The organism is Methanocorpusculum sp. (assembly GCF_030655665.1).
Taxonomy (GTDB): Archaea; Halobacteriota; Methanomicrobia; order Methanomicrobiales; family Methanocorpusculaceae; genus Methanocorpusculum.
Window position 1 is genome coordinate 1 of record NZ_JAUSPQ010000001.1, and the last position, 56,235, is coordinate 56,235.

The 56,235-nt window shown below is 48.1% G+C and carries 61 protein-coding genes and 1 tRNA gene (1 of these 62 only partly in view); 24 read left to right on the forward strand and 38 right to left on the reverse strand.

Going from position 1 to position 56,235, the window contains the following annotated elements; all coding sequences use genetic code 11:
• Positions 1 to 297: 297 nt before the first annotated feature.
• Together Q7J08_RS00005 and aglJ are read left to right on the forward strand one after the other, a co-directional pair.
• On the forward strand, positions 298 to 1,506 hold the full coding sequence (locus Q7J08_RS00005) for an argininosuccinate synthase (RefSeq protein ID WP_304909647.1): 1,209 nt from the start codon (positions 298 to 300) through the stop codon (positions 1,504 to 1,506).
• 6 nt (positions 1,507 to 1,512) lie between these two features.
• On the forward strand, positions 1,513 to 2,442 hold the full coding sequence (gene aglJ / locus Q7J08_RS00010; RefSeq protein WP_304909648.1) for an S-layer glycoprotein N-glycosyltransferase AglJ: 930 nt from the start codon (positions 1,513 to 1,515) through the stop codon (positions 2,440 to 2,442).
• A gap of 20 nt (positions 2,443 to 2,462) precedes the next feature.
• On the opposite strand, the gene Q7J08_RS00015 is transcribed toward aglJ, so the two are convergent.
• The gene (locus Q7J08_RS00015; protein WP_304909649.1) at positions 2,463 to 3,113 is read right to left on the reverse strand and encodes a hypothetical protein; all 651 of its coding nucleotides are present in this window, start codon (positions 3,111 to 3,113) and stop codon (positions 2,463 to 2,465) included.
• 138 nt (positions 3,114 to 3,251) lie between these two features.
• On the opposite strand from Q7J08_RS00015, the gene Q7J08_RS00020 reads away from it, so the two are divergent.
• The gene (locus tag Q7J08_RS00020; protein ID WP_304909650.1) at positions 3,252 to 3,731 is read left to right on the forward strand and encodes an Hsp20/alpha crystallin family protein; all 480 of its coding nucleotides are present in this window, start codon (positions 3,252 to 3,254) and stop codon (positions 3,729 to 3,731) included.
• Between the two features lie 92 nt (positions 3,732 to 3,823).
• The gene (locus Q7J08_RS09450) at positions 3,824 to 5,362 is read left to right on the forward strand and encodes a CBS domain-containing protein (protein WP_370651223.1); all 1,539 of its coding nucleotides are present in this window, start codon (positions 3,824 to 3,826) and stop codon (positions 5,360 to 5,362) included.
• A gap of 23 nt (positions 5,363 to 5,385) precedes the next feature.
• Here Q7J08_RS09450 and Q7J08_RS00035 read toward each other — a convergent pair whose 3' ends face one another.
• The 10 genes from Q7J08_RS00035 to Q7J08_RS00080 are packed head-to-tail and all read right to left on the reverse strand — an operon-like array spanning position 5,386 to position 12,404.
• On the reverse strand, positions 5,386 to 6,501 hold the full coding sequence (locus tag Q7J08_RS00035; protein WP_304909651.1) for an endonuclease Q family protein: 1,116 nt from the start codon (positions 6,499 to 6,501) through the stop codon (positions 5,386 to 5,388).
• A 5-nt stretch (positions 6,502 to 6,506) separates the two neighbouring features.
• Positions 6,507 to 7,265 (reverse strand): proteasome assembly chaperone family protein, encoded by a 759-nt coding sequence (locus tag Q7J08_RS00040; RefSeq protein WP_304909652.1) that lies wholly within the window; start codon positions 7,263 to 7,265, stop codon positions 6,507 to 6,509.
• A complete protein-coding gene (locus Q7J08_RS00045; protein WP_304909653.1) occupies positions 7,253 to 7,414 on the reverse strand; it encodes an RNA-protein complex protein Nop10 in 162 nt (53 codons plus the stop codon). Before Q7J08_RS00045 ends, Q7J08_RS00040 begins: the two co-directional genes overlap by 13 nt.
• Before the next feature lie 15 nt (positions 7,415 to 7,429).
• Positions 7,430 to 8,203 carry a translation initiation factor IF-2 subunit alpha gene (locus Q7J08_RS00050; protein WP_304909654.1) on the reverse strand — a complete coding sequence of 258 codons (774 nt, stop codon included), beginning with the start codon at positions 8,201 to 8,203 and terminating at the stop codon, positions 7,430 to 7,432.
• A gap of 17 nt (positions 8,204 to 8,220) precedes the next feature.
• The gene (locus tag Q7J08_RS00055) at positions 8,221 to 8,409 is read right to left on the reverse strand and encodes a 30S ribosomal protein S27e (protein ID WP_304909655.1); all 189 of its coding nucleotides are present in this window, start codon (positions 8,407 to 8,409) and stop codon (positions 8,221 to 8,223) included.
• A gap of 5 nt (positions 8,410 to 8,414) precedes the next feature.
• Positions 8,415 to 8,693 carry a 50S ribosomal protein L44e gene (locus Q7J08_RS00060; protein ID WP_304909656.1) on the reverse strand — a complete coding sequence of 93 codons (279 nt, stop codon included), beginning with the start codon at positions 8,691 to 8,693 and terminating at the stop codon, positions 8,415 to 8,417.
• 41 nt (positions 8,694 to 8,734) lie between these two features.
• Positions 8,735 to 9,427, reverse strand: coding sequence for a hypothetical protein (locus Q7J08_RS00065; protein WP_304909657.1), 693 nt, complete (start codon positions 9,425 to 9,427; stop codon positions 8,735 to 8,737).
• Positions 9,428 to 10,570, reverse strand: coding sequence for a DNA primase small subunit PriS (locus Q7J08_RS00070; RefSeq protein WP_304909658.1), 1,143 nt, complete (start codon positions 10,568 to 10,570; stop codon positions 9,428 to 9,430). It abuts the gene before it with no gap.
• Positions 10,567 to 12,129 carry a tRNA uridine(34) 5-carboxymethylaminomethyl modification radical SAM/GNAT enzyme Elp3 gene (locus Q7J08_RS00075; RefSeq protein WP_304909659.1) on the reverse strand — a complete coding sequence of 521 codons (1,563 nt, stop codon included), beginning with the start codon at positions 12,127 to 12,129 and terminating at the stop codon, positions 10,567 to 10,569. Before Q7J08_RS00075 ends, Q7J08_RS00070 begins: the two co-directional genes overlap by 4 nt.
• Before the next feature lie 11 nt (positions 12,130 to 12,140).
• The gene (locus Q7J08_RS00080; RefSeq protein ID WP_304909660.1) at positions 12,141 to 12,404 is read right to left on the reverse strand and encodes a UPF0058 family protein; all 264 of its coding nucleotides are present in this window, start codon (positions 12,402 to 12,404) and stop codon (positions 12,141 to 12,143) included.
• Positions 12,405 to 12,658: 254 nt separating this feature from the next.
• On the opposite strand from Q7J08_RS00080, the gene Q7J08_RS00085 reads away from it, so the two are divergent.
• Positions 12,659 to 13,510: an ADP-ribosylglycohydrolase family protein gene (locus Q7J08_RS00085; RefSeq protein WP_304909661.1), complete on the forward strand. Its 852-nt coding sequence runs from the start codon at positions 12,659 to 12,661 to the stop codon at positions 13,508 to 13,510.
• A 4-nt stretch (positions 13,511 to 13,514) separates the two neighbouring features.
• On the opposite strand, the gene Q7J08_RS00090 is transcribed toward Q7J08_RS00085, so the two are convergent.
• Together Q7J08_RS00090 and Q7J08_RS00095 are read right to left on the reverse strand one after the other, a co-directional pair.
• Positions 13,515 to 13,973 carry a UPF0179 family protein gene (locus Q7J08_RS00090; RefSeq protein WP_304909662.1) on the reverse strand — a complete coding sequence of 153 codons (459 nt, stop codon included), beginning with the start codon at positions 13,971 to 13,973 and terminating at the stop codon, positions 13,515 to 13,517.
• A 3-nt stretch (positions 13,974 to 13,976) separates the two neighbouring features.
• Positions 13,977 to 15,059, reverse strand: coding sequence for an NAD(P)-dependent glycerol-1-phosphate dehydrogenase (locus Q7J08_RS00095; protein ID WP_304909663.1), 1,083 nt, complete (start codon positions 15,057 to 15,059; stop codon positions 13,977 to 13,979).
• Positions 15,060 to 15,073: 14 nt separating this feature from the next.
• Between Q7J08_RS00095 and Q7J08_RS00100 the strand changes: the two genes are divergently transcribed.
• Positions 15,074 to 15,910 (forward strand): DUF63 family protein, encoded by an 837-nt coding sequence (locus Q7J08_RS00100; protein ID WP_304909664.1) that lies wholly within the window; start codon positions 15,074 to 15,076, stop codon positions 15,908 to 15,910.
• A gap of 116 nt (positions 15,911 to 16,026) precedes the next feature.
• Entirely contained in the window at positions 16,027 to 17,205 is a 1,179-nt protein-coding gene (locus Q7J08_RS00105) for an NDP-sugar synthase (RefSeq protein WP_304909665.1), read from the forward strand.
• 18 nt (positions 17,206 to 17,223) lie between these two features.
• On the opposite strand, the gene Q7J08_RS00110 is transcribed toward Q7J08_RS00105, so the two are convergent.
• Complete coding sequence (locus Q7J08_RS00110) at positions 17,224 to 18,153, reverse strand: tetratricopeptide repeat protein (protein ID WP_304909666.1); 930 nt, start codon at positions 18,151 to 18,153, stop codon at positions 17,224 to 17,226.
• A gap of 111 nt (positions 18,154 to 18,264) precedes the next feature.
• On the opposite strand from Q7J08_RS00110, the gene Q7J08_RS00115 reads away from it, so the two are divergent.
• Positions 18,265 to 19,857, forward strand: coding sequence for a hypothetical protein (locus Q7J08_RS00115; RefSeq protein ID WP_304909667.1), 1,593 nt, complete (start codon positions 18,265 to 18,267; stop codon positions 19,855 to 19,857).
• On the opposite strand, the gene Q7J08_RS00120 is transcribed toward Q7J08_RS00115, so the two are convergent.
• The 5 genes from Q7J08_RS00120 to Q7J08_RS00140 are packed head-to-tail and all read right to left on the reverse strand — an operon-like array spanning position 19,858 to position 23,709.
• Entirely contained in the window at positions 19,858 to 20,943 is a 1,086-nt protein-coding gene (locus Q7J08_RS00120) for a HEAT repeat domain-containing protein (RefSeq protein ID WP_304909668.1), read from the reverse strand.
• A gap of 6 nt (positions 20,944 to 20,949) precedes the next feature.
• Positions 20,950 to 21,231, reverse strand: coding sequence for a peptidylprolyl isomerase (locus Q7J08_RS00125; RefSeq protein WP_304909669.1), 282 nt, complete (start codon positions 21,229 to 21,231; stop codon positions 20,950 to 20,952).
• Positions 21,232 to 21,265: 34 nt separating this feature from the next.
• Entirely contained in the window at positions 21,266 to 21,712 is a 447-nt protein-coding gene (locus Q7J08_RS00130) for a ribonuclease III domain-containing protein (RefSeq protein ID WP_304909670.1), read from the reverse strand.
• Positions 21,709 to 22,932: a methyl coenzyme M reductase-arginine methyltransferase Mmp10 gene (gene mmp10, locus Q7J08_RS00135; RefSeq protein ID WP_304909671.1), complete on the reverse strand. Its 1,224-nt coding sequence runs from the start codon at positions 22,930 to 22,932 to the stop codon at positions 21,709 to 21,711. The genes Q7J08_RS00130 and mmp10 overlap by 4 nt, the downstream gene beginning before the upstream one ends.
• Positions 22,933 to 22,992: 60 nt before the next feature.
• Entirely contained in the window at positions 22,993 to 23,709 is a 717-nt protein-coding gene (locus tag Q7J08_RS00140; RefSeq protein WP_304909672.1) for a cyclopropane-fatty-acyl-phospholipid synthase family protein, read from the reverse strand.
• 66 nt (positions 23,710 to 23,775) lie between these two features.
• Between Q7J08_RS00140 and Q7J08_RS00145 the strand changes: the two genes are divergently transcribed.
• Positions 23,776 to 23,919 carry a hypothetical protein gene (locus tag Q7J08_RS00145; protein ID WP_304909673.1) on the forward strand — a complete coding sequence of 48 codons (144 nt, stop codon included), beginning with the start codon at positions 23,776 to 23,778 and terminating at the stop codon, positions 23,917 to 23,919.
• A 361-nt stretch (positions 23,920 to 24,280) separates the two neighbouring features.
• Here the strand turns inward: Q7J08_RS00145 and Q7J08_RS00150 are convergent, their stop codons facing one another.
• Complete coding sequence (locus Q7J08_RS00150) at positions 24,281 to 24,772, reverse strand: glycerol permease (protein WP_304909674.1); 492 nt, start codon at positions 24,770 to 24,772, stop codon at positions 24,281 to 24,283.
• Positions 24,773 to 25,144: 372 nt separating this feature from the next.
• Here Q7J08_RS00150 and Q7J08_RS00155 point away from each other — a divergent pair, with 372 nt between their 5' ends.
• Positions 25,145 to 29,056, forward strand: coding sequence for a COR domain-containing protein (locus tag Q7J08_RS00155; RefSeq protein WP_304909675.1), 3,912 nt, complete (start codon positions 25,145 to 25,147; stop codon positions 29,054 to 29,056).
• Positions 29,057 to 29,168: 112 nt separating this feature from the next.
• On the opposite strand, the gene Q7J08_RS00160 is transcribed toward Q7J08_RS00155, so the two are convergent.
• The 8 genes from Q7J08_RS00160 to Q7J08_RS00195 form a co-directional block, all read right to left on the reverse strand.
• Positions 29,169 to 29,384: a hypothetical protein gene (locus tag Q7J08_RS00160; RefSeq protein WP_304909676.1), complete on the reverse strand. Its 216-nt coding sequence runs from the start codon at positions 29,382 to 29,384 to the stop codon at positions 29,169 to 29,171.
• A 100-nt stretch (positions 29,385 to 29,484) separates the two neighbouring features.
• Positions 29,485 to 29,976, reverse strand: a complete 492-nt coding sequence (locus Q7J08_RS00165; RefSeq protein ID WP_304909677.1) for a hypothetical protein — start codon at positions 29,974 to 29,976, stop codon at positions 29,485 to 29,487.
• On the reverse strand, positions 29,963 to 30,190 hold the full coding sequence (locus tag Q7J08_RS00170) for a hypothetical protein (protein WP_304909678.1): 228 nt from the start codon (positions 30,188 to 30,190) through the stop codon (positions 29,963 to 29,965). Before Q7J08_RS00170 ends, Q7J08_RS00165 begins: the two co-directional genes overlap by 14 nt.
• A gap of 23 nt (positions 30,191 to 30,213) precedes the next feature.
• Positions 30,214 to 30,741: a hypothetical protein gene (locus Q7J08_RS00175; protein ID WP_304909679.1), complete on the reverse strand. Its 528-nt coding sequence runs from the start codon at positions 30,739 to 30,741 to the stop codon at positions 30,214 to 30,216.
• Positions 30,738 to 31,163: a hypothetical protein gene (locus Q7J08_RS00180; RefSeq protein WP_304909680.1), complete on the reverse strand. Its 426-nt coding sequence runs from the start codon at positions 31,161 to 31,163 to the stop codon at positions 30,738 to 30,740. The genes Q7J08_RS00175 and Q7J08_RS00180 overlap by 4 nt, the downstream gene beginning before the upstream one ends.
• On the reverse strand, positions 31,160 to 31,531 hold the full coding sequence (locus Q7J08_RS00185; RefSeq protein ID WP_304909681.1) for a hypothetical protein: 372 nt from the start codon (positions 31,529 to 31,531) through the stop codon (positions 31,160 to 31,162). Before Q7J08_RS00185 ends, Q7J08_RS00180 begins: the two co-directional genes overlap by 4 nt.
• The gene (locus tag Q7J08_RS00190) at positions 31,524 to 31,682 is read right to left on the reverse strand and encodes a hypothetical protein (protein WP_304909682.1); all 159 of its coding nucleotides are present in this window, start codon (positions 31,680 to 31,682) and stop codon (positions 31,524 to 31,526) included. The genes Q7J08_RS00185 and Q7J08_RS00190 overlap by 8 nt, the downstream gene beginning before the upstream one ends.
• A gap of 1,138 nt (positions 31,683 to 32,820) precedes the next feature.
• A complete protein-coding gene (locus Q7J08_RS00195) occupies positions 32,821 to 33,045 on the reverse strand; it encodes a hypothetical protein (RefSeq protein ID WP_304909683.1) in 225 nt (74 codons plus the stop codon).
• 96 nt (positions 33,046 to 33,141) lie between these two features.
• On the opposite strand from Q7J08_RS00195, the gene Q7J08_RS00200 reads away from it, so the two are divergent.
• The gene (locus Q7J08_RS00200; RefSeq protein WP_304909684.1) at positions 33,142 to 33,387 is read left to right on the forward strand and encodes a hypothetical protein; all 246 of its coding nucleotides are present in this window, start codon (positions 33,142 to 33,144) and stop codon (positions 33,385 to 33,387) included.
• Positions 33,388 to 33,625: 238 nt separating this feature from the next.
• Here the strand turns inward: Q7J08_RS00200 and Q7J08_RS00205 are convergent, their stop codons facing one another.
• Positions 33,626 to 33,958, reverse strand: coding sequence for a hypothetical protein (locus tag Q7J08_RS00205; protein ID WP_304909685.1), 333 nt, complete (start codon positions 33,956 to 33,958; stop codon positions 33,626 to 33,628).
• A gap of 282 nt (positions 33,959 to 34,240) precedes the next feature.
• On the opposite strand from Q7J08_RS00205, the gene Q7J08_RS00210 reads away from it, so the two are divergent.
• The 6 genes from Q7J08_RS00210 (at position 34,241) to Q7J08_RS00235 (ending at position 44,246) form a co-directional block, all read left to right on the forward strand.
• A complete protein-coding gene (locus tag Q7J08_RS00210) occupies positions 34,241 to 35,956 on the forward strand; it encodes a class I SAM-dependent DNA methyltransferase (RefSeq protein WP_304909686.1) in 1,716 nt (571 codons plus the stop codon).
• A 14-nt stretch (positions 35,957 to 35,970) separates the two neighbouring features.
• Complete coding sequence (locus tag Q7J08_RS00215) at positions 35,971 to 36,786, forward strand: hypothetical protein (RefSeq protein WP_304909687.1); 816 nt, start codon at positions 35,971 to 35,973, stop codon at positions 36,784 to 36,786.
• 32 nt (positions 36,787 to 36,818) lie between these two features.
• Positions 36,819 to 38,018 carry a restriction endonuclease subunit S gene (locus Q7J08_RS00220; RefSeq protein WP_304909709.1) on the forward strand — a complete coding sequence of 400 codons (1,200 nt, stop codon included), beginning with the start codon at positions 36,819 to 36,821 and terminating at the stop codon, positions 38,016 to 38,018.
• Positions 38,015 to 38,767: a hypothetical protein gene (locus tag Q7J08_RS00225; protein WP_304909688.1), complete on the forward strand. Its 753-nt coding sequence runs from the start codon at positions 38,015 to 38,017 to the stop codon at positions 38,765 to 38,767. Before Q7J08_RS00220 ends, Q7J08_RS00225 begins: the two co-directional genes overlap by 4 nt.
• A 1,425-nt stretch (positions 38,768 to 40,192) precedes the next feature.
• Positions 40,193 to 41,197: a Fic family protein gene (locus Q7J08_RS00230; protein ID WP_304909689.1), complete on the forward strand. Its 1,005-nt coding sequence runs from the start codon at positions 40,193 to 40,195 to the stop codon at positions 41,195 to 41,197.
• Between the two features lie 46 nt (positions 41,198 to 41,243).
• Positions 41,244 to 44,246 (forward strand): type I restriction endonuclease subunit R, encoded by a 3,003-nt coding sequence (locus Q7J08_RS00235; protein WP_304909690.1) that lies wholly within the window; start codon positions 41,244 to 41,246, stop codon positions 44,244 to 44,246.
• 229 nt (positions 44,247 to 44,475) lie between these two features.
• Here the strand turns inward: Q7J08_RS00235 and Q7J08_RS00240 are convergent, their stop codons facing one another.
• Positions 44,476 to 44,931 carry a nucleoside deaminase gene (locus Q7J08_RS00240; protein ID WP_304909691.1) on the reverse strand — a complete coding sequence of 152 codons (456 nt, stop codon included), beginning with the start codon at positions 44,929 to 44,931 and terminating at the stop codon, positions 44,476 to 44,478.
• Between the two features lie 434 nt (positions 44,932 to 45,365).
• Here Q7J08_RS00240 and Q7J08_RS00245 point away from each other — a divergent pair, with 434 nt between their 5' ends.
• Entirely contained in the window at positions 45,366 to 45,635 is a 270-nt protein-coding gene (locus tag Q7J08_RS00245) for a hypothetical protein (protein WP_304909692.1), read from the forward strand.
• Here the strand turns inward: Q7J08_RS00245 and Q7J08_RS00250 are convergent.
• Positions 45,607 to 45,846, reverse strand: coding sequence for a hypothetical protein (locus Q7J08_RS00250; protein ID WP_304909693.1), 240 nt, complete (start codon positions 45,844 to 45,846; stop codon positions 45,607 to 45,609). The genes Q7J08_RS00245 and Q7J08_RS00250 overlap by 29 nt on opposite strands.
• A 252-nt stretch (positions 45,847 to 46,098) precedes the next feature.
• Here Q7J08_RS00250 and thrS point away from each other — a divergent pair, with 252 nt between their 5' ends.
• On the forward strand, positions 46,099 to 47,859 hold the full coding sequence (thrS, locus tag Q7J08_RS00255; RefSeq protein ID WP_304909694.1) for a threonine--tRNA ligase: 1,761 nt from the start codon (positions 46,099 to 46,101) through the stop codon (positions 47,857 to 47,859).
• Between the two features lie 65 nt (positions 47,860 to 47,924).
• On the opposite strand, the gene Q7J08_RS00260 is transcribed toward thrS, so the two are convergent.
• Together Q7J08_RS00260 and Q7J08_RS00265 are read right to left on the reverse strand one after the other, a co-directional pair.
• The gene (locus Q7J08_RS00260) at positions 47,925 to 48,413 is read right to left on the reverse strand and encodes a M23 family metallopeptidase (RefSeq protein ID WP_304909695.1); all 489 of its coding nucleotides are present in this window, start codon (positions 48,411 to 48,413) and stop codon (positions 47,925 to 47,927) included.
• Between the two features lie 453 nt (positions 48,414 to 48,866).
• Positions 48,867 to 48,939: transfer RNA gene (locus tag Q7J08_RS00265), tRNA-Phe, on the reverse strand.
• Between the two features lie 94 nt (positions 48,940 to 49,033).
• Between Q7J08_RS00265 and Q7J08_RS00270 the strand changes: the two genes are divergently transcribed.
• On the forward strand, positions 49,034 to 50,005 hold the full coding sequence (locus Q7J08_RS00270) for a DHH family phosphoesterase (protein WP_304909696.1): 972 nt from the start codon (positions 49,034 to 49,036) through the stop codon (positions 50,003 to 50,005).
• Positions 50,006 to 50,042: 37 nt separating this feature from the next.
• Positions 50,043 to 50,840, forward strand: coding sequence for a nitroreductase family protein (locus Q7J08_RS00275; protein ID WP_304909697.1), 798 nt, complete (start codon positions 50,043 to 50,045; stop codon positions 50,838 to 50,840).
• Positions 50,841 to 50,848: 8 nt separating this feature from the next.
• On the opposite strand, the gene Q7J08_RS00280 is transcribed toward Q7J08_RS00275, so the two are convergent.
• From Q7J08_RS00280 to Q7J08_RS00300, 5 genes are all read right to left on the reverse strand, one after another.
• A complete protein-coding gene (locus Q7J08_RS00280; protein ID WP_304909698.1) occupies positions 50,849 to 52,042 on the reverse strand; it encodes an NAD(P)/FAD-dependent oxidoreductase in 1,194 nt (397 codons plus the stop codon).
• The gene (locus tag Q7J08_RS00285; RefSeq protein WP_304909699.1) at positions 52,039 to 52,218 is read right to left on the reverse strand and encodes a 4Fe-4S binding protein; all 180 of its coding nucleotides are present in this window, start codon (positions 52,216 to 52,218) and stop codon (positions 52,039 to 52,041) included. The genes Q7J08_RS00280 and Q7J08_RS00285 overlap by 4 nt, the downstream gene beginning before the upstream one ends.
• 204 nt (positions 52,219 to 52,422) lie before the next feature.
• Complete coding sequence (locus tag Q7J08_RS00290; RefSeq protein WP_304909700.1) at positions 52,423 to 53,112, reverse strand: DUF169 domain-containing protein; 690 nt, start codon at positions 53,110 to 53,112, stop codon at positions 52,423 to 52,425.
• Positions 53,113 to 53,147: 35 nt separating this feature from the next.
• A complete protein-coding gene (locus tag Q7J08_RS00295) occupies positions 53,148 to 53,963 on the reverse strand; it encodes an NAD(+)/NADH kinase (protein WP_304909701.1) in 816 nt (271 codons plus the stop codon).
• Positions 53,960 to 54,754, reverse strand: coding sequence for a bifunctional fructose-bisphosphatase/inositol-phosphate phosphatase (locus Q7J08_RS00300; protein ID WP_304909702.1), 795 nt, complete (start codon positions 54,752 to 54,754; stop codon positions 53,960 to 53,962). Before Q7J08_RS00300 ends, Q7J08_RS00295 begins: the two co-directional genes overlap by 4 nt.
• Before the next feature lie 102 nt (positions 54,755 to 54,856).
• Here Q7J08_RS00300 and Q7J08_RS00305 point away from each other — a divergent pair, with 102 nt between their 5' ends.
• The 3 genes in view from Q7J08_RS00305 to Q7J08_RS00315 are tightly spaced (at most 20 nt apart) and all read left to right on the forward strand, a layout consistent with a single transcriptional unit that may run on beyond the window.
• On the forward strand, positions 54,857 to 55,240 hold the full coding sequence (locus Q7J08_RS00305; RefSeq protein WP_304909703.1) for a translation initiation factor IF-5A: 384 nt from the start codon (positions 54,857 to 54,859) through the stop codon (positions 55,238 to 55,240).
• A gap of 20 nt (positions 55,241 to 55,260) precedes the next feature.
• Positions 55,261 to 56,121: an agmatinase gene (gene speB, locus Q7J08_RS00310; RefSeq protein WP_304909704.1), complete on the forward strand. Its 861-nt coding sequence runs from the start codon at positions 55,261 to 55,263 to the stop codon at positions 56,119 to 56,121.
• Positions 56,097 to 56,235, forward strand: partial view of a GNAT family N-acetyltransferase gene (locus Q7J08_RS00315; RefSeq protein WP_304909705.1) — the beginning only. 356 nt of this gene lie beyond the right edge of the window; the window shows 139 of its 495 coding nt (coding positions 1-139); the start codon lies at positions 56,097 to 56,099; its stop codon lies off the right edge, out of view. Before speB ends, Q7J08_RS00315 begins: the two co-directional genes overlap by 25 nt.

The window sequence follows — 56,235 nt, forward strand, 5'->3', positions numbered from 1 at the left end:
CTGGCGATCAGGGCGTTTATACGCATGGAATGGATCAGGGTCATGAAGAATATGTCGTTCTTTGAGCAAAAGATGAGTACGGGCAGAAGGGCAGTCTATATGAAAATGAACGAGTTAGACAAGGAACTGCGATTCTTCTAAGTTTTATGGGGAAAGAACACCGCGTAAGTCCTATTTTAATCAAACCAAATTAACAGGGGATTCATTTGACAAACCACAAATGAAACCACTCCTGCAAGCCACAGTATTGAATATCTCCCGCACACAAATACTATTCAGTATTTATCGGAGACTCTTATGACAGATACAAATGAGAAAACAGGGAAAGGCACTGTTGTCCTCGCCTTTTCCGGAGGTCTTGACACCTCAATTTGTGTTCCTATTTTGAAGAACATGTACGGATACGACCGTGTGATCACGGTCGCGGCAGATGTTGGTCAGCCCGAAAGCGAAGTCAAGATGGCGACCGACAAAGGAAATCTCATCGCTGACAAGCATTACACCGTTAATCTTAAGGATGCATTTGTCAAAAACCATGTCTTCCCGGCAATCAAGGCAAACGCGCTTTACGAAGGATATCCGATGGGAACATCCCTCGCCCGTCCGATCATCGCCGAAGAGATCGTAAAGATCGCAAAAAAGGAGAATGCGGCTGCAATCGGACACGGATGCACGGGAAAAGGAAACGATCAGCTCAGATTCGATTACATCTTCCGCATGCATGGATTTGACATCGTTGCTCCAATGCGTGAACACAATATGACCCGTGAATGGGAAATCGATTACGCAGAACAGAACAATATCCCGATCCCGGTAAAAAAGTCCACACCATGGAGTGTTGATGAAAACATCTGGTCCCGCAGCATCGAAGGCGGCCGCCTTGAAGAACCTGATTACCACCCGCCTGAGGAGATTTATCACTGGACAGTAGCGTTGAAAGATGCGCCAAACGAACCGGAGGTCATCACCATCGGATTTGAAAACGGTGTGCCGACATCACTGAACGGCAAAAAGATGAACGGCGTCGAGCTGATCGTTAGCCTCAACAAGCTTGCCGGAAAACACAGTGTCGGCAGAAACGATATGGTCGAGGACCGTGTTCTCGGTTTGAAAGCCAGAGAGAACTACGAACACCCGGCAGCCACCGTTCTGATCACAGCACACAAAGATCTCGAGAAACTGACCCTCTCCAGAGCAGAACTGAAGTTCAAGAACATGGTTGATGATCAGTGGGCAGAGCTCGCTTACATGGGACTTATCCATGAACCGCTCTATCATGACCTGAATGCATTCATCGACAAGACCCAGGAACGGGTTACCGGAACCGTAGATATCCAGCTCTATAAAGGCGGTCTTCACATCTTGGGCAGAACCTCACCGAATGCGATCTACTCTATGGATATGGTCTCCTTCGATTCAACAACCATCGATCAGCGTGATGCGATAGGCTACTCAAAATATTTCGGTATCCAGGGCAGAATGCTCTGGCAGCTCCAGAATAAGTAACATACAATGAATAAAGACGACGTCTGCGTGCTGATCCCAACGCTCAATGAAAAAACAACGATCGGCCCACTCATTGAGGAACTGCAAAGTCTCGGCTACAGAAATATCCTGATCGTCGACGGTCACTCTTCAGATGGAACACCTGAAATTGCATCCAAGCTTGGTGCCAGGGTTATGACCCAAAACGGCAAAGGAAAAGGTGCTGCGATGATCGAAGCTTTCAGGCAGATCACCGAGCCCTATATTCTGATGATGGACGGGGACGGGACTAACCCCCCCGAATACGCCGATCAGATGCTCGAACCGCTCATGTCAGGACGGGCAGACCATGTAATTGGTGATCGCCTCGGCAGTTCTGAACAAGGAGCACTCACCCGTTTGAACCATCTTGGAAACACAGTAATGAACAAGTTTTTCAAATGGGCACACGGGGTCTATATGACCGATATTCTTTCGGGATATCGGGCATTCACCAGAGAATCAATTGAAAAGATGAATCTCTCCGAGGCAGGATTTGAAATTGAAACTGAGATCAGCTCAGCAGTAGTTCATCATAATCTCAGATTTGAAGTCGTCCCAACGTATTACAAGAAGCGCCCCGGATCACCCACGAAACTGAATCCATTCCGTGACGGATACAAAATCATCAGGGCCATAAACAGATACGGGAAGATGAACAATCCATTGTTCCATTTCAGCGTTCTTGGAATACTCCTGGGTCTCGCGGGTTTTATCACCGGCATCTATGTTCTTATCGATTGGTTTAAGGGAATCGAACATCTGCCGATGACCATTCTGACAATGCTCTTGATTGTAACAGGTATTTTGACATTTATGATCGGACTTATCAGTGACATGATCCTCGCCTACCACCGAGAACAGATCATGGAAATGGAACAGATTCGGGCTGATCTTAAAGAGCTGAAAAAAAAGTAAAATAAAAAAAATAGTACTTTTTAGCTGGTTGTTAAGTAACCAACCATTTTGATATCTATTGTGTCGGTACCATACTGCAGAGTCAGGCTGTCATCAGTTTTCGCAGTAACAACACATACACGATATGCTTTTGCTGCTTCGCCATCTTCGTTGGTATATTCTACCGTAATAAATACCCTATCATCAACTTTCATATCATCAAATACCAGACCAGAAGTCTCAGCTTCTTCCTTAGTTAACTGATACGCTAGATTAGACCCGGACCCGGCAACAGTCTTACTTTCCCCAGGTATAAGACCAATAACTCCGGATGATATCTGATTAAACTCTGTTGCATAGATTACAAATGGGTAATCATATCCTTCAATGGATACGTAAAGAGATTGATTCACTTCTGATCCTGCATTAAATCCCATAGCATTCTCGAATACTGCGGAACCACCAATATTCATGGTGTAATTAACATAAACGGGATTTCCTGCAACAACTGCACCTGTACCAGTTGTACCGTCACCGTTGATGAGATTACCAAAAGCATTCGGCAAACCACTAAAGGATACTATGCACATGAACACTATCAGGACACAAAAGCCGATAACGCCGACCTGCGTCCAGTTTATTTTCTTCTTCGGACCTTTATCCTCAGATTTGGACTTCGTCTGTACTGCCATTTAGCTATAATATGAAGATGTAATATCATAAACATCTTCTCTTCCGATACGTATTTTTGCTTTGAAAAACTATATATATTATTGTGACTTACTATTAGTAAATAACATTGGATGATGAAATAACAGAAGGTACATACTATGTCAATCAGATCTTACCCATTCAGCTTTGGAACAATAGGTTCCGAACTCGACACATTTTTCTCCGAAATGGAGGAGCGTGCCGAAAGCTTTGCATCGCATTCCGACAGCATCAAGACGATGGCAAAAAATGCCATCCCGAGAATCACCGGTGATTTCTACGTAGATCTTTGTGAAACACCATCAGAAATCATCATTACCTGCGACCTCCCCGGTATCGAAAAAGAGGATGTCTCGGTAAAACTTCTGAATGAAACCACTCTTCAGATCAAAACGAAATATGATCGTGACGTTTCAAACACTGACGCCTCCGGCATCTATCATTTACGTGAACGCAGATCCGGAGCAGGAGAGAGAATTATTCGTCTGCCCGTCGAAGTCATCGCAGAAGGTGCAAAAGCCTCGTTCAAAAACGGAATCATGGAAATCACCCTCCCTAAATCTGTAAAAGATCCAGGTGTACCGATCGAAATCGAGTGACACCAGAAACTGCAGGGTCATTACCCCACCCCACAAAATCCTTTTTTTTAACAAGATTGATGTTCTAGGCTCACGAATAGTAGGTTTAAGCGATGGAAAAAAAACAGATCCGCGACTACATGACGCATGATGTTATAAGCATTGATGCGTCCGGAACGGTAGGAGATGTGATCCACCTGATCCATACCACAGATCATGATGGTTTTCCTGTCCTCAGAGCTGGAAAAGTTGTAGGGTATATCTCTGCACGGGACATCATCGGTGAACATCCCTCAACGAAAGTTGAACTGCGGATGACACGCCACCCGATCACTGCACGGCCCGAGGTTACGATCACCGAGGTGGCGCGGCGGATCTTCAGAACAGGTATCCAGAAACTCCCCGTGGTCGGACCCGACAACGAACTTCTGGGCATCATCTCCAATATGGATGTGATAAGATCGCAGATCGAGCGGGTAACACCAGAGAAAGTATTCAATTTTATGCGGGCACTTCATGCCCTGTATGGAGTAGAAACACACCTCAAGCGTGAGCTGGTCCCCGTCAAAGATATTCAGCCGACACAAAGTTCCGTTCATCAGGACGAACTGGAGGGAAGAACATATGAACTCCAGAAACATCTCGCAGAGCCAGTCATCGTGGTGAAATCCGGAGGACGAACCATTCTTGTGGATGGTCATCATCGGGCGGTCGCGGCTGAAAAACTTGGATTAAAAGAGCTGGATGCTTATGTTGTGTATCTGGATGCCGACATCGAACTAGGACTCGAAAAAACCGCACACTCCATGAAAATATTCCGGATAAAAGACATCAAAATCGATGATAATCCTGAAAGATCTCTTGTGCGGCCCACGCACCCGAAACTGATCCCGACAGAAAAGAAATTCGTCAGAGAGTATATGACAACGAATGTGATCAGTCTTGACGCGGGAAAAACGGTCAAGGATGTCATCGGGCTTATTCGAACAACAACACATGACGGATTTCCGGTATTAAGCAATGGAAAAGTTGTCGGCCTCATCGCCGCAAGGGACATCATCGATGCAAAAGCGACGGACAGTATCGCACCCCTGATGCAGCCGGTGATCCTCAAAACCCAGCCTAACGAAGGTATGACCGATGTCGCACGCAAGATGTTCAGGTTCTGTGTCCAGAAGCTCCCAGTAGTTGATAAGGACGGGAGATTCGTCGGCATCATAACGAATGCAGATGTGATCAGATCCCAAATCGAGCGGGTGACACCGGAGAAAGTGTTCGATTACATGACTACCCTGAAAACCCTGTACGGATTGACCCCTCTGCTGTCACGTGGAATGGTCCCGGTCAAGAGTCTTATTCCGACCCAGTCCAAAGTGTATATGGATGAACTGGACGGCAGAGCATATGAGATCAAAAAAGGTCTTGCCGAGCCACTGATCGTCGTTCACCGCGGAGATAAATACATCCTGATCGACGGGCATCACCGGGCAGTCGCGGCCAACAGGATGCGCGTTCCGGAACTGGAGGCCTATCTTATCGACATCGACTCGGACACAGAACTCGGTATCGAAAAGACCTCACGGAACATGCGTCTGTGGTCACTTGATGATGTGCAGATCATGGACGAGTCACGCTGTGCATTTCTCGCATAAGATAAACACCGGCGAATATTTTGTCAGAGAGTGAACGAGCCGTATTGGCCGCCGCCACCCGGAATCAGCGTGACGCGGCCTTCACGCATCGACAATACCGCCTCGGCAACCTGGGGTGATACCTCGGCAAGATCGGCATACGGCACCTCGAGCAAAATGACGATCTCATTATCGAATGCCTCGATGAATGCAGAATAAAGTGCCCGTGCTTTTTTGGTGTTTGGCGAGGAAACTCCCAAAACGCGCGCGATAACATCACCCAGTGGAATTATCTTCAGATAAGGCGGACGATCCGTCGGCGGAATCGTGGAAAGCTGTTCAGCCCGTTCCTTCACACCGAGTTTAATCCTGCCTTTGTCATGGGGACATTTCCAGTGAAAATGTTCCGCTTCGGCAAGGGAGAACTGAGTATAACACCGCGTGCAGGCAGTACGGTTGTACTTTCCTTCCTCTGGGAAAAATCCGGCATTCAGCACGACCGAACCTTTTTTTATCGCTTCAAGAACAGCACTTATCGACGGAGACGAAAGATCCATCCGCGTGAACTCGCGTCCAAGTTTTTCCGGCGCGGCACTGTGAGCATCCGAGTTCGACAAAAAAGGAACGCCGACAAACTCTTCGATACCGGCACCATATGACGAGTCAGCTGAGAGACCCAGTTCGCAGAACTCGATAGACTCTTCGCCATAACAGTCGGACGGACGATCGAATGCGGCAAAGAGAGAAGTCCACGGGGTGAACGCATGGGCAGGGCCAATCAGCCCGCCGAGTTCATGTACCTCACGGGCGATCTCTTCTCCTGACATATGCAGATGAGGACGGCCTGCCGTCGTCAGATGACTACATGCAGAGGTAAAACGCTGCTGAAGTTCAGCAAACTGGTCAAAGGTTTCCATCAGGATCAGATGATGAACACGGGAGGAATCCTCTACTTCAGTTTGGGGAACGACCGTGATGCCCAGGTCATTCTCTACAAACGGCCCCCACATCTCACGCCAGCGGGGATGAAGAGCATCACCGCTTCCAACAACATGGATACCTTTTGTCCGGCAGCCGGCAAGGATTTTTTGGGGAACCATTTCCGGCGACGTCGCCATAGAAAAACAGGAGTGAAGATGCATATCCACGTTTCGCTGCATAGATATTATCCTATGTAACTCAGATCGTCTGCATTGTTTCGCTGGATCGTGGAGGCAATAGCGGAAACCTCGGTCATCATCTGACCGGCAAGCTCAGTGAGATCGGTCCGGTCTGCTTTGATTCCAGTAAGGTTCTCCAAGACATCCAAAACGGCAGTCGAGCTGACAGGATCCACCAGATATCCGGATGTTTCGCCAAGCAGAGCAATCCCCTCCATACCAACCAGACGGCCAAGGGTAATCAGAAGACCGGCAGCGCCGATGATCCCGCCGACCGGTTCGTCTTTGTTCAAAACAGCGCCGGCAGAAAGAACCTCTTCCTTCAAAGATGAGGAGGAAAGCGCGGCAAGAATCCGCGGTTGTTCCACCAGACGGCCAACACCGTATCCACCAAGAGTATATATCCGTTTCACGCCCAGAAGCTCAAAGACACGAATATATGCATCACCCAGCTTATAATGTCCCTCAGGCGTTGTACTCTGACAATCTCCTGCGAGAAGGAGGACAGACGGAGTGGTCTCTGAACCGGGCGCAAAAAATAGCTCATTTCTTGGCATGCGAAGGACCGCATCATCTGAGAGATACATCTGCGGAGGGAACAGGGTTGAAGTGATCTCAGCAACTTTCACGGCTGAAAGAACATGAACAAGATGATCGACAACCAGTTTTCCAACATGTCCGACTCCGGGAAGTCCAACGATCACGACCGGAGATGAATGGGACGAGACATCCTCAACATACCATCTGACATTTACCTGTTCCATGCTTTTACCTTCCTTCGATACTCACCATAAGGATCCTCGGGAGAATACTTAGCTGGATGGACAGATACCGTTGGACATCCGCATTTCTGACAGGTGACAAAAAGAGTGTAGGTGTTACATTCAGGGCATGTACGAATATGACCCGTCATAGAAAACACCAGATATTACTTTTGTTTCCGGATGAGTTTGCCGGAACCTTCTGCACGTTCCATTACACCGATCGCTGCTTCGGATGCTTTGATCAGTGCTTTTTCTGCAGTTTTATAATCCGGGGCAACAACTTTTACCCGGTAGTGCGGTGCGCCGAGATAGAGCAATTCGATCTCGGCACCATCTACTTTCGGTTCAGCACTCCGGAGTGCACGGCGGATAATGTTTACACCGTCGGGTTTGGTGGAGGTCAGCTCCAAGACCGCACTGACGGTGACCTTGGGGACCTTGACATTTTCGGAAGCGACCTTTGCGAGAGCAAGGGTCCCCTCAGGGGGCAGGGAGAATTTGGCGAGTGTTGCGTCACCATATAAAGCGATGGCCTCGAATGCAGCATAAAGCGATCCAAACTCGGCATACATCGCCTCTTCGAACGTCTTGACGTCGACGTTCGACTCGGTTGAGGCAAACCCTATCCACTTGTGTGCCTTCTGCTCATTCTTCCAGTCCTGGATCTTCTCCCGGCGCTGGTGTTCATTGACATCTTTGAGAGAAAGATCGATGTGACCACGGTGTTCATCTACATGAAGGACTTTACAGACAACCTTCTGTCCTTCACGGATGTAATCCCGGATGTGTTTGATCCAGCCACGGGCAATCTCTGCGATAGGGATTAACCCCTGACGTCCTTCATATTCATCCAGGTTTACAAATGCCGCGAAGTCCTTGACTTCTGCAACGCTGCAGACGACAAGTTCTCCATCTATTGGCCAATCTCTTTCACTCATTAGATAATTTTCCAGATTTATTCAAATGTTGCTACGATATCTGCTTTGATTACAGCCTTGCCGCCGGTCGGCTCTGCAAGGACACGTCCGCAGACGGTACATTCAACAACGGAGGTCGCTTTCTCGAATACGAGCTGTTCGTTTTCACAGTCCGGACATTTTACCTTCAGGAACTTGCTCCGGGTTTCTCGGGATGCTTTTACCATATTACTCACTCCGTAAGTTCGAATTTGCCTGCACGGAAACCTTTTCTTAAGTGGGCTTTACCGCATTCTTTGCACCGGTAACGCATGTTGATCTTCTTGGTCGGTTTGTCTCCTCCCGGAACTTTGCCGAATTTACCACGGTTACCAACTTTGCTGCGGCGTGCTTTCTGACGGTCAATCCAGTGGAGACCGGTCGTCTTGCCTTTCTTTACCCTCTCAACCTCGTGCTCGGTGTGTTTCCGGCAGTATGGGCAGTAGGTGTTAAATTTTACTGGTTTCTTCATGAATATTTACCCCTTTAAAACGGGAATACCAAATACCATACTTATTTGCGAAGCCTGATACTTAAGGCTTTGTTGTCTTTACACAGAACATCTGCCATCTGGGGTGGCAGCGATACGACATCTCCTGGCGAAAGAGCGTAAATTCGTCCGCTATAATCCTGAAATTCTGGAAGATTTTCATATACCGCTATCACACGGTATGACTCGGGAGCAGGGGCATCGGCGGACGTAACGTTCACTTCATCTGCGCACAACTCATCCGGAGTTTCGTTCACAGGTTTCGACTGGACCGGAGCTTGTTCGGTCGAAACCTCTGCTGGAACGAAATGGTATGCAGTGGTCTCTAATGTTGGTTTCCCATCTAAAAGAGTCTTTCTGCAGGAGACCGCGGATTCGTAGACAACATCAAACAACATGCGCTCGCCCGGAACCATCATCCTGACTTCATCACGGTTGATTTCTTCGCCGTTTGCCCGAGCCAGGGCAAGTGCGAGGATTTTCCGGGTCCTGACCGAATACAGGTCACGGATATATTCGCGCAGGCTTTCGCGCTCCTTCAACAGACTCTGCGCACCTTCCCCAAATGGGTCGTCGTGCGCGGCGGCCTGTTTATACAGCGCAAGGATGTCCACATGAATTTCCTCATATATCGTCGGCGGGATCTCTGCAAGAGAACCTGTGTTCCGCTCATCGATCAGGTATCCATGCAGGTCGGAAATGCTGATTCTGCCCATCTATACACCTCCGGACAGCTCAGCGATCCCCCGGCAGCAGAGGAAAACTCCCAGTGCCTCAGGAACGGTGTTACGACCAGTGGTCAGTGTGTAGGTGCTACCAAGGATCGGCATGGACATGTTGAATGCACAATCAATGGAGATACTGCGTTCACCAAACACCACCGCATCAATGAGCGGATCGAACGCATCCAGCTGATCAATGGGAATCGGAACCACGCGCATACCTGAGCCGCCGTGGAGGGAGCCGGGATGACGGATCAGACGCTTCACATCGGTCGTCACAGGCTCGTCAGCCTGGGCTGCGCGGGAGAGGACACCCGACTGAAAGGGTTCATTTTCTGAATTAGCGATCGCCCGGATCACTTTGTTTGCAAGAAGCACTTCCGATTTTTCCTGAAGCGTCTTCTGGGTAGTTTTGATATTTTTCAAAAACCCAGTCATATCCTTCGTTGAAATGCCAGATAACCCAGACAGGTAAGAAAATGCATCCTCCTGAGGCAGAGCCGCGATACGGGAGAGTTCATCCGCCAGCGCGTCGTGATACCTGACCTGCCAGCCCGACTTCTTTGATGATACCATCATACTGTCAAAAGAGAGTCCAGTCCCGGAAACATAATTCACCAGCTCACGCCGCTCGGCGGTATCCCAGCCCCGAACGGAAAGAAGCGGGAGATGGACATGATACCCGCGCCCGCCGGAAAAGTTGATACGCAGATCACGTTTTGCGAACCCAAGCTCGTCTGTGAGCATATCGATGAGTTTGAACAACTCCTCTTTGACCCGTGCAAGCATAACGTCATACGGACCACGGACGATATGATCAGCATCCAGATCGAAGATTACGTCGGCTCCGAGCCAGTCTTTATCTGCCATCTGGGCAGCCCCGGGGTGAGTATAATACGCAGTTGAGTAATACACATGGGCGGGAACCATATTTTTCATATAGGAATTGAGTTCCTCAGATGACGTAAAAGAAATGTGACGCCGCATCCCGGACCGCTGATTTTCTGTAAAGAAAAGAAATCCCCATTCCCGTTCGGTCAGGGACTCGGGCGTATACACCGCGCCCGCTCCCTGAATGGTTCCGTTGTAGTAGGCGGAAAATCGTTGCCTCAGAAACTCGAGCGTGGCAGGTTTCATAGATTCTTAATCATATATGGACCTAAACGCTGATATCCCTGTCTATGATAGTAAGGTCTGACCCCGACACCACTCATCACAGCCACAGAGGTATACCCAGCCTCACGTGCAGTCTCTTCGGCACGTAACAGAAGCTGCTGACCATATGACCTGTGCTGACGTTTTGCTCCCGAGCCGTGTTCGCCGAGCGGGACGATTTCGCCATACACATGAAGCTCCCGAACCAGAGCGGCTCCCTCGAGTTCCGGTCTGAACACCGTTCCGGGGAACCGAAGACGAATAAAACCGACCAGTGACTCGCCGGCGACCGTCGAAAGGAAATGTTCTGTCCCCCCACAGCAGGGATATATCAGTGTTTTCTCTTCATCACAGGCGTTGCTTGGCCGGCGGCCGATCTCCCGACATCGAATACACCGGCAGCTCCCCCCCTGCTCTTTCAGCCTGGCAGCCGCCATCTGACGAATATGCCCATGAATCGATCCGGAAACGATAAGTTTTGCCGGGATATCCCGCTGGATCCGCTGGAGTCGGACATACTCGGGAAGCCTGCTTTTTGCATAGGCAAGAAGATCGACAAGCTCGTCCTCATCATACGTGATATACTCCCCCTTTTGCCAGAGTTCTTCAAGTTCTGCGCCGGGCGTGACCAATGTGGGGTAGATCTTCAGGAAATCCGGACAAAATCTGGGATCGGTGAAGAGCTGATCGAACATCTCCCGGTCACGCGGAATAGTGCTTCCATACAGATTCGGCATTACATGGAAGCCCACTTTGATGCCGGCATCACGAAGGAGAGTGTTTGCACGAACACTATCCGAAACTGTGTGTCCGCGTTTGTTTAACAACAGGAGCTCATCATCGGTGTGCTGAAACCCAAGCTCGACCTTGGTCACACCTAGTTCGAGCATCTTATTGATATGCTCCTCACGACACCAGTCCGGGCGGGTCTCAAAGGTCGTCGCGATACAGCGGACATCGGATTTTTCGTTTTCGAGCATCAGCTCATTCACGGATCCGGCAGTGGATTTTTTTCCGGAGAACTCGTTCATGGCCCGAAGACACTCGGAAACGAACCACTCCTGATACTGCTGATCACGGGCAGTCATCGTCCCGCCCATGACGATCAGTTCAGCTTTGTCAACGTGATGCCCAAGACGTTTGAACTGTCCTAAGCGGGCGTTCACCTGACGATACGGGTCATACTCGTTCTGACGTGCACGCAGAGCCGCCGGCTCCTCTCCGGTATAACTCTGAGGAGAGTTGAAAATATGATCAGGTCCGCCAGGACAGGGCAGACATTTACCGTGCGGACATGCACACGGAGATGTCATCACTGCGACCGGAGCGACACCAGAGAGTGTCCGTGTCGGTTTTATCATCAGAACACGGCGAAGGGCTTCATACTCCTCAGGTTTCGCAGCGGCGAGAATCGAGGAATTCTTCGGCATCACGTCAAGAGCATATCTGCGGCAGACCGAGAGTTTGATATGCTGGATATCCGGATTTGGATCGGAAAAAATGAGTGAGATGATCTCACGATAAATGGCGTGCTCTTCCATTAGTGATAAGATCAGTGTTCTGCAACAATAGTCTGGCTTGGTTCCTGGACAAACGGAGTCTGGGTTGCCTGGGCGGAGTTCATCTCGGAAACGATCTCATTTCCTAGAGTGAGAAGAGCAACGCGATGCAGATTCTTATTTTTATGAATATGGATCGGCGAGATCTGCAATGCATCGTATTCAGCAGTGTGAACGCTTTTTCCGGAGACGGATTCATAATACTTCTTGACCTGAACCATCAGCATGTGTAAATGGAGTAACTCTTCTTTCTGCATTATTTTGTAACACCTCTTATCAAAAAATCTTCCTTATTCTTGTCTATCATATCGACACATATAGGTTACTCGTCATATTTATATCAGAGTTCATGACAAGCTGTGTTTTTCGGTTAAATGACAGAGAGAAAATTCACCATATTGCTTCAATTAAAAAATAACACCCGAATCTATCTCAAATTTTCGGCGCGTGACTCGCGGTTAAACGCGATTTTCAGACAGCCTTATATGTAAGGACAGTGTAGGTGATGACAATGAAGGATGATCGGTATGCAGGAATTTTCGGAGGGCTGTTCGGTTGTGCGGTCGGCGATGCTCTCGGATCATCATTTGAAGGGGCATACAGGGATGAGAATAGAGACGTCGAGATGACAGGAGGCGGGCAGTTCGATCTCAAAAAAGGCGAGGTCACCGACGACACGCTGATGATGCTCGCACTTGCAGAAACATTCTGTGAAACTGGAGAGTTCACCCGGGATCTTTTTCTCCAGAAGGTCATCCTCACCCTTCGTGAAGATGACACCACGTTTGGCAGAACAACAAAGACCATTACCTCACTTCTGGAACAGGGATGCACGCCCGAAGAGGCAGTATACTCCATCCATATCACGTGCGGGAGCAGAACGAACGGCAGTGTTATGCGGACCATACCTGTCGGTCTCGTGATGCAGGATGATGTTGAAACGACCGCCCGCAGAGCCTCGGCGTTCACGCATTATGACAGGGATGCGGGAGACTGTTGTGCAGTAATTTCCAAAGCAGCTGCCAGTTTGGCTGCGGGAAAATCAAAAGCCGAGGTTCTGGCAGATATCCCGGCGAAGTATCTCTCTGGAGAGCTTATACCCTCCATTGACCCAGTCGAGACAACCAGATGCGCCCTCGCCTGTTTTCGGGATGGGGACGGATATACTGATGTGATCCGCCGTGCCTGCGTTTTAGGCGGAGACACGGATACGATTGCCTGTATAGCAGGTGGACTCGCCGGGATTTTGTGGGGTGTACCGCAAAAATGGATAGACACGTTACTCCTGAAGGACAGGATCACGCAGGTCGTCGAACAGCTCAGCAATAAAGCTGCAGAAAGTAGCTCCACTGAGAAAAAATGAGGGATCAGGTAGGAACGGAACGCATCTCAACAAGCTTCAGGTTCTTCGTACCCTTCGGACATTCAGTGTAGGAACCGAGGACCTCCAAAACCACATATCTGCCATTATCCGCGAGACCGTCCGGATGACAGAAGGCATACCCTTTACAGAAAACATCGTCGCAGACAGGAGTATAGGTTATTCGTGTCCTGCGTGTTGCCTGACTTGTTGGAATCACCGCCGTGATAATCGTTTCGGCAACTTCCACGGCCTTTGCCCCGCCTTCATGAACGGCGCAGTCATGTTTCGTTTTCCTGACCGAGACAACACGGTACCGTTTTCCCTCATGGAGTTTGGCATTGTGGCAGACCTTTGCTACCTTACATGTTTCGCATTCGGCTGCTTTACCTGCATACACGAACTCGGCATCCTCATGGGCAAAGACCGAGCCGACAATGGTCACGATTGTTTCTTCCTTTTCCATAATTTACTCCTTATACAGCTGGGCAACGAGGCATGCCGCCCTATCCTGCGTGATCTCTTCATCAAAAATCGTGTAGCGTTCGGGCCGGATCTCTTTTGCCCGAATGATCGCCTCGATAACGATCTCATCAGAAACACCCAGCTCTTTTGGTGTAGTCGGGGCGCCGATCGTCCGAAGGGAGTTTCGGATCTTCTGCCAGTCACCCCCATGCATGATCATACTGATGATCGTCCCGACCCCGCAGGCTTCCCCGTGAAGGACTTTGCCTGGAACGAGCCGTTCGATCATATGGGCAAACTTATGTTCCCCGCCGGACGCCGGTCTGGAGCTTCCGGCAATGCTCATCGCCACCCCGGAGGCAAACAGCGCCTTCACGACGATCCAGGCGGCATTCTCGTCGAAAGCTTTGATCTTATCAGCGTTTTCCACCATCAGCTCCGCCGTTATCATCGAAAGCGTCATCGCATACTCGCTGACCTGTTCACCGGTTTTTGTTTTGGAAAGATCCCAGTCAAGAACCGCGGTGTAGTTCGCAACCATATCTGCGTAACCGGCTGCCATCAGCCTATGAGGAGCCCCCGCGATTATTCCCGTGTCGGCAACGATGGCGAGTGGAGGGTGGGCCGCCACACTGACATTGCCGCCATCGGTCATCACCGAAGCACGCGATGAGGCGATACCGTCGTGGGAAGCGGCTGTTGGAACACTGATAAACTGGATGTCGAGATTGTAGGAGACGACCTTTGCCGTATCGATGACCCGACCCCCTCCTACCGCGATGATCAGCACGATCCCGGCGTCCCGGGCAAGATCCTCGATCCGTCCGATCTCCTCATAGTTGATCTCCCCTACGATGGCTGAGATCACCTGACGGCCTTCCAGAAGGCTGAGGACCTTGCAGCCCACGTTCTGCATGGTAGTATTTCCTGAAAGAAGAAGAAGCGGACCGGTGATACCCAGATCGGTGATGACGTTGGGCAGCTGAAGAAGGGCATCATGCCCCGCGATTACATCCCTCGGCATCTGTATCCACCGGGATTTGTCAAAGGTTTTATCCTTGAGTATCCTATTATTCTTAGCTTTCATAGTCGTGATCCAATATGTTTAATGAATTATATGAATGGATAGTCGAACTGGAAGGATCAACATATACGGTCATCCAGACGATATTGTATGCATTATTAGTGCTCGTGGGACTGTATATACTTTACCGCTGTCTGAAAAAGGCAAATATTGCGATCGATACACCCCTAATTCTCACCGGTCTTACTTATATTATTCTTGGCGGGCTTCTCCGCGTTGTGGAGGATACCGGGATGGTCCCCGAACCCTGGTGGATCCTGTTTGTGACCCCGCAGGTCTATTTCCTTACCATGTTCTTTGCAATGGCGATGTTGTTTATCTCCTACCAACTGCAGAAGAACAAGGTCGTTGTGTCATATACGACACCATTCATGCTCGGCGGAGTAATTTCATCTCTTATCACAGCCGGATTTTTGGTATGGTTCGGTTTTACCCAGGCGACCGACGTGGATGTGGGTGCGGGAATACTGGTCGTCCTGATAGCGGCGGCGGCGGCCATAGCTCTCTGGGCGGTCCTTAGGTATATTTTACGCTGGGAATATATCAATCAGCCATTGTATCTGGTTTTGATTGCCGGTCATATGCTGGATGCCTCGGCGACAAGTTATGCCCTTGCGTTCAAGGGATACATCGAACAGCATGTTCTTGGTAGCACGCTGATCGATCTTACGGGAACACCGTATGTGATGTTCGCGCTGAAGATCGTGGTCCTGATCCCCGCCATCTGGGTCCTGGAAAAATTCCGAAAAGAGCCGGGAATGGACAGTATCTGGCATTTGGTGCTGCTCGCGATGATCGTGGTCGGTCTTGCCCCGGGTCTCCGGGACGTGCTGCGCATGGTCCTCGGTATCTAAGATCCCGACATCTCACCCCGCCTCCTTTTTTTAACATTTTTTCCTGATCGTCATCCGTTTTCCTTCATCACATCACCCCACAATACTCATATCCCCTTACAGCAAATATACAGAGAATGAAAGCCTGCATTATGTGCGGCGGAGAAGGGACCCGCCTTCGTCCGTTAACATTTGAGCGTCCAAAACCCTGTATTCCGATAGCAAATAAACCATCGATCGTACACCTGGTGACGCACCTTGCAAACCTCGGATTTACCGACATCGTTCTGACCATAGGATATTTAGGTGACGATATCCAGAATGCACTCGGCGACGGATCGCTTTACGGAGCAAATATCACTTACGTCTCCGAAGAGGTAAAACTCGGTACGGCCGGCAGTGTCAAAAACGCTCAGAAGTATCTTGAAGATGCCCCGTTCCTTGTGGTCGGGGGCGACCACATGACCGATCTCAACCTTCTGGAATTTTACCGGGACCATATGAATTCCCCGGCGATCACCTCGATCGGTCTGATCAGTATCGAGGACCCGCGTGAATTCGGTATCGCCGAGATCGACGCTTCCCTTCGGATCCAGAGATTCAGGGAAAAGCCTGCACCGGGAGAAATCTTCTCCAACCTTGCAAGTACCGGCATCTACGTCTGCGACCCGAAGATCTTCGAATTCATCCCGGAAAACACCAAGTTCGACTTCGCCAAAGATCTGTTCCCGCTCCTTATGGGGAAAGGATATCAGCTCAACGGCTGGCTTGCACGCGGCAACTGGACGGATGTCGGGAACCCGGAGATGCTGCGTGCCGCAGAGAAGTGGATCCTGCAGGAAAAAACCGTGACCAGCGTTTCAGGCACGCTGAATGTCAAGGACGCACACATCACCGGACCGGTCACCTTCGGCGACGGGATCACGCTCGGCGCAGGTTCACGGGTCGTCGGCCCGGTCCTGGTCGGCAATGGTGTGATGATCGGAGAAAACGTCATCATCGGCCCGTACACAAGCATCGGAGACAACTGTGTGATCAAAGCCAACGCGAAAATCTTCTCCTCCTCAATTTATAACGGTGTCATCGTCGGATCCAACACCACGATCTCAGGAAGCATCGTCGATGTCAATACGAATATAGGGGACAACTGTTCGATAGAACACAACACCGTGATCGGTCCGCGGTCCATCCTGCAGAATGATGTCACCATCCACTCGGGAACAAGGCTCTGGCCCGAGGTCATCGTTCCGGAAGGTTCCGTGATAAAGGTACACCTGCTCAACAGCAAATTCGACTCGCGATTCGAAGGCTCGTAAAAAAGAGATATTATTTTTTTATGACCGGGCAGCCTTTTCTTTGGCTTCCCGGCATTTATTGATCAGTTCACGATCATTTCCGTTCGCAAACGAGAGAGCTTTGTCAAAGGACACGATCGAATCCGCATATTTCCCAAGAAGCATCTGTTCATACCCTTTGTTATACCAGGTATTCGCGTCATTTGGAAGAGCGAGAAGAACACGCCGGAAACAGTCATACGCCTCCTCATGTTTTCCAAGGCAGCTGAGCGCCATCCCTTTATTGTTCATCGCGCCCGTCATTGAACGTTCATACTTCAGAGCTTTATCATAATAGAAGAGCGATTCCTCATATTTTCCCTGGGATGAAAGAGCATTCGCACAGTTGAAGTAACTTACCGCATGACCCGGAGCGATAGTGACGGCAGCTTTGTAACAGGAGATCGCGTCATCGACCTTGCCGCAGTCAAAGAGCATCGTGGCACGATTGAACCAGTGTTCCGGACCGCGGGGTTCAAGATCGCAGACCCTCGCCATGATATCGTCGGCCTCCTTATACTTTTTTGCGAGGGAAAGCATCCGTGCATGACTCGTGAGAAAGACCACATCGTCAGGAGCAAGAGATAGAGCCTTTTTGAAACATTCATCCGCCTCGCCGTACCGATGAAACGTTGCGAGAGTATCCCCTTTATTGTGATAATAGACCGCTGAATCCGGACGGAGTTCGATCGCCCGATCATAACAAGGGATCGATGCTTTCTCTTCATTGACCATCGCAAGGATACGTCCCTTTTCATGCCAGGCAAGCGGATTTTCCTTATCGCAGGAGATCGCTTTGTCAAGACAGTGAAGAGCGTCGGTATACCGTTTCAGCCGAATATACGACTCAGCCTGTGCAAGCCACATTGCAGAATCAGCTTCGTTTGGAGCGGCATTCTCCTGTTTTTTGAACTTATCGAACAATCCCATGTAGTAATAAATCAGTTTGCGTTGAAAGATGATGAACGATTCGGAAACAGAGAGGAAATAATCCCGAGTTACCGTAAAATGCTTATAACAACCCCTCTAAATTGTTAGTCAATGATACCCTCCTCGTCCCTCTCAGAATTTTTCGCAGGTCTACGCAGCATAGGACTCTTCAAACGGCTGTTTTCCTGGAAACAGGTGATACGCCGCGCCGACGACGCATATGTGCAGTATCAGGCCGAAGCAAATGAAACGGGGAGAAGATACCGGGAGATCGAAATCCAGCTCGACCAGCTTTCGGGCGAACTGCAGAGGGAAAGGGGTAAATACGCATCACTTGATGCCTTACGGGAAGCAGAGAGAAAATCCTCTCAGGATACGAGGGACAGGTTTGAAGTGACGGCACGGGAACTTGAAGTCGCCAGAGGGAAGCTGTTCGGCCTTGAGAGGATACGCGAGGAGCAGAGCCTTGCCGAAGCCGAGCGCAGACGGGAGGAGAGGGAGAGATACCAGAGCCTTGAGAGTGAATACGGCCAGCTCTTTGAACAGATCACCGCAGCCAAAGGAAAAATTGCCGCAATGGAGGGGGCACGCGAAGAGCTGGACCTCGCTGAAGCCGAGCGAAGACAGGAAGAGCGGGAAAGATACCAGAGACTTGAGGCAGCATCCACCGAGCTCTCCGAGCAGCTGAGCCAGGCAAAAGGCAGGGTCGCAGGCCTCGAAAGCCTGCGGGATGAGTTAGTATCGGCAGAGACCTCACGAAGAAAAGAGGAAGCTCAGAAGTATCTGGAACTTAAGGAAAATCTGGACGCAGTAACACGTGATCTGATCGCCGCAAAAGAGCTTATCTCCGCATATGACAGTGTCAGAGAGGAACAGACGGCAGAATACAACCGGAAGATCGAACGGATCAACACCCTTTATGATCAGCTGAAATGCGACCGGGAAACACTTGCAAATGAACAGATGAACCTCCTGGTGAGAAAACAGGAGGAACTTGCCGTCTCATGGCAGAAACATGAGAACGAGGTCGCGGAAAGTATCAGAACGATCTGCAGAAAGCATGATTTCGTATGGTGTGAAAAGTGCGAGTACCCCCACCCGGGCACGCCCGACAACGTTGTGCTGATCGGGAAGATGTACACCATCTTCGATGCAAAGAGTCCGAAAAATCCCGAAGAGCTTGAAAACTTCCCGGTCTATCTGAAAAATCAGGCTGAGGCAATGAAAAAATACTGTAAACACGATGACGTCAGAAAAGAGGTGTTCCTCGTGGTCCCTTCAAGCACGCTTGATGTTCTGACGACCTATCAGTATGATCTGGCTGAGTATGTTGTCTACATCATCACACCAGAATCACTGATCCCAATCCTCCAGACCCTCAGACAGATCGAGAACTATGAGTTCACTGAAACAATGAGCCCGGAGGATCAGGACAAACTCTGCAGGTTTATCGGAAAACTCTCCCATGCAACCAAAAGAAAGATCCAGATAGATACCTACTTTTCCCGGGAACTCATCGATGCTCTGAGAGGGATCGATATGATTCCTGAAGATTTCGCCGCCGAGATCGGAAAATATGAACAAAAAGCAAAACTCAATCCGCCGATGGAAAAACGAGTCAAGATGATCGAGATCGACGATGTCGAGAATGAAGTCAGAAGAATGGAAACAGAGATCGCGGTGAGGACCGCGGTCGGTGAGTGATCACTTTTTTCCTTCCGCAGTCATCAAAGCATTTTTAATGATCCCGGCGAGGATCGGATTTTCTGTATTTGCCGCTTCCTTAAGCGCCAGTATCACCGGCTGACCGCCGATACTTCCAAGAGAAGCCGCGGCCGCAGCACGGATACCGGGTTTTGGATCGCCAAGACAGGCAATCAGGGCGGGGACCACATCCGACCTCTCCGAGTTGCCAAGAGCCGAAGCGGCCGCACGGCGGACTCCCGGGACCGGATCAGATAGAAGCGGGAGAAGCGTGTCTTCCAGATGGAGTTTTTGTTTTCGAACCGACTCGGCCGCCGCTGATCTCACCGACGGATCAGCATCCCCGCACAAGGTGATGAGAACCGGGATCTCAGCCGTCACCGAAGCAAGGGCCCGGCGAACATACGGTGACGAGTCAGCCGTGAGGCTGCCCGGAGTCAGGCCGTCCAGAACATATACGGCGGCGGCCCGGATATCCTCGCGTTCATCAGTAAGTGAGAGGGAGACTGCCGAAAGTTCCTCTGCGGAGAGCTGCCTGCCCCGGAGACCTGAGAGTGCCGCAAGCCGGACCGTGGGGATATCCTGTAATGCGGAGACAAGGGTTGGAACAACGGCCTGATCATGATAGATCCCAAGCGACATAACGGCGATCTCGCGGATATCCTGCTCAGATGAAGAAGAAGCAGATATCAGCGCAGGGATCGCGCCTGGAACTCTGAACTGTCCTAGAGCCTGAACGGAAGCATACTGCGTCGGCATATCCGCAGAGGATATCCCCGCGACCAGAGTGTCTACCGCAGGCTGCCCGCCATCCATAAACAACATAAGGGCAGCTTCCCGGACACCGAGATCCTCTGAAGAAAGATAATGGAGATACTGCGCATAATCCAGCTCAGAAGAATAATTCCGCAAGGCCCAGAGCATAACGCGCTGAGTGAGAGGGTCTTCCTCTTTCAGAACGCACAAAATATGGGAGAGGGAAACCGGATCTTTCAAGGCACAGACCTTGTTCGCCGCATCCTCCTGCCTTGCGATATCATCACTCCTGATCGCGGCGATAAAATCATCAAAGGCAGATTTTTTCATAGAGAATCAGTTCTTAACGTCGGTCACTTTGATGATATGCCAGCCGAACTGGGTTTTGACCGGACCCACAACATCGCCTGCGTTTGCCTTGAGACATGCATCCTCGAAGGGTTTGACCATCTGCCCTTTGCCAAAGTAGCCAAGGTCCCCGCCGGCATTTCCGGAAGGACACTGCGAATAGAGCTTGGCGAGTTTCGCGAAATCATCGCCCGCAGCGATCTTCTGCATGATCTGTTTTGCTTCAGACTCGGTCTTTACTAAAATGTGGGATGCTTTTACCCGTACCATATTTCTATCATATCGTTTTCACTGCCAATAAGCTCTATGGTTTCTCCGGCGTCCAGAGGTGATCGAGGATGGCCGCAGAAGCCTCCACGCCGCCGTCCAGATACGCGGCCCCCATCAACGCTTCGAAGCATTCTGCAGATACCCGGCCGCTCGTCCATATCTGCATGCGGAGCTCGCCTTTTCCCCATCGCATATACTCCGGAAGACCGATATCCTCGGCGAGCCGGCGGACAACGGTCATGTTCACGAGATCGATTTTCTTCCGGGTGATCTCGCCTTTGTCGAACTCACCGTCCTCGATGAGCTTACGGATCACGATCAGATCAAGAACCGCGTCGCCGAGTACGGCCAGCGAATCCATCGTCTCGCTCATGGAAAGTTCATTTTCCCGGGCATAGGCCGTGCGAGTCAGGGCATGGAGGAGGAGATCCTCATTCGTAAACGTGTAGCCGATCTTTGCATACAGGTCTGCGTACTTCATGCGGCCCTCCCGTACTGATTGATGAGCTGGATCAGATGAGTGAACCCTTCCATTTCCATCGTCAGGACGCCGGTAAGGTCCATACCCATACTGGTTTCGCCGTCTGCAGAAAGGGTCTCAGGACCCCGTATGACCCTCCGGTCGAGAACCGATTCGGCCTCCGGATCATGAACAAATGCACGCCCCGGAATGATAACAGTCTCTTCGAGCAGAGACGGATCAAGTTTTTTCAGATCATCGATCGTGATGAGGCAGGAGATCTCTTTGTCAACCGGAACGACCATGCCTTCCGGCGCCCCGCATGCACCAAGGATCTCCGCGATATAGGGAGCTGCAATACTCCCGGTGATGACCGACACCCGACCGGTGATCCGGGGCAGATGAGCAAGGAGCTCAGGCTCGTTCCGGATCGCAAACGGCGAGTCGAACGCAGGATCATACAGTGGAGTCGCCGAGAGACGAAGGTTCGGGAAACGGGCCGCAGCTTCGCGGACCAGATCCCGGAACTCCGCAACGGTATGAACACGCTGGTTTTCGATGACAGGAGCATTATCCAGAATAAGCCCCTGGTTTTCCCGGTTGGCAAATCTCATCATAATGACGCCTTTGACGCCGATCTTTTCGAGCCATGCAAGAGTGTTCCAGAGGACCTCTCCATCGTTGACATCGGGGAGAATCACGAGAGCGGCGTACACATCGATCTTTGCCGCAAGCCGTTCGATCACGTCGAGCGAAGCCTGCGGGGTCGGATCATGCATGTATTTTTCCCGAAGAACAGGGTCACTCGCAAAAATCGTGAAGGAGATCTCCTTCAGGTTGTTATCGATCAGGAAATCGGCGATACCGGCGTCATCGAATCCTTTTCCGCTGGTATATCCGATATGAAGAGGGACGTTGAGGGATCCGAGGATCTCTATTAAGGGAGTAAACTCCGGATAGCAACTCGGGTCACCTCCGCCCGATATCGTGATCTTCGTGATGTCACCCGCGACCATCTGCAGATCGGCAAGGAAATGATCGGCAACGTCCTGAAGCGAGTAGAAGCCGGCATACTCTTCTTTGACGCCTTTGGCACAATACTCGCATCCTTTTTTGAACGGCATACAGTATCTGCAGCCGAACGGCGGTACATCTTTTGCATGCTTGAAATAGCAGTAAGAGCAAAAACCCCGGCAGTCTTTACCGGGTTTTCCTCCGATATCAAGTGTGAGATGTACCATGTTCTCTATCTATATTGGCGTCACTGAATATGAAACCAATCAGTTGCAGGCTCTTTCTCTTTACTTTCTTCGAAGAATTATCGCGATGAAGTTCATGTACTTCCCGCCGCCGGCTTCCATGGTCTTCCGGTCGCCGACTGCATACGGGTTGTCGCTGGCGAGCCAGTCGTTCCAGACGTCTTCATTACTTTCCATCTCATGGATCGAAAGGATCTCGATGCCTTCCGTGGCACGGATGATGTCTTCCCAGTATACGGCGTCGTGAATATAGTCGAGCAGTTCAGGGGTCCATGAGAGCAGGAGTTCGGGGGACAGATTGTCGTGACAGTCTTTTTTCATTCCCGGAATGACGAAGTAGAGGTATCCACCGTGTTTGACGAACGGGAGGAGGTGCTCTCCGAGATACGCTTTGTCCCTGCCAAAGAAGTTGTATGCATCTATGCAGACAACTGCATCGAAGAACTCTTCTGCGAAGGGAAGGTCGGTCGCGTCAGCATGGAGAGGGATGATCTGCTCGCTTGTTAAGCCCATCTGTTCGAAGAACCGCATGTTCTCCGATGGATTGCTCCAGAGGTCGGCGGCGAACACGCGAAATCCGTACTCTTTTGCAAGGAAGACGGAAGTGAGCCCCTGGCCGCTGCCAAGATCCATGACAGTGGATCCGGGCCGAATCTTGTGGCCCTGCAGAATTTCTTCGGTTAATTTGATGGGGTTTGGCCCCATGATCTTTTCATTCACGATCTTTGGATCGTAATTTTTGCTTTTGATATATTCCATTTTTTTGTACCTGTCGTATGCGTAAAACTATGCATGTATAGAGCTCGCGCTCGTTAAAAACCACCAATGGATACTGAAGATGTATGCGAGGTTCAGATCGTCAGAACCGATTCTGCATTCATCTTCGTCGACACGGTCTCCAAGTCACCACAGTATGTTATTGTCATCTTATTCACCTATGGGAAATATATTCGTCATACTATTATTTGAGAATTTGGTGAAATCTTAGATCGACGGATCCGTTTTTGGGGATCAGCTTTGCGAGCGGGCGACCCGCGGGGGGAATCCTCTGATTTAGGATGCTGTGAAAGTTATGCTCTTTTTTGCGGGATTTTTAGCTGATTTCCTGTAGGGAATATGTGTGGAAAAATAGAAGAAATTCGCCGGCAGAGGTGTGTTCACCTCTGCCCAGCGAGAAAGTTCGCAAACCTTCGGTTTGCTTTGCTGAGGCCGTCCGCTTTCAGCGTCCAACCCAACCATCTACAAGCTTCCCAAAGAGTATGATGAGAAACCCGAGGAACACAAGGATCAGCTTCCTAAGGCGGCGGGAGATCTGCATCTCCGGTCTCCCTCAGTTCAGGGCCGGCTTGGTGTCTGCCCAGGCGTCGACTGCTGCAAGGGTGGCGTCGTCGGCATAGCCGGAGACGGTCATCGAATCGCGGTTGAGACTGATCTGGAAGGTATCGGTCCCAAGCTTCGCGGAAATGCGGACGTTCCACGTTGCTTCGATACCGATCTCGGTCGTCTCCGCGGTCCCGCCGTTCCCGAATGCGGCCTTGAGATCCGCACTGCCGGTAAGGGCGGTGATCGCTGCGGCGTATTCGGCCCGCGTGTAGGCGGTGACCTGGACCTTGCCGTTCATTTCGGAGGTGTTCGGGTCGAAGTAGCCGACATAGGTCTTGTAGGTCTGCTTCCCGAGTTCGACTTCGGCGAGACCGAGGGGGTTTTCCACGCCGGTAATTTCTGCGATGATCGCATCATACGCGGCGGCGTTCGTAAACTCTGCGGTGAAGATCCGCTTTGCGGACTTCGAGATTGCTGTCTGAATGAAATCTGCTGTCATATTGTATCGTATTTTATCGAAGCCGACCCACTGCTCGAAGGCGTCCGCTCTGTTATATAGTATCGTTATCGTATTGTATTTCGATATTTGGCGGGAGTTCTTCGGCGGTGTGCCGACCTCTACTACCATATTGGATGGGAACCGGGATATAACGAGGGGGAAATGTCTTGAATTCTCTGTATTTTTGATGAGATCTATCTAAAATTCATCGTGCAATATTTCAGAAAGTGCCCGATTTATCATATTTATAAAAATAATAATAATACTCAGGAGTTATATTTTTGTTTAAAATCAAATCATTTTCCCAATATCAGCTATAAATTATATTTTTTGATAGAAAGAGTCAAATAGTATCTATGATGATTTAATTTTATGGATGAGCAGCGATACATATACAATCTTGCAAAAATTTTGGATATCCCTATAAAGGAACAACCATATAATCCATCTGAATCTCCAACAGCATGGCTTCAAGCGCTTCCAACCACTATTAACACACTAGGATTTAACAAACTAGGATATGAGGAGCGTGCGGATTTTTCAGAATACTCAACGGGATGTATCATATTTTCTATAAGAAATGAATATATCAGATGTTTAGCCATTTATCTTCCTACAGAAAAACATTACAATAATTTTAAAAATGTGATATTTCCTGAAATTAATAAAATATCTGAGTTAACATATCTCGAAATATTATATTTTCACAGCAAAGCTTTCAATCTTCCAAGATCAATTGAAAATCTTTCAAAACTCAAATGTCTTGATTTATGGGGGCGAGTCCAGAAAACACTAGAATATGGATATTTCAAAAATCTTTCTGAAGTTCAATATTTGTATTTATATGGGAATAATTTGCAAACATTCCAAAGAACGCTTGAAAATATTGTTAATAACTTCCCAAATATTACAGATTTGGATTTACGTAACAATCACCTGAGTTCAATCCCCGAAAGTATAGGTAAACTTACTAAATTAAGGAAGTTAGATTTACGTGAGAATACTCTGACATGTATTCCTGATAGTATAGGTACTCTTACCCAACTCAAAGAAATATATTTAAGTAAAAATCAAATTAGCAGAATTTCACCTGCTCTTGGAAAGCTCAGTGAACTTGAACGGTTGGATTTAGGGGGAAACAACCTCTCTTCACAGGAAATTCAGGGATGGATTGAGCAACTAGTAAAACTAAAAAATCTCGATTTGAGGGATAACGCACTTGACTCTATCCCAGAATCTTTTGGAACTTTGTCACAATTAAAAATATTGAATCTAAGTAATAATTATGGTATAAAGACGATTGATGATTTAAAACCTATTGGAGAAATCCAGCAATTATCTCAGTTGTTTTTAAATTATACAAATATACGAAAAATTCCTCATTCATTTATTGAGTTGAATAAGTTATTTACATTTCAAATATATGAAACACCATTACTAAAACTGTTACCTCCAGAAATTCTTTGCCAGTCTCCAAAAGAACTCATTCGATATATTTTAGATATACAACAGGATTCCAAGAAGCTAAACGAATCGAAATTATTGATTGTTGGAGAGGGAGGGGTGGGAAAAACTTGTACTTTAAAAATGCTTACAGATGATGATTATGTTTTTAACCCTCACGAAGTATCAACAGAAGGTATTGATATAGATAAGTGGGTATTTACTGAAGACGGAAATGAGTATAAATTGAATATTTGGGATTTTGGAGGTCAGGAAATCTACCATGCAACCCATCAATTTTTCTTATCACGTCGATCCTTGTATTTGCTCATGTGGAGTGCGAGAAGTGATGCTACTGCTGGAAGGGTTGATTATTGGCTTAAAACCATTACTACTCTTGCAGGCAATAGTCCAATTATTTTAGTTATTAATCAATGTGATGAAGGGCAACGCATTACTCCATTCAATATTGCAGAATATCAAGCGAAGTATTCGCAAATTAAAGATTATATTAAAATTAGTTGTAAAGATAATATTTCTGAGAATAGAATGGCCCTTCGAGAATGCATACGAAAAGAGGTGAAAAAATTACCATTAATGGAAGAAAAGTGGAGTTTAAAAAGATATGGTGTTAGAGAGGAGCTAGAAAAATGTGTCTCCTCGAATTATATCCCATATGAAAAATATAAAGAGATATGTCAGGAGAAATTGTTATCCGACAATATTGATATTGAAAGTCTAATTAAGCAATTAAATGATTTAGGCATAGTTACGTATCATAGTAATGACAGTGAGCTACAAGGATATGTTATATTAGCTCCAGAATGGATTACAAATGCAGTATATAGTATCATTGATGAACAACAAAAAACCCTCAAAGACAGAAATGGCATTCTGAAGATATCTGATCTACCTAAAATATGGACAGATGAAAATCAGTACCCAAAATATATGTACACTTTTCTTTTAAAGATGATGGAAAGTTTTGATTTAGTCTTTCATATTGTTGATAACCAATATCTAATCGCAGAATTGTTAGAGGCGGAGCCACTTCCATCACCATGGGAATTTAATTCAAAGTCAACACGTAGATTTAATTATTATTATAAAGACTATCTGCCCGCCGGGATTATGACACGTTTTATCGTGAGAATAAATGAATTTCTGTATACAGATAGACATAATAAAAAAAGTTGCTGGCGTTATGGTGCGTATTTGGAGCACAATGATGTGCAAGCATCTGTTAAATTAAGAGAAACAGATAAAACCCTCAGTATTGAAGTATGTGGGGAAAATGGAATAAGTCGAAAAGATTTTTTGACAATTATTAGAAGTCACATTGATACAATAAATAATGATTATTCTAATCTTAATGTTACGAGAAATGTACCTTGTTGTTGTAATTCGGAATGTAAATATGAATTTGATTATGATCAACTTCTTGAAAGAAAACAAAAAGGAAAACCCACTGCAGAATGTGGATTCTCCTTTGATGATGTAAGTATTAATAAGTTGATAGATGATATTAAAGACATTAATGATTACTACTTAAATCTATTTGATATCCTTGTTAGGGATGTAAAAGCTGATAATGATTGGAGTCGTTCTGTCAGAGATCTTCTGTATATCGAATTCTCAGGAGTGAAAAAAGACGATGCATGGCATTTTTATGTAAAGCGAATTATAGATACACTCGTTGATCAGAGTCTATCAAATGAAGATAAATATGCCAATATAACATCAATAACATCACATATAACTAGTCGTGAGACAAGACCTTTTGATGATCCAAATAATTATTTCCGGTGGGTACATCTTTCTGACATCCATATAGGATATAATGAAGGGGGAATTAGTTGCCTCGATTTCAGGAAAGCTCTTCCAAACTATCTAAAAGACAAATTAAAAGATAAACAGCTTGATGGTTTGTTTATTACAGGTGATTTGCGTTATGCAAAAACTGAGGACAGTCCGTTAGAATATACAAAAGAAATGGTAGATTTTGTAAAAAAACTGAAGGAAGAACTGAACATTGCTGACGATTGTCTATTTATAGTTCCTGGAAATCATGATCTTCAAAGACGGGATAAAGATGGATCAGATAAGATATTGAAAGATCGGAATAAAATAATAAAAAAACTGAAAACGACATATTGGCCTAGTTCAGGAAAAATAAATAAGGAAATTTTGGAAAAATTAGCCTCTAATCTTAATGAATATGAGCAAATATATAAAGATTTAACTAGTAGAGAATGGGAGGGTGCACCTAAAATGGGTGAGATAATAAAGCCACATTTTGTAATTCCAACACCAAAAACAAACATACTGCACTTAAATACAGTTTTAACCATTTCTAATATATATGAGACGGATTTGATTGTCGGTAGAGAACGTCTAGAGAGGGCATGTGAAAATATAGATACGAATAAACCTACAATCGTATTAGCACATTACCCTTTTGAAGATATTTTAGAAAGTGAACGAAGGGTGATTGAAACTGACCTGAGAGATAAAGCAAATACCATACTTTATCTTTGTGGTCACAGCCATACAACTGCGCATATATTAATTGCTGCTACGAATGAGTCTCGCCCAATTCATGAATTCCGTTGTGGAACAAATATGGTTTCGGAGGGTACACCCAACTGGCAACCAGAATTAGTTGTTTATAGTGGTTGTATGGAACTATCATCTAAAAGTGGTTATGTAGAGGCATATAAATGGGTTAAGAATTCAAACTGGGTATTGGATACCACATTTTCTTTACCACAAAAATGTGCAGAAGATGGAAGAATATATTTTCCAGAGAGTGCAAGAGACGAGAAAGAGAAGTTCCCATAATGCAAGCAAATATATCTGGGTGTAAATATTACTGCATAGTTAATAGAACATAATAAGAGAAAAAATAGGGATTCTACTCCCTCTTCCGCTCGCAAACCTTCGGTTTGCTCGGCTAAGGCCGCCCCTTCGGGGCAGCCCGCCGGATAAACCGCGGCATCACCCCCCGCTGCCCCTTTGCCGTAAGCCCGTGCCGCTTCAAAGCCGTCTCCACACACTGCCGCGAACACCCCGCCCGAAGCGACAGCTCCCGGACACTCAGCCCCGCATCCACCAGCTCTTTTAACTTCGTTCTATCAAGTAATTCAGCAAAATCATACCAGTGTTTCATCAGGGGTAACCCCCTTCTTCGCCACTGGTCTTCAGCCGCAAGGAAAAACCTTGCTCCACTAAGGGCGAACCTGTCGGTTCACCCCGTTCGTACCAGTGCTTCACGACTTCACCTCAATCACATACCCCTTCGGGACCACCCGCTCCGACACATACCGGGAAAACTCCGGTGCCGGAAGCCGCGTCTCCAGATCCTTCAGATTCACCTGCTCATAATTCACGATCCGGTCCTTGATCAGCTTCTTCGTCGCATCATACAGGAACTTCTTCGACAGAAGCTTCCCCGCATCCGCCGGCGAAACAAACACCACCTCCGCAAACAGATCCGGCATCTCCTCGCGAAGCAGAGGAACATTCACGGTCTTGTTCTTCTTCTCCTCCCGCCGGAGAACAAACTCCGCAGACTCAAGACCGCCGGCTCTGATCTCATCGACCGTCTCCAGAAACCGGGTCTTATACTCCTTCGCCGCCGCTTCCAGCGCCGCCGTCATCTCCTGACAGAAAAACGCATCCGCATACTCCTCGGCAGGGTGAGGAAACGCCGTCTCCAGAATGGAGAGGACACATCCCGACTCCATCTTACCTGTGGGCATAGTGATCTTCCTCCTGCCGGGCGATGGCATCATGCATCTTCCGCAGCGCTATCTTTGACAGCGAGACAAGGTACTCCTCCTTCTCCGAATCGACCCGGAGCATCACCGATCCGCAGACTGGGCACCGGATCCTCTTCCGCCGCAGTTCGTCAAGGTCCCGGACCCAGAACTCCTTCGCCTCCACCGCAAAACAGTGCGGACAGGCAAACTTCACCGTGCGCCGATACTCGGATCCGTTCACAGGCCCACCTCCGCATAGGTCCGCCGGGAAACGATTCGGTGTATCGTGGACTTGTTCACGCCAAACTCCGCGGCGAGAAAACGCGGAGGTTCGCCGTCCGCATACCGTCGTCGGATCTCCCCCGTCTGCTCATCCGTAAAGATCCGCTTTTTTCGCCCGGATAGCGGGTGGTTATTGTCCCAGAACGGGATCAGCCGAAGGTTTGCGAGCCGGCAGTCCTCGATATTCCCGTTGATGTGGTCGATATGCAGATTCAGATCCACCGGCAGATCGTCCATCGTTCTGCAGGTCCCGCCGATGTAAACGGCCCGGTGCTTGGTGATGTTCACCCGGAATCCCTTATATCGGCACGGAGTGGAGAGATACCCGTTGTTTTGATAGGAAAATTTCAGAGGCTTTCCGGTGTTCCGCGAGATGATCTCGCCATTTTCCGCATCGACTCTCCAGGTCCCGGCAAGGATCCGCGAGAGGATCACCCGGTCCGCGATCCGGAGACCGAGGCAGGGGTTATGCTCCTGCGTCATTCTTCCTCCGGCCGTTCATTCGAGAACGTGATCTTGATGGTAAAGGTTTGACCGTCGAGGACCCGGTAGGGGAGGGCCTTCTCTTTAAGCTCTTCGAGGATGAGGTGGGCAAAGCGTTCGTGCATCGTGTTGACGATCGCCGCACATTGAATTGTCTTGGGGATTTCAAGGGAGTTGATGATCAGATCGATAACAGGAGATGCTTCGTAGTCGGTCTGGCTCCATATCCGGTTTTTGGTGTTTCGGTTTTGGGGATCGCTGGTGCCTGCGGGTCCGAAGGGGCGGACGGTGGGTTTTTCTGGTCTCGGGTCGAATCTGTTTTTGCCTGTTCCCTGAAACTGTTTAGACGCTGGTTTAGGGCAGGCATGTTTTTCGCGAATGGTTTCGCTGCTTGTGGTTTGTTTCTTTCTGTTCTGTCTCATTGTGTGATTCCTGTGATTTTTGCTAAGCGGGGATAGTTTTCTTTGAACTGTGCAATAACATCGAGGTAGATATCGGGATGTTTTTTCGCGAGGATGTCTGTCCTGTTTTTGAGGGCGAGTCTCGCACTTTCTCTGGTCTCAAAGAGGTAGAGGAAGGTGTTTTCGCTTTCGATGTCGCCGAAATAGATCTGATAGATGTCCTGGTCTGATGTTGCCGCCGGGTTTTGCTGCCCTATGCTCGCGATGTTTTCGAGGGCTTTTTCCATGAATCCAACGATCATGCCGGAAGCGTCTTTGCCGAACTGTTCTTTATATTGGTAAAGAAGAGGGGCTTTTGCTTCGGGGATGTAGACTTTGTAGTCAGGCATCGGTTTCTCCGTGGTCGTTTAGGTGTTTTCTCATGAGACCGAGGATCATTTTGGATGTGTGCGGTCTTTGGTACTTTCTGGAGAAGGCTTCGAAGGTTTTTCGATCCGGTTCTCCGATGTACATGGTGAATGTCAGTCCTATGTTTTTCACTTCCTTGTTTGTTCGGTTTTTGGCAAGTCGTATGACTTACAAGGATAGATGGGTTTTGCAGATATTTAATATTAATTATTTGCATCAAATAGTATGTAAATTTGCATATTTTGTGTTTGAACAGGTATGTGGAAAGGTATGTGTGTATGTAGATATATGTGGTGAAAAAAAAGGATAGGGGGGTAAGGACTACGTCCGTAAGTAAGTAAATACGGGAAGAAAATTGCTCATCAATCACTTTTTTTTTATAAGTATAGTATGTACTTTGTTTTGTACAGAAGAGAGAGAGAGAGAGAGAGAGAGAAAGCAAAAACACATTTGTCTATGTGTGTATGTAAGTACGTCTTTCCTTCCGTCCGGACGTAGTCGGGAGGGAGGTATCGTTTTTTTTTATTTTGTGTATGTAGGTACATGTGTAGATACATGCATAGTATTTCGCGGTGTTGTGATCCAGAGCGGGAAAAACTGGGGTCTTTATGAGATGTACTTCGATTTCGTGTATGGGAAGGTGCACAAGCATGAGAAAAAAAACCAACCGCGAATCGGCGCGAATCCGCCCTTCGGGCGAGGCGAATCGGATTTGCTTATCCTCACTTTCGCAACCCAGCTTCGCTGTCTTGCTCATCCCTTCATCGGGACCGTTCGGGCAAATCCTGTCGGCACCCCAGCGCCTCCCGGGGATTATTTCCTCCCCGTTTCATTTTGAGATTGTCAGAAAAGAACAATTACCTCATTTAGTAATGCTGAATGAACATCTCACTCAAAGGAGCCGCTGGGGCGGCGACAGGATTTGCCCGAACGGTCCCGATGAAGGGACGAGCAAGTCGAGGGCGGGGTGAGCCGATAGGCTCGCCCTTAGCTGAGCAAACCGAAGGTTTGCGAGAGACTTGCGAGAGTGAGGATCAGCAAATCCGATTTTTCTCGCCCGTAGGGCGGATTCGCGCCGATTCGCGGTTGGTTTTTCTCAGGTTTCTACAATCCAACAAACTCCTTTCCGAATTGGATCCCCACCAACACCGTGTACCTCCTGCTTAACAAAAGATGGGGTCGCAGATATTCGCAAAGCTCCCAATGAAAAAAAACGCTGCGGGTTCGCTGCGAGGGGTCAAAGACCCGAATAAAAGAGGTTGAATACGGATCAGGTTTTCCCCTGTCCTTTTTCCAGGATCTCTTTGATGCATCCAAGAATTAATGGTGAAAACAGGGTCCGGATGCATGGATCTCTGTAGTCTATCTGGGCCAAAATGCCTCGCTGTGCGTCGGGGTACTGCCATTGGTGGCTCCCCTTCGTCAGATACTGCGGTGTAATTGTTTGGTTCTTCTGATTCAGATAGGATTCTGCCCCGCTGAGTTTGTGGTCCATTGGGGTCTAATGAATACATAGGTTTTTTTGATATTTAATTGCTGTTGTTTTGTATTGGTATTATATACTCTGGCGTATATAAGTTTACATACAGACATGGTTGCAGTGAAAAGTAAGAAGCCTTTGCTGAGCACACGGGTGAGCTGGGAGGTTTATGATCGTGTGATCGCTTTGACGAAGGGGGAGAAGCCGCAGTTTGAGTCGATCAGTGATTATCTGACGGCGACGATTTTGACGGATCTTGCACGGAGAGATATGGGGATCGATGCGGAGAAGGCGAAGATGCTTTTGATGCTGCAGGATCCGGAGATCCAGAAGGAGCTGTGCAGAAGGCTGCTGTGAGCGGGCCATCCCTTTAGGGGCGGTCTCAGCCAAGCAAGTCATCAGACTTGCGACCAAATCTTTGATTTGCGACTGCGGATCGGCGGCGCAGCCGGCGATCTTAGCCGAGCAAGTTTTCGAAGGAAACTTGCGACTGGATGGGTCGAAGGATTTTGGGATCGGGCCTTAGCCCGGGCAGACTCACGTTCGATCAGCGTAAAAAAAGAACGTGGAGACCTGATCCGTTTTCTGTCCAGCGTTACAGGCTTTGCCCATCAGCAGCTGCCGCAGCAAATCCAAGGGCAAAAATACGGGCGAGGCAGGCATCCCACTCTATATTGAGCTTTTTTCGCTGCTCTTCGATGCTGTCCATATGTTTTTGCGTGATACAGATCTGCATTGCCGGTATCTCGTCCTGTGGTCGATCGGGATAGAGCTCAGAATCCCCATAACCTTTTGGAAAAGCCTCTTCTGCTCCCTCGATATGGGATACTTGTTTTTCGTTAAAAACGTAGGTCATTCCTGAAAAATACAGAACATCTTTCTCGAGAATGGTGAAATCCACTTCTACTTCATTGTCTTTTTCTGACATATATACAACATCTGCATAGATCAATATAAATCCCTAACCGCGCGGTGCGATAATGCCTCCGCTTTTGGCGGAAACACGGTGCTCAGTGAGAGAGATGGGTTACAAAAATTGAGGAAAAAGTGGAGAGGATACCATTTTGGAGAGGATGGCCGGATTTTTGGTTGTGCCGGTATTTTCTCCACCTCGTGCTGAAATTTTCGATTGATTTATTAGAATTGGCATGCAATTTACTGTCATTGTACTTCTTTCCAAGAGTATGTAATTTCTTTTTGGAGTAAATCTATGAGTTTAGGGTCAAATATATCTGAGAAAGCAAATCTTATCTGGGCAATTGCTGATAAATTGACCGGGACATACAAGCCGCATGAATACGGGGAAGTCGTCCTTCCCCTGACGGTTATCCGGCGGTTTGACTGTATTCTCGTGGATAAAAAGGCCGCGGTGCTTGCCGAGTACGAGAAGCAGAAGTCTCTTCCAAATCCGGATCCGATCCTTCGCATAGTTGCCGGGTATGATTTTTACAATACCAGTAAATTTACGATGAAAACCCTGCTGGATGATCCGGACAATATCGAGGCAAACTTCCGGAATTATCTGAATGGTTTTTCGAAGAATGTGCAGGAGATCATTGAGAAGTTCCGGTTCGACGCCCATATCACGATGATGGCGACGAAGGGGATTCTGTATAATGTGCTGAAGGAGTTTACGACGGAGAAGGCGAATCTTCATCCAGATCATATCTCGAATCTTGAGATGGGATATATTTTCGAGGAGCTTGTACGGAAGTTTTCAGAGGCGCACAATGAGGATGCGGGTCAGCACTATACGCCGCGTGAAGTGATCGAACTGATGGTGAATATTCTGTTCGAGGATGACGGCGAGGCTTTGACAGGTTCGAAGGTGATGAAGACGTTGTATGATCCGGCGTGCGGGACGGGTGGTATGCTTTCGGTGGCGTCGGAGCATTTGCAGGAGATGAATGCCGATCTGCAGCTTTTGTGTTTTGGTCAGGAGCTGAATGATCAGACGTTTGCGATCTGTAAGGCGGATCTTTTGATCAAGGGCGGGGATGCGGATCAGATCAAGTGCGGGAATACGCTTTCGGGCGATGCATTTACAGGGATGCATTTCGATTATATTTTGTCGAATCCGCCGTTTGGGCGTGAGTGGAAGAATGAGAAGACGGCGGTTGATCGTGAGGCGAAGCTTGGGTTTGCGGGCCGGTTTGGTCCGGGTCTTCCGGCGATCGGTGATTCGCAGCTGTTGTTTTTGCTGACGGCTCTTTCGAAGATGAAGGCTGAGGGGTCGCGTGCGGCGATCATTCATAACGGGTCTCCGCTGTTTACGGGGGATGCGGGAAGCGGTCCGTCGGAGATCCGCCGCTATATTCTGGAGCATGATCTTTTGGATGCGATCATTGCTATGCCAAATGATATTTTCTATAATACGGGCATTGCGACCTACATCTGGGTTTTGTCGAATAAGAAGGCTGAGCATCGGATAGGTAAGGTCCAGCTGATCAATGGGAATCAGATGTTTGAGAAGAGGCGGAAGTCGCTTGGGAGTAAGAGGAATGATATCCCGAGGAGTGCGATCGATGAGATCACGCGTCTGTATGGGGATTTCCGCGAGTCTGAGGTTTCGAAGATTTTCAGGAATGAGGAGTTTGGGTACCGGAAGATCACGGTGGAGCGGCCGCTTCTGGACGCGTCAGGGAAGCCGGTTTTGAAGAAGGGGAAGGTGCAGGCTGATGCTTCGCTGCGGGATACGGAGAGCGTGCCTCTTGGAGAGGATGTGGATGCGTATCTGACGCGGGAGGTTTTGCCGTTTGCGCCGGGTGCCTGGGTGGATGAGTCGAAGACGAAGATCGGGTATGAGATCCCGTTCACGCGGTATTTCTATACGTATGAGGCTCCAAGACGGAGTGAGGAGATAAGAGCGGAGATCTTAGCTTTGGAGAAGGAGCTTGACGGGAGCCTGGCGGAGATCTTTCGATGAGGGGGGAGGGAGAGATGAGCGAAAATGAACCGCCCCGCTCAAAAGAATGTATTGTGGCATATTTAGATTTGCTCGGCGTCAAAGAAAAAATTCTCAATGATGATGATAGTGAAACAAATCTTGCAATAATAAGAAAATTGTATAATGAGGTTATCGCTCTCCAAAACGAAAAAAACCCGACTCTCAAGATATTTCAGACATGCAAATTCAAAATATTCTCAGACAATATCGTGTTTATACAGGAACTATCTAATGATCCCAATGATTCAATAGACGCTATTGAGGGATTATTTCGAATATTTGGAGTTGTTGCTGATTTCCAGTATTGTGCATTTTTAAATTACCGTTGGTTATTACGCGGAGGGATTGTTCAGGGTCCACTCTATTCGGATGAGGATATCGTTTGGGGTAAGGCTCTTGTAGCCTCGCATTATTTGGAAGATAAACTTGCAATATTTCCAAGGGTAATTATTGATGAGCAATTACATCAGCTAATATTGAAATCTGAATCTCACATTAAGGATATCAGGATAAAGATCGATTCTGATGGTTATTCTTATGTTGATTATTTAAATTTCATGTTTATTGATGGACTAAACCCATATCAGTTGACTCCATTTCTGACTATGGAGTTCCCCAAAATACAAAATACTTTCATAGATATGCTTTCAAAAGTACCAACAGATGCAAAACCAGAATCTAAAAGTATTCGTGCGAAATACAGGTGGCAAATTAATTATTATAATGGGGCATGCAAAGAGACTGGTTTTGAGGAATATTGTGTCGATCCCGGGTTAATTTTGTCTTATGAGGAGGGCATATCAGAATGAATTCTATTCCAACTGGATGGACTAAAAACAGAATGAAATACTGTGTTACTCTTAATCCTAGTTATTCCAAAAATCTGAATGATTCGGATTCAATATCATTCATTCCCATGGAATGTTTAACAAATGGCTCCATCTGTCCTAAAACAGATGTTGTTGGAAGAGTTAAGACAGGGTATACATTTTTTGCTGATGGGGATATTATTATGGCAAAAGTCACCCCTTGTTTTGAAAACGGAAACATAGCCATAGTACATAATCTCTTGAATGGAGTTGGGTTTGGAACATCCGAATTGTATGTTTTCCGATCTAAAACAATAGATACTGTATATCTTTTCTATTATTTACAAAATGATCAGTTCAAACAACTCTGTATAGGTACGATGTATGGAACCGGCGGTTTGAAACGAGTTTCATTAGATTTCATTCGCAATTATACATTTTATGTACCACCATTCGCAAAACAACAACAGATCGCCTCTTTCCTCGACACAAAATGCTCCTTGATCGATTCCACCATCGAAAAAGAACGCGAGGTCATTGAGAAGCTGAAGGAATACCGGCAGGCGGTCATCACCGAGGCGGTGACCAAAGGGATCCGTCCCGGTGTTTTGATGAAGGACAGCGGGGTCGAGTGGATCGGGGAGATCCCGGAAGGGTGGGATGTATTCCGGGTAAAATATCTATTGACTGAGTGTGAAGAGCGATCATTAAACGGCACCGAAGAACCTCTCTCCATGAGTCAAAAATATGGTATAATTAAATCGTCTGATCTGGATATTCCAAATCCTGCATCATCCTATGTTGGAGGTAAATTGGTTTTTGAAGAGGATCTTGTCTTCAATAAACTCAAAGCTCATTTAGGCGTCTTTTCCCTGTCTAAATATATGGGTGTAGTCAGCCCGGATTATGCTGTATATCATGGAATAAATGATACAAATGCCAAGTTTCTCGAATACTTGTTTAAGACAGGAAAATGTATTTGTGAATTTAAAAAATATATCCGTGGTGTTGGGGCTGGCTTAAGTCGATTATATACTTCTGACCTCTTTAATATCAAAGTTGCAATTCCTCTGTGTGATGAACAACAATTAATTGTTGAATTTCTTAACTCAAAATGCTCTGATATCGACGCGACCATCCAAAAACGGGAGCTTGCTATCGAAAAGCTGACCGCGTATAAACAGAGCCTCATCTACGAGTGCGTCACCGGAAAGAAGGAAGTTTTAGCGTGAGTGAAGAGGAAGAAAAGCAGTTAGCTTATCAAAATAATGAGGAGGTGCAAAACAGGTTGATGGATTTATATAATCAAATAAGTGAGTGTAATTGGGCAAAAACTCAATACGAACTTCGCAATCTGAAAAACACCCTGTATATTTTTGAAGAAAATTACAAAGAACTGGTTAACCATTTTAAATCTTTTCAATACCAAGGCAAAATAGACCTCAGGCCTAATCTATCTCAAGATGAATATGAAAATATCCAGCTCAAATCCGCACGATATCTTTACAACTATTTGTCTGCTGCAAGAACTTTGCATTATCATACTAAAATATTCATGAATAAATATAAGAACACCTCATTTGATGAAGCTGCCATGAAAAAAGTCTCATCACTTTTCCCGGATGAATTAAACAAATTCCTTCCAGAGTTAAGAAATTACATGGTTCACCAAGGCCTCTATCATCATTGTCTCCTGACAGACATCACCAAACAACCAAGAGAAATAAGGATGGTTTTTAATAAAAATGAATTATTGGAGTCTAAAAAGTGGTCTGAGGATAGTCGAAAATATATACTTTCTTGGGACGGAGATTTTGAGCTGGAACTATTTTGTGAGGACTATCATGAGAAAGCGACCGAATATTATACTTGGTTCTTCTCCGCTCTAATGGAATATCATGATAAGGATTTGAAAGAATATGAGAAATTAAATAATGAATATAAACTGACTGCATCTAAATATAATAGGAAACGTCAATAACATCTTCATCAAAAAAAAGTAGATTTATATTTATTTTGTGTGGGAGTTATTACAAGCGGTTAGTTCCTGATGTATATCTCAGAACAACACGAAATCGCTTTTTTTTCTTTTTTACTGATCGCTCACTCTCGGGGGGATTTCTTTGGAAGAAGTCGGGAGATTCTTTTTTTCTCTTTTTTTAGAGCATTCGCTTTCGTGCACGGGATTCCTCGGAACTATGAGATATCCCACCGCGAATAATCGCGAATAAACGCGAATCGCATTTTTCCTGTTCCGCCCTCTTGACCTTCGGTCGCGTCACTACGCTCCGCCTAATCGGCTCCGCGTGGTCGTGACGGCGGAACGAAAAATGCTGGAAAACCCGCGTCGCGGGTTTTCTTTAAAGAAGTTCAAATCCTTGTAATAAAAAACATATCTGTATTTAATCGGGAGAAAACCCGCGACGCGGGTTTTCCAGCATTTGTCCAAGAGCCAAGGCTCTTGAGACGTCTCACGAGCTTACAGCTCGTGGACTTTCCACGCTGGCGTTCCGGCCACGCGGAGCCGATGAGGCGCAGCGTAGGAACGCGGCCGAGGAGTGAAACGACGAGGACAAGAAGACAGCGTAAGGAAAATGCGATTCGCGTAGGCGTGCAAACCTTCGGTTTGCGTGCCGCCTCAAACGGACTATGTCCGTTTGGGCTTATTCGCGATTATTCGCGGTGGGCTATCTCATGTTTCCACACCCTGCCGTACCCTTCCCGAATCTAACTCCCCCTCCCCCTCACTCATTTTTTTGCATCGTAAAACCCCATCCTCTCTCAGTGAGAAGCCAACTCACACAGCCAAGGGGGGGCATTATCGCACCGCGCGGTCAGGGGTTTATATAATTCAGCATCGAATCAGAATAGTGAGGGCAGAAGAGGTAATCTTCATCTCTCTGTCCGATCGGTCTGCAGCGGGTTTTTTGCGTTTTCCCGTTCAGATCGACAATACTCTGTCGTTAGAACTCAACTTTCACCCGGATGGTGCCGCCCCTTCCATATTCTCGCGGGAAGGGGCTTCTTTTTTTCCTGGATTTTCACCGCTTCACACGGAGAGCGAAGCGGAGCTTTCCGAATAAGTGAGTGAAGCGAAACGAAGAGCAAATCTCTGATTTGCGATTCCCGATTCGTTCTTTTGCATGTATCCACACCCCCCAATCTATTCATACCTGATTCTCTCCGGGTATGCAGATCCGCACCCCCCTCCCCCTCATAAACCCGGCAGAAGAATTCAGAAAAACCATAATTATCACCCAGATTCAGAAAAAACCTCCATATAACTCTTCATCATCAAGGTATGTAACACAAACCATAAAACACGAAAAACTGCATACCTTCAATCAGGTATGTAACAAATACTATAATCACCACAAAGTTACATACTTAATATATTGCAGCACCCATGGATCTAAACCTAAGAATAGAAAAACGCCCCTCGGCATCAGGAGACAAATATTATCTCGTCAGAGATATCCGTGTCGGGAAAAAGGGAACAAAAGTCTCCCGTCTCATCAAAACAGGTTCACCTCCAACACCTGAAGAAGAATATGCAGCCAAAGAAACCCACGGACCCGATATACTGGAACAGGCTGTAAACAAATACGGAGAACTCAGATCAGAAACTCTCAAATATGCATACATCCCAAAATCCATCGGCCGTGAAATAGAAAAGATCCGCTATATCCACAAAATATTACAGGACACCCTCACCTCTCACGAACTCGAAGAATACGAAAAAAACTGCGAATACCAGTACGTCCACGGAACCACCTCCATCGAAGGAAACACCCTTGACCTTCGTGAGACAAAACAACTCCTAAACGACAACATCGCTCCCGACAACAAACTCCTGCGTGAAATCAACGAAGTCCAGAACTTTAGACTCGTCAAAAAATACCGTGACTCCTCCAAAAAACCCGTCACCATTGAATTCATCCTGAAAATCCACCAGCTCATCATGACCAACATCGACATAGAAATGGCAGGCGTATTCCGCCGATCGAACGCCATTGGCATCGTCGGATATGACGGGCTGCTCCCTCCGGCAGACATCATCGAAGAAAGCCTCCAGGGAATCATCGACGAATACTACCGGAAAGTATCAGAAGGATACTGCCCCTTCGAACAGGCAGTACTCTTCCACCACAGATTTGAATGCATTCACCCGTTCAATGATGGAAACGGAAGAACCGGGAGGGAGATCTTCAACTACCTCCTTATCAGAGACAAATTCCCCAGAATGTTCTTCATCGCAGAAAACTTCCGCAAACAATACCTTGCTGCACTCAACAGAGGGGACAAAGAAGATTATGCGGGCATGATCGCACTCTTCGCCTCTATGATCATAAAACAACATAACAACGTCATGGAAAGATTAATGGAACAAAACCCCAAAAAACCACAATAATTTATTACCTCATCGTATTCCATATACTATTCAGTGACAAAACCCCATGCCGGACCCGATATTAAACGAAAAACAACTCGAAGAAGATATTGAAACCTACCTCACCGAACATGGGGGATACGAACACGGCGACCCCAAACGATTCGACAGGAACCTCGCCCTCGACAAACAGACCCTCCTCACCTTCATACAAACCACCCAGCCCAAAACCTGGGAAAAATACACCACCATATACGGCGAAAAAAGCGAAACCCAATTCATCCGGCGGGTCACCGAAGAAATCAACCGGCAAGGCCTTCTCAAGATCCTCAGAACCGAAATCGCCGACCGGGGACTCCGGTTCAAACTCATCTACTGGAAACCTGAAACCTCCATAAACAAAGAAACCTCTGCCCTCTACGAGCAAAACATTCTCCACTGTACCCGGCAGCTTCACTACTCCCCCTCATCAGAAAACAGTGTCGACATCGTCCTCTTCATAAACGGCATACCCTTAATCTCCCTCGAACTCAAAAACCAGTTCACCGGTCAAAACGTCACCAACGCAATAAGCCAGTACAAATTCGACCGAAGCGGCCGCGACCCCATCTTCGAATTCAAAAACCGGATCCTCGTCCACTTCGCCGTCGACCTCTACGAAGTCTGGATGACCACCCGCCTTGCAGGCACCCGGACCCGGTTCCTCCCCTTCAACCAGGGATCAAACGGCCCGGGCGTCACCGGCGGAAAAGGTAACCCTGCCTCCCCTGATGGAAGCTACCCCTCATCCTACCTCTGGAAAGAGATCCTCCAAAAAGACACCCTCCTTGAACTCCTCCACAAATACCTCCACATCGCAAAAGACGACAAAACCGGCAGAGAAGCCCTCATCTTCCCCAGATACCACCAGCTCGACGTCGTCACAAAAATCCTCAGAAACGTCAAAACAAACGGATCCGGCAAAAACTACCTCATTCAGCACAGTGCAGGATCCGGCAAGTCCAACTCCATCGCCTGGCTCGCTCACCGGCTCATGGGACTCCATGACGATACAAACACCAAAATATTCCAGTCCGTCATCGTCGTAACCGACCGAAAAGTCCTCGACTCCCAGCTCCAGGAAACCATCTACCAGTTTGACCACGTCCCGGGCGTCGTCATAAAAATCGACAAAAACTCCTCCCAGCTCAAAGACGCCATCAATGCAGGGGTCCCCATCATCATCACCACCCTCCAGAAATTCCCCGTCATCTACGAAGAGATCGAAAGCAAAAACCGGAATTTTGCTGTCATCGTAGACGAAGCACACTCATCGCAGACCGGCGAATCCGCCAAAAAACTCAAAAAAGCCCTGGCAGAAACCGAAGACCTCGAAGAATACGCCAGAGTTGAAAACGCCGAAGAAGACCAGAGACCCGACGGAGAAGACAAACTCAACGAAGAACTCAGAACCCACGGTCAACACAAAAACCTCAGCTTCTTCGCCTTCACTGCGACCCCGAAACACACCACCCTCCAGGTCTTCGGCGAAAAACAGCCCGATGGAAGCTACCTTCCGTTCCACATCTACTCAATGCGGCAGGCGATCGAAGAAGGCTTCATCCTCGACGTCCTCAAAAACTACACCACCTACCGGATGTATTACAAAATCATCAAATCCATCCCTGACGACCCTGAACTGGAAACCACCGCAGGCGTACGTGCCGTCAAAAAATACGAAAGCCTGCACCCTCACAACCTTGCACAGAAAACCGCCGTCATCGTAGAACATTTCAGAAACCAGACCAAAAACCAGATCGGCGGAAAAGCCAAGGCAATGCTCGTAACCTCCTCCAGACTGCACGCCGTTCGCTATCTCTTCGAGTTCAGACGCTACATAAAAGATCAAAAATACGACGACATCGACGTCCTCGTCGCATTCTCCGGAGAAATCAATGACGAAGGGGAAAGCTGGACAGAAGAGAAGATCAACAAAACACAAGACGGCGAGACCATCAAAGAAAAACAGCTCCCAAAAGAGTTCCATGACAACTTCAACTTCCTCATCGTCGCAGAAAAATACCAGACAGGATTCGACGAACCCTACCTTCACACAATGTTCGTCGACAAAAAACTCTCCGGCATAAAAGCCGTCCAAACCCTCTCCCGGCTCAACAGGACCATGGAAGGAAAAGAGGAGACCTTCGTCCTTGACTTCGTAAACACCGCCGAGGAGATCCGGGACTCCTTCCAAACCTACTACGAAACCACCAGGCTTGAGGAAGAAACCGATCCCAACATCCTCTATGGTCTCAAATCCGACCTCGACGCCTACCAAATCTATACCTATCCCGAAGTCGAAGCATTCGCAGCGAAATTCTTCAAATCCTCAGAAAACCAGGAAAAGGAACTTCTTGGAAAATTATCCGGCTACCTCAAACCCGCACTCGACAGATACGCGGCAAAACCCGAAGAAGAACGCGACACCTTCAAATCGATTCTGGCAAGGTACATCAGGACCTACGGATTCATAACCCAGATCCACCGGATGTATGACAAAGACCTGGAAAGATTCTACCTGTTTGCGAAGTTCCTGAACAAAGTCCTTCCCAAAGGGAAACAGATCGTCATCGAGATAGATGACAAGATCCTGATGGAATACTACCGGCTCGAAAAAACCTATAACGGTTCGCTGGTTCTGGAACCGGGCGTGGAGATAACGCTTAAACCGACCACCGGCTTTACCGGGAAAAAGGAAGAGCTGAAAGATACTCTCACTGAGATCATCAGGAAGATCAACGAGAAGTACGGCACGGAGTTCACGAATCAGGATGTAGTTGCGAGACAGCTCAGAGACATGATGATCGATGACTCCCATCTGGAATTTTTTGCACAACACGATTCTGAAGATATGTTTGCCACAAAGTTTAACAAAGACTTTGAGACGAAACTGGTCAATCTGTATCTCCTGAATGACCAGTTCATGGGACTTATCATGCATGATGAAGCAGCAAAGAAGCTCCTTCGTGATGAACTGCGGCATGAGGTCTATCGGTATTTCAGAAAGGCAGGAGAAGCCGGGGTGTTGTGAGAGAGGTATATGCAGGGGGATATGTTGCGTGTGAAATATGGGGGCCACAGAAAATAGGATACCCCACCGCGGGCCTTCCCTTGCCGGATCGCACGTCTATCGACTTGGTCGCAAATCAAAGATTTGCTCAGCTAAGGGACCTAAAGGTCCCCGCCTCGGCTGAGGTCGTCGACTTCGTCGCCGACCCGCAGTCACTCCCCGCACCCCCGAATTAGATAATATATCTATCTCAGACCTCTTCCGAGATATCCTCGTTCCAGACAGCCGGATTCTCTTCGATATAACTCTTCATCATCAAAATCAGCTCCGGATCATTCAGGATCGTCACCTTGACCCCGCGTGAACGCAGAAACGCGGGTTCTCCCGGATAATTGACATCCTCACCCACAACGACCTCCGGGATCTTATACAGCAGGATAGCGCCGGAACACATTATGCATGGTGAGAGGGTGGTGTACAGCGTGCATTCTTTGTAGAAAGACGCGGGATGCCGGCCCGAATTCGAAAGAGCATCCATCTCTCCGTGCAGGATCGGATTGCCCAACTGGACCCGCCGGTTATGTCCCCGCCCGACGATCTCTCCGTTTCGAACGATAACGGCCCCTATCGGGATCCCTCCTTCGCTTCGTCCGAGAAGTGCTTCCTCATATGCGGCCAGCATATACTGATCCATTGATTTCGTCATGATGGTTCCCTGAATTATATATGCAGAGATGGGAACACAAGAGTGATAATTGTTCGTTTTGTGATGAGGATATCTGAACCGGGACGAACCAACTATCATAAGCGCGGATGGGACAAGTGCACAAAAGATACGTAAACAAAACACGGGGACGTTATCGCCCGCATTCCTGGAGAGAGAAAAATAGAGATGAGGATGAGGATGATTTGTTGAGTGTATAAAGTAGAGAAAATGCACCAGGTAGATGAGGTATAGATAATATACGAGTTCTATTAATAATCAGTATGATACTAAACCAAAAATCTATAGAGGTGTCTTCAGACACTTTTCAACAGCTAAACAAGTATAAACTCTCCATCAATGTGGTTTCTGGGCGTACTATGAGTTTGGAGAACGCCATTTTGGATTTGCTGGACATAGCGCATTCGAAAGAGTATATGTGTGTTATCCCGCGTGACGCCACGACGATATACGGTCTCGGTCGAACGGGTAACGAAGCTAAACGTGCCGCCTACAAATATCTGGGCGAGAATCGACCTGGCGACGCCCTCGCTGATTGTCTTGTTCTTGAATGTACCCCCGAAGTATTTGCGTATGTTAACCAGCACGGGGGAATCCCTATCGACAGGGACTATTTCAGCATTACCCAACGTCAAAATAAAGCCCGGATCGTTACTCTTACCCGCATTCGTTCAGTAGAAGAGTGAAATTATTCTTCTCTCTTTTAGACCTCGTTAACGCCTCGAGGATCTTGTACAGCAGGATCGGATTGCCCAACTGGACCCGCCGGTTATGTCCCCGCCCGACAATTTCTCCGTTTCGAACGAGAACGGCGCCGATCGGAATGCCCCCTTCGCTTCGTCCGGCAAGCGCCTCTTCATATGCGGCCCGCATATACGGGTCCATAGATTCCGTCATGATGATCCCTTATCTCTGTATGCAAAAATAGACCTGCAGAAATGATAAACATACGTTTTTCGGTGGGACCAAAACCCAACCAACCCCTGAAATACCCATCTCACCCGGCTTTCCTGTACCGAAATAAATATGCCTTTAAAAACCAAAATACATAAGAATATTTAGATCTGACCGTATCGGGAAAAAACCCGGCAGACACATATCTGAATGCCGTAAATAGAGTTGGAAAATACAAGGAAAAGGAAGTAATACATGAAAGTTATTTACAGCGATGGAACAATCGGCGAGTGCCCAAAAGAAGAAGAACTGCAGGTCATACGTCACACTGCAGCTCATGTATTGGCTCAGGCGGTCAAACGCCTGTACCCTCAGGCAGCTTTTGCCTACGGGCCTGCGACCGAGAAGGGTTTCTATTATGATGTTGACCTCGGAGACACAAAACTTTCAGACAGCGATCTTGCCGCGATCGAACAGGAGATGCGGGAGATCATCAAGGCCAACCTGCAGATAAAACCGTCCATTCTCCCGCGTGCTGAAGCATTGAAGCTGATGGAAGAGCGAAACGAGCCGTACAAGATCGAGCATATCGCCGATCTGGACGAAAACGTGCCGCTGTGTTTCTACGAGCAGGGCGAATACATCGATATGTGCACCGGTCCGCACCTTACCTACACCAAGACCCTCAAAGCCTTCAAACTCACCGGACTGTCCGGCGCATACTGGAAAAACGACAGCAAAAACAAAATGCTGACGAGGATCAACGGGACCGCGTTTTCGACCGGAAAAGAGCTTGAGGATTTCCTCAAACTCCAGGAAGAAGCGGAACGCCGCGATCACCGCAAGATCGGGAAAGAAATGAAGCTCTTCATGTTCTCCGACGAGGGTCCGGGATTCCCGTTTTTCCTGCCGAACGGCATGATCGTGAGGAATGCTCTGCTCAATTACTGGCGTGAACTTCATGCAGAGAACGGGTATCAGGAGATCTCGACACCTCTGATCATGAACCGCTGTCTTTGGGAAACCAGCGGTCACTGGGATCACTACAAGGACAATATGTATGGAACAAAGATCGATGACGAGGATTACTGCATTAAACCGATGAACTGCCCGGGAGGCGTGATGGTCTACGCAAACGAGCCGCACAGCTATCGGGAACTTCCGATGCGTCTTGCTGAACTCGGTCTAGTACACCGCCACGAGCTGAGAGGCACCCTTCAAGGCCTGTTCCGTGTCCGCTGTTTCACGCAGGACGATGCACATATCTTCATGAGAAAGAACCAGATCGCAGATGAGATCGCAGGCGTTGTCCGGCTCATCAACGAGGTCTACACCAAGTTCGGCTTCGAGTATTTCCTGGAACTCTCCACCCGCCCGGAAAACAGTATGGGCAGCGATGAGGACTGGGAAGCGGCTACCAACGGTCTGAAGGATGCGCTTGATCAGCTGAAGCTCCCTTACACGATCAACGAAGGGGACGGAGCATTCTACGGCCCGAAGATCGATTTCCACTTAAAGGACTGTCTCGGCCGAACCTGGCAGTGCGGCACGATCCAGCTCGATTTCCAGATGCCGATCAACTTCGATCTTTCCTATGTGGATGAGAATGATGAGAAACAGCGGCCGATCATGATCCACCGGGTCTGCTTTGGTTCGATCGAGCGGTTTATCGGCATCCTGACCGAGCATTTCGCCGGCAGGTTCCCGGTCTGGCTCGCACCGATGCAGGCAAAGATCCTTCTCGTGACAAAGAAGAGCGAGAGTTATGCAGAAGAGATCTATGCGATGCTGAAAGATGCAAAAATTCGCTGCGAGCTTGACAACCGCAATGAGAAGATCGGGTATATGATCAGGCAGGCGAATTACACCGAGCGTGTCGCGTACATGATCATTATCGGCGAGAAGGAGCTGGAGGAGCACACCTTGTCGATCCGTACCCGCGACGGTAAGACTGTCACGATGACGCCGGATGAGTTCCTGACGAAGATCAAATACGATATCGAAAACAGAGTCTGATTTTTTGACGGGGCGGGGAATAACCCCGTTTTATTTTGTATCGATGTGATGTGGATATTTCCAAATCACAAAGATTTGGGACAAAACCGAATCCTGTCCTTATCTGTGGGAATACCATTACATACAGATTTCCACTCGCCGTTTTTGCAGACTTCATATTTTTCAAAAGCGCATGGGAGTCCGTTTGCCGTAGTTATGTCACTGCTGTCCATAAGCTGAAAATGCAGATGCGGAGCAAAAGAATTGCCGGAATGACCCACTCTCCCGATCATCTCACCCTTTTTAATTCTCTGTCCAACGGTCACCTGAACCGACCCTTTCTGCAGATGGACGAGCGCGGCATATACATTTTCGCCGCATTCCATAACGATGTAGTTGCCAGCAATCACTTGTGCGTCGTCTTTTTCCGGATCGAAGTGATGCGCATTTTTATAAGCGTTGGACATGTCAGAAATCAAATTCGTCCGTGCCCGTTCTTCATAGCCATCCTGTGCCTGGACAACGATCCCGTCACACGGTGCATACACTTCCCGGCCCCAGCAGTAATATTCCATTAAAGGAACTCCGAATAATAGATAGTGCGGCAAACTCACGCGATAGGCAGGCCAGCCCTTTCTTGTCCAATCCACTTGAATAAAGTCATAAGCATATCTTGTTCCGAACCGATTTGTGCCGTGACTCGGAATTTTTTTCCCGGGGGTGGTAGGAGAGAGCCATTCTCCCCTCAAAGGAAACTCTACTATTATCGGCTCAGGTTCTTTACTCATCTGATACCTCCTTTCATTTTTTCACCACCAATAATGTTGATTGTTCGCTATCCATCATCGTTTATCTTGCGGTAGGATTTCGACCAACCCCATCACGCGGATGCGTTCATACCAGCGTTCTTTTTTTTTTGGAGGGAACACAGAAAAACAGCATAGCCAGCTCATTTCTGCATCAGAAAACGAATATGAAACAGCATCAATTCAATTGATCGTACGTTTGCAAAAAAAAGGACAATGTGATGCCTTCAGCCGGAATTGAACCGGCGACAACTAGATCTTCAGTCTAGCGCTCTCCCGACTGAGCTATAAAGGCTCTTGCGTAACTAATGTTAGTATAATAACTATTTATAATAATCTGATTGCATCTCTCAAACATCTTATACATTCCAAAAACGAATTACTACACAATGGTCAAGAGCAATAATACAAAAAACGGGTCCAATAAGCAGACCCTCCAGGAAAAAATCGTTGGACGAACCACAAATATCGTCCACCTGACCCACAACGACTTAGACGCCGCAGGATCGGACGCAGTCTGCCGGATGACATTCGGGAACGAGATCCTCACCCTCTTCTCCTCAGTTGGAAAATTCACCTGGTTCACAGCGCAGGTCAGCGGATGCAACGGAAAAGGAGATACCCTCATCATCAGTGATCTGGGCTATCAGAACGGGATCGAAGACCAGATACGAAAAGCCCACGCTGCAGGATGGGTCATTCAGTGGTACGATCACCACAAATGGACCGATGCAGAAAAACACAAGGTCACGCCGTTTGTCCAGACCCTTATCGTGGACACAACGAAATGCGCCACAGGCGTTGTGGCCTCGGTGCTTGCCAAAGATAACCAAAGCGCACGCGAAGTCGCCAGCGTCGTCTGCGATTACGATCTCTGGAAACACCAGGACCCAAGATCCGCAAAACTCGGCATCGTCACCTCCAAACAGGAAAACCTCAGACTCATCAGGGACAAACTTACCCAAGGCATCATCATCGACGACGAGATCTCCAGCATCTTTGAAAAAATCGAGCATGACAAGAACAAATGCATGAAAAAAAGTATCAGGGCTGCGAAAATCTTCCGGGGAAAATACACCATCGCCGTCATGCCGGCCTACGGCTACCCGAGCGAAACCTCAGCAGAAGCACGCAGACAACTTGGGACCGACATGGAACTCCTTGTCTTTGACAATGGAAAGTTCTCCCTCCGCAGTGTTCCGGAGATCAGCCACCTTATCGCCAAACAGTTCGGCGGCGGAGGCCACCCGAATGCATCTGGGGGGAGCTTCAACTATACCTGGAAGGAGAAGTGGATGCTCAAACTCTTCAGGAAAGTATCCCGGGCAGACAGCTTCATAACTGCCGCGCAGAACCTCTGACCACACACTTTTTTTATTACCCGTCCAATACTAGGTTATGACCAACCTGGCCGAAAGCATCAGAATAGATTATGGGACCTGTACGACCTGCGGAGCGTGCGTCAATGTTTGTCCGAGCAATATCATCCAGCGCGATGCAGACGCCTCACCAGTCGTTCATCCAGGCTTTGGCTGTATTTCCTGCGGACACTGCATTGCGATCTGTCCAAGCGGCGCCATGAGTCTGGAAGCAGAGACCGAACCGGCAGGGATCGCAGACCCGGCGATCCTGGCACGCCATCTCAAGACCCGCCGGTCGATCCGTGTCTGGAAAGACATCACCGTAACCAACGAAGAATGCGAAGAACTCATCAGAATAACCGGCCATGCGCCATCCGGGTGTAATATTCACCCGGTCAAATGGGTCGTCGTAAACGATCCGGCAAAAGTGAAGGCGTTCGTCGCAGCCTCAGCTGAACTCCTGAGAGCGGTCCCAACGGAGAATCGCATGTACAGTCTTGCTGCAGGACTTCTGAGAAAACTGGACGCAGGCGATGATGTGCTCTGCAGAAACGCCCCGGCACTTCTTATAGCGGTCGCGAATCCCAACGAAGACTTAGGTCTTGTGGACAGTATAATCTCCCTCACCTATGCAGACATCTACGCCCCGTCGATCGGGCTTGGGACCTGCTGGGCCGGATTTGTGATGATCCTTCTCGGCGTGTTCCCCTCACTTCAAAAAATCCTTGGCATCCCGGACGGATACAAAGCGCAGTATGCTCTCCTTGCAGGTCATCCAAAATACACATTCAAAAGTATTCCGCCAAGAGATATGCCCGAGATCTTCTGGACATAAAAAAAAGATTAGAGAGAGAGAAGTAAACGGGGCAGCTCAAGAGCGAGCCACGGATTTGCCTTGAATATCGCAATAACAAGTGATTTTACCGTGATCTCATCAAGGGAGAGATCGGTCATCGAATGGACGATGGAGTTCAGTTTGGCATCATCCATTTTGATAAAAGCCTCTTTTACCGCATAATTTCTTGCAAGTGAATGACCAAGAGGGCCGTCACGCCAGGTGTTATCATAGACCATCAATGCCTTCTTGGATGTATCACCTTTTTTCAGTGCCGCGGCAGCAACATCTCCCGCAAGCTTTCCGGTGTACATGGCATTATAGATGCCCCCGCCGGTGATCGGATCGGAGAGACGGGCTGCATCACCAACGATGATAAGATTGTCGGCGACCGTGCAGTCCAGCGGTTTACAGCCAGAGACACCGCCAATAATAAGTTCGGTGATCTTGCCGTTCGGGAACTCGCGGGCAATAAACCGGTCGAGGTAATCCTTGGCACGGTGACCTTCACCGGATTTCGTACCGGCGATACCGATACCTATGTTCGCACACCGGTGACCTTTCGGGAAAACCCAGATGTATCCCCACGGGGCATCTGTATATGAGAAATAAAACAGATTTTCCCGCTCGTCAATATCGATATCGTTCACGATGTACTGGGCACAGGTCTCCAGCTCAGCCAGCGGAACGGTCGTATTGATACCCGCCCATTTGGTAAATTTCGACTCAACACCATCAGCCGCAATAACGACTTTGGCCCGGACCTCATACGTGTTTCCATGCTGGTGGATCACTGCGCCGGATACTTTGCCGTCAATCATGATCGGGGCTGAGGCACGTGCGTGAACCTGGATCTCAGCTCCGGCTTCAGCAGCCTGCCAGATCAGTTCACGGTCGAAGACCTTTCTGTCGAGAACGTACCCTACTTTACCCCCGGAATGACTATCACCTATGGTGAACTTCGTCCCATCAGGTCCGACCAAAACTGCTTTGTCAAGATCGGCAGAGATCCACTTCGGATCAGGTTCGATAAACTCAGCCAGTGCTTCCTTCCCGATACCCTCCGCACAGCGGACGGGTGCCCCGATTGCCGGACGTTTCTCGACGAGGAGAACTGACAAGCCCTGCTCAGCGGCAGTTTTTGCAGCCAGAGCTCCTCCCGGACCTCCGCCGACAACCAAAACATCGTATGCTTCCTTCATTGTTCCTCCATCTTGATTGCACCAAGCGGGCAAACAGTATAACAAATCTTACATTTGCTTTTACAGAGGGTCTCATCAACAGTCAGATAGGCATCGATGAGTTCGAGGGCCCCTCTCGGACATACGGAGACACACGCACCGCAGTACCCGCAGACATCTCGTCGAATATGAATCATCGTCTTAATAATTTGTTTCAGGCGCTTAATAGTTTGCTCTGCGGGAGCCTTATATTGTCAGACAAACAACATGGTTGTATGGATGCGGAAGATAATACAAAACCGGGTCTGATGTATGTTATCCTGATGATCGTTGCGATCGGCTGTGTGATTTACGGCATCTACGGATGGGTCACCGGTCAGTGGTAAAAAAAAAGGAAAATTTTATTTTTTGGAGCCGGGCGCGGCGGTGACCTGCAGAAGGGCATCGGCAAGCTCCTCCAGTCTTTCAGCCGGGAAACCTGCAACCATCTCCTCGTCGGCGATGCCGGAAAACTTTCGGGAACCATCACACCCAAGCGAGAAGTTCGGCTCTCCGTTCAGCAAAACATAGGCTGTTGCATCCGAACAGATGGACTGAATACCGGAAAACTCTGGATAGATCCGCCCGCCAAGTCTGAAAAGCGTGGACTGGGCAAGCTTCAACATCGAGAAGGGCTTCGCAAAGATGATGACAACATCAGGAACGAACGTCGCTTTTTCTAAGGGAGCATAAACGGTAGCATAGGTGTCCTGCGGAAGAGCAGGGACATTGTACACGGTTCTTTTGCTTGCGCCAAGCGAGCTGTACTTTCCCAGTTTAAGATAATGTTCGCCCGACTCCATCGACTCGCCAATTTCACGCAGACCGAGGACCCACGCGCCGCCGCCGCACTGATGCTTGGAATCAGGGGCGTAGAAGACCTTTCCTTCACGAGCGAGCGAGACCATCCGGCAATGACGAACGGTCTCCTCGATCTCCGGGACACCTGCGGGAAGTTTGTCCTCGGATAAGACTATTTTTACGGCGACCGGCGAACCGGTAAGGTGGAGAGCCTCCTTAAGGGTCGCGGAAATTTTTGCATAATCTGTCATAAAGTAGAATAGGTCATCCGATTATTTAAAAACGTTTATAGAAGACGTAATTTCTGCTCCACCTTATCGAAAAAGCCTCTCCCTACATCAACAAAGAGAGCCGGATCAGGAGATTTTCGAATGATCAGCGTGGCATTTTCCCCAATTTCATACTGATCCTGACCGTCGATCACAAGAAGTGCAGGCTTGACCGAAATGAGGCGAATCTCCACCTCGCTCTTCGAGTTGATCAGGTACGGACGTGATGACAGCATGTACGGTGCAAGAGGAACCAGAAGCATTGCCTCGATCGTCGAGTCAACAATAGGACCTCCCGCACTCATTGCATAGGCGGTAGAACCGGTCGGCGTTCCGATGATCAGACCGTCGGCACGGAATTCATCGATCTGCTTCCCGTTTACAAAGATCACAAACTTCAGGATCTTTGCCGGGCGCGAGGTAACGATGACCGCTTCATTGAGCGCTGAACCGACTGAAGTCCCATTGTATTCAATGGATATCCTCATACGCGGATCAAGCGGGAGCGGCAGGGAGAGAGACGTTAAGATCTCTTCAGCTTTGTCTCGTTCGATATCGGTCAGGAACCCGACCTGACCCTGATTGATCCCGACAACAGGAACCTGTTTTTCGAGCATCCTGACGGTCCTCAGCACACTTCCGTCTCCGCCGAGTATAATGACCAAATCAGCCGAGAAATCCTTCGAAAGAGATACCGGAGAATATCCTAGTTCAGCTGCGACCGACTGCTCATACACGACATCATGCCCCAGATCACGAAGCATCCATCCGAGTGACTGGGCAAGTTCGACCGGTTCTTTCAGATCGATCCGGGACACTATACATATCTTCATAGCAACCTCGTAATATCAGAGACTTTTTTATGGATCGCCGGAGTTGCGGCGAGAAGAGGGCGGCCTGAGCAGACATCATCCGGGAAAAACACCGGAGATCCATCAGGCAGAGTAACGATTCCCCCGGCCTCCTCACAGATGAGCATTCCCGCAGCCGCGTCGGTGATCCGGAGAGTGTTTCGAAGATCAAGGAACCCTTCGAGTCTTCCGCAGGCAACATAGCAGAGTTCTATCGCAGAAGCTCCAAGTTTTCTTCCCCGGCGGGCACGAAGCCCTCCCTCCAGAAGAGATATCATATCGGGGACGCGGGCATAGATGCTCATCGCAGCGGTGTTCATCTCAGTTTTTTTCGAAACGCGAATCGGTTTTCCGTTGAGAAATGCACCTTTCCCGCGGATCGCCGTGAAGGTTTCGCCGTTCGCGAGATTCCTGACATAGCCGGCAATCATCATCTCACCATCAGATAGTCCGATGGATAGCGCATAGAACGGAATACCCACACCTGCATTGAAGGAACCGTCGACCGGATCAAGGTAGGCGATCCCTGAATCGCCGCCGATATCCCGAACCATGCCTGCCTCTTCGGAAAGAAGGGACTTGCACACTTTGCGCGATCTGAACACCGCGAGAATGATATCCTCGGCGATTTTATCAAGACGTTCGGTCGGCGTATTATCCGCACCCATACATAGTTCTTCTGCACCATACTCTGTACCGATCAGAGGAGCTAACGCTTCCTCGACCATGGGAGCGACCATTTCACAAACAGAAAGAAACCCTGCAGAATCCATAATTGATAGTTCTATTGGCGGGATATCCACATGAATACTTGCCTGGGGCTGATTGCCGTAACACTCTTAAGCAATTACCCCCCATACTTAGAGAGATATATTATGAAGGAACAAACTGAAGTTGGAAAACTGAAAGAAGGTCGTTACGTTGTTGTTGAAGACGAGCCATGCAAGATCCAGAGCATCTCCATCTCCAAACCAGGAAAACACGGAGCAGCAAAAGCAAGATTAGACGTTGTTGGTCTCTTTGACGGACAGAAACGCTCGGTTGTTTCCCCAACATCCGCAACGGTCTATGCACCGATCGTTGAGAGAAAGACCGCACAGATCCTGACGATCGCAGGAAACGTTGTCACGTTCATGGATATGAAAGAATTCAATAACTTTGAACTCGTTGTGGAAGATGACCGTATTTTGGAAACCTTCAAGCCGGCTCAGGAAGTTCCTTACATCGAGTCACTCGGCAAGCGTAAGCTTGACCTCTAAGACTGCACAATAATCCGTATATGCAGTCTTTCTCTAACACTCTTTTTGCAGATGCTGAAACAGCATATGTAGACGCATCGTATGGAATATTCGGCGTTCCTTTTGATGGAACGACCTCTTATAAGGCAGGATGCCGGGATGCCCCCGCGGCGATCCGTCAGGCATCATACAATATCGAGACGTACAATCCCTATTACGATATAGACCTTCCCGACATCCCCTTTCATGATATGGGAGATATTTACACAGAATGTCTGCCGGATCTCGTTGTTGCCCAGGTGGAAGATGTTGTTCTTGATCTGATGAAGGACGGCAAAGTTCCCGTGATGATCGGCGGTGAACACTCGGTAACGATCGGCGCAGTCAGGGCTCTTTGCCCCACATGGTATGTGGTGTGTGATGCCCATCTGGATATGCAGGATGAATACCGTGGATCTGCATTTAATCATGATTGTGTAACTGCACGCGTGAGTGAGATCACACAAAACATCATCATCCTCGGAGCACGGAGCGGGACAAAGGACGAGTTTACCTCTGCAAGAGAGAAGTATCATCTCTACACAGCTGATGATATCAAAAGCAAAGGTATCCGTTCAGTTCTGGACGAGGTCTCAGAACTTGTCGGAAACGATCCGCTGTATCTCTCGATCGATGCAGACTCGATCGACTGCTGTCTGACGCCAGGTCTTGGCACGCCCGAACCATTCGGTCTTACACCAACGGACATACGTGAGGTTGTCCGAACACTCGCAAAGAATGCTGTCGGGTTTGATTATGTTGAGGTCCTGCCAAATGATGCGGGTCAGACCGCAATGGTCGCGGCGCATCTCATCCGTGAATTCATCGCAGGTCACGCATGCAGATCGAAACACAACGACTGAAGATCATCCCTCTGGACCTTCAGCAGTTTTCTTTTTTCCTGAAAGATAAGGATGGACTAGAAAAAGACCTGGGGCTTAAACCATCAGGTGTACCCCTCGATGTACACACAAAAG

Coding starts and splice junctions, on each gene's coding strand:
- Q7J08_RS00005 (WP_304909647.1), top strand. CDS start 298: ATGACAGATACAAATGAGAAAACAGGGAAAGGCACTGTTGTCCTCGCC.
- aglJ (WP_304909648.1), top strand. CDS start 1,513: ATGAATAAAGACGACGTCTGCGTGCTGATCCCAACGCTCAATGAAAAA.
- Q7J08_RS00015 (WP_304909649.1), bottom strand. CDS start 3,113: ATGGCAGTACAGACGAAGTCCAAATCTGAGGATAAAGGTCCGAAGAAG.
- Q7J08_RS00020 (WP_304909650.1), top strand. CDS start 3,252: ATGTCAATCAGATCTTACCCATTCAGCTTTGGAACAATAGGTTCCGAA.
- Q7J08_RS09450 (WP_370651223.1), top strand. CDS start 3,824: ATGGAAAAAAAACAGATCCGCGACTACATGACGCATGATGTTATAAGC.
- Q7J08_RS00035 (WP_304909651.1), bottom strand. CDS start 6,501: ATGCAGCGAAACGTGGATATGCATCTTCACTCCTGTTTTTCTATGGCG.
- Q7J08_RS00040 (WP_304909652.1), bottom strand. CDS start 7,265: ATGGAACAGGTAAATGTCAGATGGTATGTTGAGGATGTCTCGTCCCAT.
- Q7J08_RS00045 (WP_304909653.1), bottom strand. CDS start 7,414: ATGACGGGTCATATTCGTACATGCCCTGAATGTAACACCTACACTCTT.
- Q7J08_RS00050 (WP_304909654.1), bottom strand. CDS start 8,203: ATGAGTGAAAGAGATTGGCCAATAGATGGAGAACTTGTCGTCTGCAGC.
- Q7J08_RS00055 (WP_304909655.1), bottom strand. CDS start 8,409: ATGGTAAAAGCATCCCGAGAAACCCGGAGCAAGTTCCTGAAGGTAAAA.
- Q7J08_RS00060 (WP_304909656.1), bottom strand. CDS start 8,693: ATGAAGAAACCAGTAAAATTTAACACCTACTGCCCATACTGCCGGAAA.
- Q7J08_RS00065 (WP_304909657.1), bottom strand. CDS start 9,427: ATGGGCAGAATCAGCATTTCCGACCTGCATGGATACCTGATCGATGAG.
- Q7J08_RS00070 (WP_304909658.1), bottom strand. CDS start 10,570: ATGAAACCTGCCACGCTCGAGTTTCTGAGGCAACGATTTTCCGCCTAC.
- Q7J08_RS00075 (WP_304909659.1), bottom strand. CDS start 12,129: ATGGAAGAGCACGCCATTTATCGTGAGATCATCTCACTCATTTTTTCC.
- Q7J08_RS00080 (WP_304909660.1), bottom strand. CDS start 12,404: ATGCAGAAAGAAGAGTTACTCCATTTACACATGCTGATGGTTCAGGTC.
- Q7J08_RS00085 (WP_304909661.1), top strand. CDS start 12,659: ATGAAGGATGATCGGTATGCAGGAATTTTCGGAGGGCTGTTCGGTTGT.
- Q7J08_RS00090 (WP_304909662.1), bottom strand. CDS start 13,973: ATGGAAAAGGAAGAAACAATCGTGACCATTGTCGGCTCGGTCTTTGCC.
- Q7J08_RS00095 (WP_304909663.1), bottom strand. CDS start 15,059: ATGAAAGCTAAGAATAATAGGATACTCAAGGATAAAACCTTTGACAAA.
- Q7J08_RS00100 (WP_304909664.1), top strand. CDS start 15,074: ATGTTTAATGAATTATATGAATGGATAGTCGAACTGGAAGGATCAACA.
- Q7J08_RS00105 (WP_304909665.1), top strand. CDS start 16,027: ATGAAAGCCTGCATTATGTGCGGCGGAGAAGGGACCCGCCTTCGTCCG.
- Q7J08_RS00110 (WP_304909666.1), bottom strand. CDS start 18,153: ATGGGATTGTTCGATAAGTTCAAAAAACAGGAGAATGCCGCTCCAAAC.
- Q7J08_RS00115 (WP_304909667.1), top strand. CDS start 18,265: ATGATACCCTCCTCGTCCCTCTCAGAATTTTTCGCAGGTCTACGCAGC.
- Q7J08_RS00120 (WP_304909668.1), bottom strand. CDS start 20,943: ATGAAAAAATCTGCCTTTGATGATTTTATCGCCGCGATCAGGAGTGAT.
- Q7J08_RS00125 (WP_304909669.1), bottom strand. CDS start 21,231: ATGGTACGGGTAAAAGCATCCCACATTTTAGTAAAGACCGAGTCTGAA.
- Q7J08_RS00130 (WP_304909670.1), bottom strand. CDS start 21,712: ATGAAGTACGCAGACCTGTATGCAAAGATCGGCTACACGTTTACGAAT.
- mmp10 (WP_304909671.1), bottom strand. CDS start 22,932: ATGGTACATCTCACACTTGATATCGGAGGAAAACCCGGTAAAGACTGC.
- Q7J08_RS00140 (WP_304909672.1), bottom strand. CDS start 23,709: ATGGAATATATCAAAAGCAAAAATTACGATCCAAAGATCGTGAATGAA.
- Q7J08_RS00145 (WP_304909673.1), top strand. CDS start 23,776: ATGGATACTGAAGATGTATGCGAGGTTCAGATCGTCAGAACCGATTCT.
- Q7J08_RS00150 (WP_304909674.1), bottom strand. CDS start 24,772: ATGACAGCAGATTTCATTCAGACAGCAATCTCGAAGTCCGCAAAGCGG.
- Q7J08_RS00155 (WP_304909675.1), top strand. CDS start 25,145: ATGGATGAGCAGCGATACATATACAATCTTGCAAAAATTTTGGATATC.
- Q7J08_RS00160 (WP_304909676.1), bottom strand. CDS start 29,384: ATGAAACACTGGTATGATTTTGCTGAATTACTTGATAGAACGAAGTTA.
- Q7J08_RS00165 (WP_304909677.1), bottom strand. CDS start 29,976: ATGCCCACAGGTAAGATGGAGTCGGGATGTGTCCTCTCCATTCTGGAG.
- Q7J08_RS00175 (WP_304909679.1), bottom strand. CDS start 30,741: ATGACGCAGGAGCATAACCCCTGCCTCGGTCTCCGGATCGCGGACCGG.
- Q7J08_RS00180 (WP_304909680.1), bottom strand. CDS start 31,163: ATGAGACAGAACAGAAAGAAACAAACCACAAGCAGCGAAACCATTCGC.
- Q7J08_RS00185 (WP_304909681.1), bottom strand. CDS start 31,531: ATGCCTGACTACAAAGTCTACATCCCCGAAGCAAAAGCCCCTCTTCTT.
- Q7J08_RS00195 (WP_304909683.1), bottom strand. CDS start 33,045: ATGGACCACAAACTCAGCGGGGCAGAATCCTATCTGAATCAGAAGAAC.
- Q7J08_RS00200 (WP_304909684.1), top strand. CDS start 33,142: ATGGTTGCAGTGAAAAGTAAGAAGCCTTTGCTGAGCACACGGGTGAGC.
- Q7J08_RS00205 (WP_304909685.1), bottom strand. CDS start 33,958: ATGTCAGAAAAAGACAATGAAGTAGAAGTGGATTTCACCATTCTCGAG.
- Q7J08_RS00210 (WP_304909686.1), top strand. CDS start 34,241: ATGAGTTTAGGGTCAAATATATCTGAGAAAGCAAATCTTATCTGGGCA.
- Q7J08_RS00215 (WP_304909687.1), top strand. CDS start 35,971: ATGAGCGAAAATGAACCGCCCCGCTCAAAAGAATGTATTGTGGCATAT.
- Q7J08_RS00220 (WP_304909709.1), top strand. CDS start 36,819: ATGAAATACTGTGTTACTCTTAATCCTAGTTATTCCAAAAATCTGAAT.
- Q7J08_RS00230 (WP_304909689.1), top strand. CDS start 40,193: ATGGATCTAAACCTAAGAATAGAAAAACGCCCCTCGGCATCAGGAGAC.
- Q7J08_RS00235 (WP_304909690.1), top strand. CDS start 41,244: ATGCCGGACCCGATATTAAACGAAAAACAACTCGAAGAAGATATTGAA.
- Q7J08_RS00240 (WP_304909691.1), bottom strand. CDS start 44,931: ATGACGAAATCAATGGATCAGTATATGCTGGCCGCATATGAGGAAGCA.
- Q7J08_RS00245 (WP_304909692.1), top strand. CDS start 45,366: ATGTGTGTTATCCCGCGTGACGCCACGACGATATACGGTCTCGGTCGA.
- Q7J08_RS00250 (WP_304909693.1), bottom strand. CDS start 45,846: ATGACGGAATCTATGGACCCGTATATGCGGGCCGCATATGAAGAGGCG.
- thrS (WP_304909694.1), top strand. CDS start 46,099: ATGAAAGTTATTTACAGCGATGGAACAATCGGCGAGTGCCCAAAAGAA.
- Q7J08_RS00260 (WP_304909695.1), bottom strand. CDS start 48,413: ATGGAATATTACTGCTGGGGCCGGGAAGTGTATGCACCGTGTGACGGG.
- Q7J08_RS00270 (WP_304909696.1), top strand. CDS start 49,034: ATGGTCAAGAGCAATAATACAAAAAACGGGTCCAATAAGCAGACCCTC.
- Q7J08_RS00275 (WP_304909697.1), top strand. CDS start 50,043: ATGACCAACCTGGCCGAAAGCATCAGAATAGATTATGGGACCTGTACG.
- Q7J08_RS00280 (WP_304909698.1), bottom strand. CDS start 52,042: ATGAAGGAAGCATACGATGTTTTGGTTGTCGGCGGAGGTCCGGGAGGA.
- Q7J08_RS00285 (WP_304909699.1), bottom strand. CDS start 52,218: ATGATTCATATTCGACGAGATGTCTGCGGGTACTGCGGTGCGTGTGTC.
- Q7J08_RS00290 (WP_304909700.1), bottom strand. CDS start 53,112: ATGACAGATTATGCAAAAATTTCCGCGACCCTTAAGGAGGCTCTCCAC.
- Q7J08_RS00295 (WP_304909701.1), bottom strand. CDS start 53,963: ATGAAGATATGTATAGTGTCCCGGATCGATCTGAAAGAACCGGTCGAA.
- Q7J08_RS00300 (WP_304909702.1), bottom strand. CDS start 54,754: ATGGATTCTGCAGGGTTTCTTTCTGTTTGTGAAATGGTCGCTCCCATG.
- Q7J08_RS00305 (WP_304909703.1), top strand. CDS start 54,857: ATGAAGGAACAAACTGAAGTTGGAAAACTGAAAGAAGGTCGTTACGTT.
- speB (WP_304909704.1), top strand. CDS start 55,261: ATGCAGTCTTTCTCTAACACTCTTTTTGCAGATGCTGAAACAGCATAT.